Source organism: Achromobacter xylosoxidans (assembly GCF_014490035.1).
Lineage (GTDB): Bacteria > Pseudomonadota > Gammaproteobacteria > Burkholderiales > Burkholderiaceae_B > Achromobacter > Achromobacter bronchisepticus_A.
This window is the reverse complement of the sequence record NZ_CP061008.1, coordinates 1,354,105-1,409,174: the sequence shown is the minus strand read 5'-3', so window position 1 is coordinate 1,409,174 and position 55,070 is coordinate 1,354,105. Positions and strand designations below refer to the sequence as shown.

The window sequence follows — 55,070 nt, the reverse complement described above, 5'->3', positions numbered from 1 at the left end:
CGCTGACAGACTGCGCTGTCAGCCTGAGCCCCATATAGGTGTTGAACAGACCCGTGCCGATGAGCATCAGCAAGGTCGCGAAGTAAAGCGACGAAAAAGAGGAGATGGTGGCGAGCATGGCGTCGGCAACCGCTGCTGGCGGCAACGCAACAGGCCGCGAAAGCGGCCCGCTGCGCTAAGCGGTAAAACAGGAACTGCGTGGGATCAGACTTGCGACAGCATCGTGGCGGCGTCGCTGACTTCGAACTTGCCGGGGCCTTCGACGTTCAGCTGCTTGACCACGCCATCGACGATCAGGGCAGAGTAGCGCTGCGAGCGCACGCCCATGCCGCGCTGGATCAGGTCCAGCTCCAGGCCCAGTTCCTTGGTCCACAGGGCGGAACCGTCGGCCAGCATGCGGACCTTGCCTTCGGTCTTCTGCTCGCGGCCCCAGGCGCCCATGACGAACGCGTCATTGACCGACACGCACCAGATTTCATCGACGCCCTTGGCCTTCAGGGCCGCGGCCTGTTCCACATAGCCCGGCAGATGCTTGGCCGAGCAGGTGGGCGTGAAGGCGCCCGGCAGGGCGAACAACGCGATGGTCTTGCCGCGGGTCAGGTCGGCGACCTGGAACGCGTTGGGGCCCAGCGAGCAGCCGGCGGTTTCGGTTTCGATGAATTCGGTCAGGGTGCCGTCCGGCACGCGATCGCCGACTTTGATCGTCATGTAGATCTCCAGGAGGAATAGGGGCAATGCACTGGGGCAGGAGCGCCCCACAGGCTCCATCATAGTTCCTGCGCGGCCGCCTTGCTGGCCAGCCGGCGTCCGGGAAAGAAAGATGCACAGTCTGAAACGACTCCACACCATGGCTACACGGGCTCGAAACGGCTGATTGCCATAATGTTGTGGTTGCAATCACCGCCCGCGCACGCCGCGCTGCCGGCTGGCGGGCATCTAGCGGAGATTCATCGATGCGCAAGATCTTGACCGGCCTGGCCCTGACGCTGGCCTCGGCCACCACGGCCTGGGCGGCTCCCGATGCCGCCGAACAGGCCCAATACGACTCCTTCGTCATCGCCGCCGGCGCCTCCAACGGCGCCGCCCGCGCCTGCGGGGCGTCCGAACCCGACCTGGCCCAGCACCAGGCCACGGCCCGCAAGAACCTGCTGCAGTATGCGCAGGAATATGGCTTTTCTTCGGGCGGGTATGACGGGCTGTTCCAGAAAGGACAGGGCCAGGGGACGGCGATGATGGAAGAGATGAAGCGCTCGGGAGTGGATGGGTGCCGGGGGGTGCTGGGCGGGTTTCAGAACGAGAGGGTGATGGAGTATGAGGAGATGAAGAGGGCGTTGGCTGAGGTTAGTGATGGGTTGCCGGGGGAGAAGGCGCAGTAGGTTTTGATGGGTGACGGTTTGATGGACGACCGTTGTGTTCTTGAGACGCCTGACGCGGCGCGGGCCTGGGGCGCGCGGGGCAACGATTGCGGTCCGGAGCGTTCGCTCCGGACTTCCCCGTCCTCATCCTCGTTGCCGCCTACGGCGGCTGCCTTCGGATTCCGTCGGGCTTATCGACGCCCCGCGCACCCCAGGCCCGCGCCGCGCCAGGCTCCATCATTTGAAACTTGACGTCAGCTGGGACGAACGGTGTGCTTAGGGTTCTCACCGCCGTTGGGGTATGGCGATGGATCTTGCGGGGCCCGCCCCCGGCCGGCCGCGCGGGCGGCCTCTGGGGGCTTACGCGGTGTCTTGCGATTCCGGATGGCGCTGCGCGCTGGTGGGGAGTGCTCTTGGATGTCACGGGCAATTTTTCGTGACGGCCCATCAAAGCCCGTTGGCAGGTCAATCGCCACTTGAACTCCAAAGCCGGATGGGTGGCGCGCGTACGGGTCTTCATGCGCAAACGGCTGCCCGCCGCGCGCCACCCATCACCGCCCCTCCCCCCTGACGGCGACGCCAGAAGAAATCCAATCGGGGCATGCGCGTCAGCGATCACAATCACACTTCAAATAATGACATATGTATTAATCGGCCGCCCGCGCGGCCGATTAATACGGACGCCCAAGACTCGCCCCCGACCACGGCTCCAGCAGCGCAACAAGCCAAGACGCACGCAGCCCGTCGGCGCGGGCGGCGTGGCGGCTCGCAACCTCGATGCGCCCGAGGGAATCTGAAGGAAAGGCCGCAGGCCTTGACGAAGATGACGACGGGGGGGGCCGCCGAGGCCAGTCCGGAGCGAACGCTCCGGACCGCAATCGTGGGCGCGAGCCGCCACGCCGCCCGCGACGACGGGCGACCTACGAAGACTCGAAGGACCTACGAAGACCCGTGCGAACCCATAGAGTCCAACACGCCCCAAGAAAACCAAAACGAACCCACGAAGATCAAAGCCCGTTCTGCTTGAACCAATCCAACATCCGCGTCCAAGCCTGCTCCGCCTCAGCCTTCCGATAAGAAGGCCGATAATCCGCATGAAACGCATGCGGCGCGTCCGGATACACATCGATCCGTGAAGCCTTCGCCGCCGCCGGCCCCCGCGCCAGCTCCAGCCGCATCTTGTCCACGTCGGCCATCGAAATCCCGGCGTCCTTGCCGCCATAAGCCCCCAGCACCTTCGCCTTCAGGTCATTCACCTGGCTCAGCACCGATTTGGGCTTCAGTTCCGAAGGCTGCCCGCCCAACTGGCCGTACCAGGCCGCGCCGGCCTTGAGCTTCGGGTTGTGGGCCGCGTACAGCCATACCTGGCGACCGCCCCAGCAGAAACCCACGATGCCCAGCCGGTCCGGATTGCCGCCGTTGGACGCGGCCCAGGCCGCGGTCGAATCCAGGTCGGTCATCACCTGAGCGTCCGGGACCTTGCCGATGATTTCCGCCTGCAGCTTCGGGATCTCGGTGTATTTGGACGGATCGCCCTGGCGCGCGAAAAGTTCGGGCGCGATGGCCAGATATCCCTGGTGGGCCAGCCGCCGGCACACGTCCTGGATGTACTCGTGCACCCCGAAAATCTCCGACACCACCAGCACCGTGGGCAAGTCCTTCTTGCCCTTGGGCGCCGCGCGGTATGCCGGCATCTTGCCGTCCTTGACCGGGATGTCCACCTTGCCGGCCACGAGGCCGCTGGCGTCCGTGGTGATCGTGGTCTGCGCCACGGCCTGGCCGGCCGCCAGCGAAAACCCCGTCGCCACCGTGGTGGCCATGAAACCCCGCCGGTTCAGCCGCAAGGGCGGAAGCAGGCTGTCGAAGTGCGCGTCCTGGTCATTCATCGAGAATCTCCTGGCAAAAAGCTGGCAGGGGCGGCTGGGCGCCGCCTCCCGGACCAGCCTGGTTCACTTCAGGGAGAAGTCCACGCGCGAGGGTTGCCCCTCGTCCTTGATGCCATCCGCGTCCAGTTGCGGCGCAACGATGAACACGCGATCCGCGAGTCCTTCCTGGGCTTGCAGCTTCTCATACACAGCCTGCGCGCGCGCATCGGCCAGTTGGCGCAACTGCTCGTCGCCCACCGGCGCCACGCTGCGCAGCATCTCCTCCATCTGCGCCGCCGGCACTGACTTGGACATGCCGATGAAATTGCGAGGCTTGTCCTTGATGTCCGTGTCGTCGTAGACCTCTTCCAGATACTTGGCACGCTCCGCGCCCGAGACCTCGACGCCCGCCGGGTTCGGCTTCTTGCCGCGCGGCGTGGTGGCGGCGGCCTTGGCGGCGCGGATCTTGGCGTCGACCCAGGCCTGGCGCAGGCCTTCCATGTCGGTCTTGGGATCGGCGCGCCCGCTGATGTCCATCTTCAGCGCCGGACGGTCCGTCAACGCCTTGGTCAGCGTGTCGATGCGTTGCAGGCTGTCCTCGGTCAGCGCCGCGCTGCCCGGCGCGAATTCCACGTACGACAGCTCCTCGCCGCCGCCAAAGGCCGAGGCCAGCAGGCTGAAGGGCGAGGTAACCGCCTTGACCACCAGGTTCAGCAGCACGCGCACCACGATGCCGCCCACCGAGAACTCCGGATCGTCCAGCGAGCCGGAAATCGGCAGGTTGATGTCGATGTTGCCGCGCGAGTCCTTCAGCAAGGCCACGGCCAGCAGCACCGGCAGCTTGGTCGCGTCGGGGCTGTTGGTCTTGTCGCCGAAAGTCAGCTGGTTCAGCACCACGTGGTTGGTGGCCTGCAGCGCACGGTCCTTGATCTTGTATTCCAGGTCCACCGAGAGCTTGCCGCGCTTGATGGGGTAGCCCACGTACTTGGCCGAATAGGTGTTGAAGCGCGGCAGGTCCACGCCCTTGGCCGAGGCCTTCAGGTCCAGCGACAGGTACTTGGCGAAAGGCTGCACCACGCCGCTGATCGACAGCGGCGCGGTGGTGTAGACGCGGCCGGTGACCTTGACCTTGGCGGGCTGGGGATTGGTGGACGACACCGCCGTGATCGAGCCTTCGATGCTGGACAGCTCGGCCACGTAGTTGGGCTTGACGAAGCGGTCCGTGAAGGTCATGCGGCCGCGGTTCAAGGTGACGCTGTTCACCGAGATGTCCGGCATGCCCCCGCCCCCCTTGGCGGCGGGCGCCGCGGGTGGCGGCGCGGCGCTGCGGCCGGGGGTCTGCGTGTCCTGGGTGATGGAGCCGCCGGCCTGGCCGGGAGCCGCCACCAGGTCCATGACGTTCAGGCGGCCTTGCGCATTGAGCAGCACGCGGCCGTAGAAATCCTCGAGCGCGATATCGCCCAGCTTGGCGCCGATCTTGTCGCCGGCCACCGAGATATCCATGCCGGTAAAGCCCAGGCGCTTCCAGTTCAGGAAGTCATCCTTGTTGACGCGGTCCTGCAGATCCACGCCGGTGACTTCGACGCCGCCCTTCCAGCTGGCCTTCATCGGCGCCGAGCCGGCTGCGGCGGCAAACTCCGCATTGCCCTTGGCGCCCAGCGTGATGGCGCGCACCGTGGCATTCAGGCTGGAGGCCGCATAGGGCGCAAAGGACGCGACATTCAGTTCCGACAGGTCCACCGAGGTTTTCACCGTCAGCGGCTGCGGCGTGAATGCGCCCTTGAGATCGAGCTTGCCATTGCCCTGGATGCCGGCGGCGGCCAGGGTGAAATTGCTCTGGCCCGGCCCCATGGCCAGGCGGTCCGCGGTCACGCGCAGGCTTTGCAGCGCGATGTCCAGGGCGGGCTTGAGGGATTCGTCGCGGGCCTTGAATTGCGTCAGGTCGGCCTGCACGGCGCTGGCCGATGCGTCCACCGCGCCGTTCGTTTCCTTCACGTGGACCTGCGCGCTGGCGGCCAGGCGGCCGTCCAGCAGCGTGATCGGCGCCGCATTGCGCACGGCCGGCGCCAGGGGCGCCAGCGCGATGTTGCCCAGGCGCACGCCGAGTTCCAGCGACAGCGGCTTCAGGACCAGCGGCCCCTTGGCGCGCAGCCAGCCGCCGTCGGTGCTGTTGTCCATGGTCAGCCACAAATTGATGGGCTGGCCGGACACCTGCGGCAGGGCCACGCCCTCGACCGTCGCGGCCAGGCCGGTCATCACGTAGTCCAGCTTGCTGACCGCGTCGGTGACATAGACCTCGCCTTCGTGCAGATTGAAGGCGTCCAGCTCGACCTTCCATTCGGCGGGCGCGGGTGCAGGCGCAGGCTGGGGCGCGGCGGCGTCCGCGGCTGGCGTTCCTGCCGCAGCAGCCGTGGCGGAAGGGGCGGCGGGCGACCCCGCGGCGGGCGATCCCGCGGCAGGCGCCCCCGCGGCGGGCGTACCGGCAGCGGGCGACCCCGCGGCGACAGGGGCCACGGCGGCTGCCGCTGGCGCAGCGCCCTTGGCGGCGGCGTCCGCCGTTGCAGCCGGCGCGCCCTGGGCCGGCGCAGCGGCCGTGCCAGCCTTGCCGTCCGCCTTGGCGGGATTCAGGCCGCTGGCCTTGCGCAGCTTGTCGGCCACCGGCGTGGCGGTCGGTTCCACGCCGCCCAATCGTTTCAACCCGGCAACCACGTCCAGCCAGTTCAGGTTGGCATTGGCGTAGCGGCGCACGTGGATCTGCGGCGCCCACAGGCCCACCTCGCCCACATAGGCGTGGCGCGCGATGGGTTCCAGTTCCAGGCGGGTGACGGTCAGCGCGCTCCAGGCGGCGAGATTTGCCCCGGCGGTGTCGCGCAGGTCCAGCCGCCGCAGGCCCAGGTCGCCGACCACGCGGATCTTGGGCGGCGCGTCCTTGGGCTGCTCGAACACCACTTGCAGGTTGGAATCCAGCAGCGCGCTTTCCACCTTGAACGGCAGCGGCATGGGCCAGACGTCCGCCCACTTTTCCAGCTGCAGGCCATTGAAGGCCACCCGCAGCGTGGACGAAGGCACCTTGTCGAAGGGGCGCGCCACGCCGTTCAGATCGAAGGGGCTGCCGTTGATGCGCAGATGCACGCGCGGCTGCACGTCGATGTCGGTGGCGTAGCCGAAGGTGGAGATGAACGGCACGCCCACGCCCAGCTCGTCGACCACCTGCTTGCGGCCGGTGACCTTGTCATCCAGCGTGATCGTGCCGTTCTCGATCACCATGTTGTTCAGCGAGAAGCGCGGCAGCCCTGCGTCCGGCTTGGGCGGTTCCTCGGGCTGGGCGGCCGTCAATTCGGCCACTCGTTGCTGAATATCAGAAAAATTGAAGCGCGTGACGTCCTCGCGGACGATGGCGATGTTAGGCTCGCGCAGCGTCATTCGATCGACGACCGGCGCAAACCAGAACAGGGAGGTCCAGGCCGCGCTGACGTCCAGCTCGGCCAGCGTCAAGAGCGGCGTCTGCGAATCGGGCTGGGCCACGGCCAGGTCGCGCGCGCGGACCGTCAGCGTGAAAGGATTGAAGCTGATGTCGCCGACGGAGACGTCCCGCCCGATCATCTTGGAGACGTCCTGCACCAGGACGTTGTGCAGCACTTTGGGGACTTGCCAGGCGGCAACCCCGAAAAGGACCAGTACGAATGCCGCAATACCCAGAAGAATCTTGCCGACCCGGCGGGTTAACCGAAGTTTGGGCATCCGCAAGGGCATTGCGCGTCTCCTGATACGTGTGAAGGACGAGCGTTTCCGTCCTTCTAATGACTACAGGCGCGATTATCGCGCCCCCTGCACCGCTCGTCTATCATAGGCGTATCGATGGGCCGATCCGGCCAGCCGGGACCGCCCTTTTCAATCATTAACAATTATCGCTCCCGAATCCCATGTCCACGCCCACCCCAACCTTGAGCCACCTGGATGAAGCCGGGCAGGTCCGCATGGTCGACGTCATCGCCAAGACGGACACCGAGCGCGTGGCGATCGCCACCGCCAGCGTGCGCATGAACGCCGTCGCCTATGGCCTCCTGACCCAGCCGGGCCAGGGCAAGGGCGAAGTCCTCAACACCGCCCGCGTCGCCGCCATCCTGGCCGCCAAGCGCTGCGCCGACACCATTCCGCTGTGCCACAGCCTGCCGCTGGCCTTCGTCGGCGTCGAGTTCGCGCTGGACGACGCCGAACACCGCATCGACGTGCTGGCCACCTGCCGCACCAGCTACAAGACCGGCGTGGAAATGGAAGCCATGATGGCCTGCAGCGTCGCCGCGCTGACCATCTACGACATGTGCAAGGCTGCCGACAAGGGCATCGTCATCGAGCAAGTTCGCCTTAAGTACAAGGCAGGAGGAAAAAGCGGTGAATGGCGCAACGATTAATCTTCTCTACTTCGCGCGCGTGGCCGAACTGGTCGGCAAGCGCTCCGAAGCCTGGCCCCTGGAAGGCGAGTCCACCGGCGCGCAGCTGCTTGCCGCGCTGGGCGAACGCTACCCCCAGCTGGCGCCCTCCGCGCGCCTGAAGCTGGCCATCAACCAGACCCACGCCAAGCCGTCCGCGCCCATCCGGGCGGGCGACGAGGTCGCGGTATTCGAACCCGTCACCGGAGGTTGAACGCCATGATCAGCGTCCAGGAAGCCGACTTCGACGGCGCCGCGCTCACGGCCGCGCTGCGTGAGAGCGCCGGCCCGGGCGTGGGCGGCATCGTCACGTTCGTGGGCTATGTGCGCGACTACGCGCCCGACACGCCCACCGATACGCTCTTTCTCGAACACTATCCGGGCATGTGCGAACGCGAGCTGGAAGAGATCGCCGCGACCGCCCGCGCGCGCTGGAACCTGGCCGGCACGGTCATCGTGCACCGGGTGGGCGCGCTGCATCGCAATGCCCAGATCGTCTTCGTGGCGGCGGCCAGCGCCCATCGCGGCGACGCCTTCCGCGGCTGCGAATACATCATCGACGCGCTCAAGACGCGCGCGCCCTTCTGGAAGCGCGAGACCCTCGCGGGCGGCAGCAGCTTCTGGGTGGAGCAACGCCAATCCGACCAGGACCGCACGCAGTCCTGGGATGAAGACACCACCGTCTAGAAGAGGAGAATCCATGAGCGACGAAAGCCTTGTTTCGCTGGCCTGCGCCGTACTGACGGTCAGCGACACCCGCAGCGCGGGCGACGACACTTCCGGCAATCTGCTGGCCCACAGCCTTGCGCATGCCGGCCACCAGTGCGTGCGCCGCGACATCGTCAAGGACGACATCTACCAGATCCGCCGCATCATGAGCGACTGGATCGCCGATCCCGAAGTGCAGGTGATCCTGACCACGGGCGGCACGGGCTTCTCGCATCGCGACCACACGCCCGAGGCCATCATGCCCCTGCTGGACCGTGAAATCCCCGGCTTCGGCGAACTGTTCCGCCAGATCTCGTACACCGAGATCGGCAGCTCCACCATCCAGTCGCGCGCCTTTGCCGGCTCGGCCAACCAGACGCTGATCTTCTGCCTGCCCGGTTCCAACAACGCCTGCGAAACCGCTTGGGCGCAGATCATCCGCGAGCAGCTGGACAGCAGCCACCGCCCCTGCAATTTCGCCACCCATTTCAAGCAACGCGAAGAAGACAACTGACCCATGCTGGATTTTGATCAAGCCCAGACCCTGCTGGCCAATGCCGCAGGGCCGCTGCAACGCAGCGAAGAGGTGAGCCTGGCCGATGCCGCCGGCCGCGTGCTGGCCGCCGATCTCACCGCCACCGTGGACATACCGCCCGCCGACAACAGCGCCATGGACGGCTACGCGTTGCGCATGGCCGACTGGGGCGCCGGCGTGCGCCTGCCCATCCAGCAGCGCTGCTACGCGGGGGAAATGCCGGAACCGCTCAAGCCCGGCCACGCCATCCGCCTGTTCACCGGCAGCCTGATCCCGGAAGGCGCGGATACGGTTGTGATGCAGGAAGACACCGCCGAAGCCGACGGCCAGGTGGAAATCTCGCGCGCGCCCAAGCCCGGCCAGCACATCCGCCGCCGCGGCGAAGACACCATGGCCGGCGCGCCGCTGCTGGCCGCGGGCACCGTACTTGAAGCCGCCCACGTGGCGCTGATGGCTTCGCAAGGCCTGGCCCGCGTGCGGGTCGTCGGCCAGTTGCGCGTGGGCATCCTGACCACCGGCGACGAGCTGGTGCTGCCCGGCCAGCCGCGCGCGGCCGAGCAGATCTACAACTCCAACGGCCCCATGCTGGCCGCGCTGGCGCGCGGCATGGGCGCCCTGCCGGTGCACGTGCTGCACGCCCGCGACACCGAGGCCGACCTGCAGGCCGCCTTCAAGACGCTGCTGGCCGATTGCGACCTGGTGGTGAGCGTGGGCGGCGTGTCGGTGGGCGAACGCGATCTGGTCAAGCCCGCGCTGGCCTCGCTGGGCGGCGAACTGGCGCTATGGAAGGTGCGCATGAAGCCGGGCAAGCCGGTGGCGCTGGCGCAGATCGACGGCAAGCCCGTGGTCGGCCTGCCCGGCAACCCCGTATCGGCCTACGCCGTGTTCACCCTGCTGGTGACGCCGCTGATGCGCCGCATGCAGGGCCGCGACACGCTGTTCCCGCCGACCAGCCTGCTGCCCCTGCGCACCGAGCATCCGCGCCAGGACAGCCGCGAGGAATTCCTGCGCGTGCAGCGCCGCCTGGCCGACGACGGCAGCGCGGAACTGGTGCCCTACGGCCATCAGGGTTCCGGCGTGATCAGCTCGCTGCCCTGGGCGACGGGTCTGGCCCGCCTGCCGGCCGACGTGCAAGTGCAGGACAAGGACCGGGTCGCCTACTACGACCTGCGTCACTGGCTGGCGTAGCGCTCGGCCCGCGCCAGTTCATCTGGCGTGTTGACGTTCATGAAGGCATCGGGCGCGTCATCGAAGCAGGCTTCGACCGCGCCCGTTCTCGCCTGCCACAGCCCCACCTTGCGGTCCCCGGCCCGCAGGTACGCCAGCAGATCGGGCAACAGCGACGTGCGCAAGGCCATGCAGGCCGAATGGCGCTGTCCGTCCGCCACCGCATAGGCCATGGGCGCATTGGCCGACTCGGCCGCGCGCACCAGGCGCGCCGCCAAGTCCGCGGGCAGGAACGGCGTGTCGCAAGGCGCCACCACCAGCCAGGCCTCCCGCTGCGCGGCCGCCAAGCCCGCGGCGATGCCCAGCAGCGGCCCTTGCCAGGCGCCCAGATCGGCTTCGCCGTCCCGCACGACGTCGCCGTAGCGGGCATAGAGATCCAGATGACGGTTGGCGCTGACGATCAGGCGCGACACCTGCGGCGCCAGGCGGCGCGCCACGTGCGCCACCATGGGCTCGCCGCGCAACACGACCAGGCCCTTGTCCTGCCCGTTCATGCGCGCGCCCTGGCCGCCCGCCAGGATCAGCCCCGCAATTCCCTTGCTGGCAGGCGCTTCAGCCACCGATGTAGCTCATCTCGATCTTGCGCGCCGGATCAGCCATGTTGCGGCCGCGCAGCTCGGAATAATGGTCGTTGCGCCCCGCCCAGATGCCCGCGATGATGGCGGCGAGCTCGGCATCGCTGGCGCCGTCGCGCAGCGGCGCGCGCAGGTCGTAGCCGTCGTGCGCGAACAGGCACAGGAAGAGCTTGCCTTCCGGCGACAGGCGCGCGCGCGTACAGCCGCCGCAGAAGGCGTGCGTGACGCTGGAGATGACGCCGATCTCGCCGCCGCCGTCCAGGTAGCGCCAGCGTTCGGCCACGCGGCCCATTTCGCCGCTGGCCACGGGTTCCAGCGGATAGGCCGCGCCAATGCGGTCCAGCACTTCCTGGCTGGGCACCACTTCGGCAAGGTTCCAGCCGTTGGTATTGCCCACGTCCATGTATTCGATGAAGCGCAGGATGTGGCCGGAATGGCGGAAGCGTTCGGCCATGGGCAGGATCTGCCCGTCGTTCAGGCCGCGCCGCACCACCATGTTGACCTTGACCGGCGCAAGTCCGGCCTCGGCCGCGGCGTCCACGCCTTGCAGCACGTCGTCGGGCGTGAAGCCGCTGTCGCTCATGCCCTGGAACATGGCCGGGTCCAGCGCGTCCAGGCTGACGGTGACGCGCGTAAGGCCGGCGCTCTTGAGGGCCGCGGCCTTGCGCGCCAGCATGCTGCCGTTGGTGGTCAGGGTCAGGTCCAGCGGACGGCCGGCGGGGGTGCGCAGGTCGGCCAACTGGCCCACCAGGTTCTCGATATGCTTGCGCAGCAGCGGCTCGCCGCCGGTCAGGCGGATCTTCTCCACGCCCAGTTGCGTGAAGATGCCGGCCAGGCGGCTGATTTCCTCGAACGACAGCAGCGCCGAATGCGGCATGAAGGTGTAGCTGCTGTCGAAGACCTCGCGCGGCATGCAGTAGGTGCAGCGGAAGTTGCAGCGGTCCGTGACCGAGATCCGCAAGTCGCGCAGGGGACGCGCGCGCTGATCCAGCGCGGGCTGTCCGTGCGGCGGCAGTTCGCCGGGCGCCAGCGGGGCCAGCGGCCCGCTGCGGCGATCGGCAAGAAAGATCACTTTGCTCATGGGAGCATCATATCCCGGCGCATCGCGTTTCGCGCTCATGGAAAGGCCTCCTGCAACGACTGCAACCGGCCGGTGTCGCGGGCGTCGTAGCCCGCCAGCTGGCCGACGTAGCCGACGTAGTCCGGGCTGCGCATGATGGACAGCAGGTCGCGCATGGCCGGCGTCTCCAGCGAGGACTTGCGGATGGCGAAGAAATAGCGCTCCCGCACCAGCGGAATGAAGTCCAGTCCGAAGCGGCAGGCGGCCGTTTCCACCCCCACGCCCGTATCGGCCATGCCGCTGGCGATGTGCGCGGCGATGGCCATATGGGTGAATTCATTGGTTTCGTAGCCCTGGACCTCGCTGATCGAGACCCCCGCCCGCTGCAGCATCAGGCCTACCAGATAGCGCGTGCTGGAGCCGATCTGGCGGTTGACGAAACGCACGTCGGGCCGCGCCAGGTCGGCCATGCCGCGTATGTGCTTGGGATTGCCGGCGGTGACGAACAGGCCGGCATTGCGCACCGCCAGGTGGATCAGCATGTACTCGTCCGCATGCAGCCATTGGGCGTAGCGCTCCATGATGGGCGCTTCGAAATCGCCCAGCGGCACCTGGAAGCCCGCCAGGTCGCACTCGCGCCGCTCCAGCGAGGCCAGCGCCTCGATGGCGGTGCGGTAGCGCAGTTCCAGGCCCGGCTTGCGGTTGCCCATGTGCTGCATCAGCGACTCCACCGCGAAGCCGTGGCTGGCGTGCAGCCGCAGATGCGGGCCGCTCTCGGGCAGCAGGCGCTCCAGCTCTTCCTGCAGTTCCGAAGCCATGCTGTCCAGCGTGGGCATCAGCCGGGCCTCGATGCGGCGGTTGGCCCACAGCAGGCGCTGCGCGAACGGCGCCAACTGCGTGCCTTGCCGGCGGTTGGTGATGAGCAACTGCGTGCCGAAGATGGCCTCGAAACGGCGCAGCACGCCCCAGGCATGCCGGTACGACAAGCCACAGGCGCGGCAGGCCCCGGCAATATTGCCAGTGGCGTCAATGGCCGACAGCAGCGCCAGCATGTCCTGCAATGGCACCGGCGCCTGGTCGTCGTCTCCGCCCAGAGTCCATTGCGGCCGCAGGCCGATACGGAACTTATATGTCATTTATTTCTTATTGAAGACGGTGAATTACCCCGTTAGAGTACACAAATAATGCGGCTGGAGGGGTTTTTATATGCTATTAAAAACATATAAACCCAAATAGCATCCAGCCCGGCACAACAGCAACGCAGGAGGAGACCGACGTGCATCAGCGCGAGGCAACATCCGATCTGGCATCCAGCGGCGGCGCCCGCGGCGGCCAGATGGCCCTGGACGCGGCCCAAGCGTCCCCCACCCCGGCCATCGCGGCCACCGCCCGCATACTCGCCCGACTGAAGGACCAGCCCGGGCCCCTGCTGCCCGTGCTGCATGCGGTCCAGCATGAACTGGGCTGTATTCCGGCCGCGGCGGTGCAGACCATCGCCGAGGCCCTGAACCTGTCCCGCGCCGAGGTCCACGGCGTCATCACCTTCTACCCCCATTTCCGCAGCGAACCCGCGGCGCGCCACACCCTGGAGGTCTGCCGCGCCGAAGCCTGTCAGGCCATGGGCGGCGAACGCCTCGCCGCCCATGCGCGCACGGCGCTGGGCTGTGATTTCCACGCCAACAGCAAGAACGGCGATTTCACCCTGGAACCGGTGTATTGCCTGGGCCTGTGCGCCCAGTCGCCGGCGGTGATGATCGACGGCCTGCCCCATGCCCGCGTCACGCCGGAAAAACTGGACCGCCTGCTGGCCCGCACGCTGGAGGGTCAATCATGAGTTCCCCCATCGTCATCTACGTGCCGCGCGACGCCGCGGCGCTGGCCATGGACGCCGACACGGTGGCGCGCGACATCGAACGCGCCGCCGACGCCCGCGGCCTGTCGGTGCAGATCGTGCGCAATGGCTCGCGCGGGCTGCTGTGGCTGGAACCCATGGTCGAAATCACTACCCCGCAGGGCCGCGTCGCCTACGGGCCGGTGCAGCCCGAGGACGTCGCCGCGCTGTTCGACGCCGGCTGGCTAAGTGGCGGCGAGCATCCGCTGCGCCTGGGCCTGACCGAAGAAATCCCCTACCTGAAGCACCAGGAACGCCTGACCTTCGCCCGCGTCGGCGTGACCGATCCGCTGTCCCTGCAGGACTACGCCGCCCATGGCGGCCTGCAGGGTCTGCAACGCGCCCTGGCCATGGAGCCGGGGCAGATCGTCGACGAAATGGTGGCCTCGGGCCTGCGCGGCCGCGGCGGCGCGGCATTCCCGACCGGCATCAAGTGGAAGACGGTGGCAGGCACCCCCGGCGACCAGAAGTACATCGTCTGCAACGCCGACGAGGGCGACTCCGGCACCTTCGCCGACCGCCTGCTGATGGAAGGCGACCCCTATGTGCTGATCGAAGGCATGACCATTGCCGGCCTGGCGGTGGGCGCCACCTACGGCTATATCTACGTCCGCTCGGAATATCCGCAAGCCATCGACACCCTGGAAGCCGCCATCGCGCGGGCGCGCAGCGTGGGCTGGCTGGGCGATGACGTGCACGGCAGCGGCCGCCGCTTCGACATGGAAGTGCGCAAGGGCGCGGGCGCCTACATCTGCGGCGAGGAAACCTCGCTGCTGGAAAGCATCGAGGGCAAGCGCGGCGTGGTCCGCGCCAAGCCGCCGCTGCCGGCGATCTCCGGCCTGTTCGGCAAGCCCACCGTCATCAACAACGTGATTTCGCTGGCCACCGTACCCATCATCCTGGCCAAGGGCGCGGCCTATTACCGCGACTACGGCGTGGGCCGCTCGCACGGCACGCTGCCGTTCCAGCTGGCCGGCAACCTCAAGCACGGCGGCCTGGTCGAGAAGGCCTTCGGCCTGAGCCTGCGCGACCTGCTCTACGGCTTCGGCGGCGGCAGCGCTTCCGGCCGGCCGCTGCGCGCGGTGCAGGTGGGCGGCCCGCTGGGCGCCTACCTGCCGGAATCGCAATGGGACGTGCCGCTGGACTACGAGGCCTACATCCAGATATCCGCCATGGTCGGCCACGGCGGGCTGGTGGCCTTCGACGACACCGTGGACATGGCGCGCATGGCGCGTTACGCGATGGAGTTCTGCGCCATCGAATCCTGCGGCAAATGCACGCCCTGCCGCATCGGCTCCACCCGCGGCGTGGAAACCATAGACAAGATCGTCGCGGGCGGCCCCGGCCGCGAGCAGCAGGTGCATCTGCTGCGCGACCTGTGCGACACGATGCTGGGCGGATCGCTGTGCGCGCTGGGGGGCATGGCGCCCTACCCGGTGCTGTCCGCGCTGAACCACTTCCCGCAGGACTTCGGCATCGAGTCCTCCCAGTCTGCCGCGCACGCGGCCTGAACCCGAGACCGACATGCTAGAAACCGTCATCAAGCGCGATCGCGACCTGGGCACGCCGGCGCGCGAGTCCGCCGTAACCGTCACCCTGACCATAGACGGCCAGGAAATCACGGTGCCCGAAGGCACCTCGCTGATGCGCGCGGCCGCCGAGGCCGGCATCAACATTCCCAAGCTGTGCGCCACCGACAGCCTGGAGCCCTTCGGTTCGTGCCGGCTGTGCCTGGTCCAGATCGAAGGCCGCCGCGGCTATCCCGCGTCGTGCACCACCCCGGCCGAGAACGGCATGGTGGTCTACACCGAAACCCCCAAGCTGCACGACCTGCGCCGCGGCGTGATGGAGCTGTACATCTCCGACCACCCGCTGGACTGCCTGACCTGCCCGGCCAACGGCGACTGCGAACTGCAGGACATGGCCGGCGTGGTGGGCCTGCGCAACGTGCGCTACGGCTACGACGGCGCCAACCACCTGAAGAGCGAAAAGGACGAGTCCAATCCGTACTTCACCTATGACGCCTCCAAGTGCATCGTCTGCAACCGCTGCGTGCGTGCCTGCGAGGAAACGCAGGGCACCTTCGCCCTGACGATCTCCGGCAAGGGCTTCGAATCGCGCGTGTCGCCGGGGCAGGACCAGCCCTTCCTGGATAGCGAATGCGTGTCTTGCGGCGCCTGCGTGCAGGCCTGTCCGACCTCCACCCTGCAGGAAAAGACCGTCATCATGATGGGCCAGGCCGAACACTCGGTCGTGACCACCTGCGCCTACTGCGGCGTGGGCTGCGGCTTCAAGGCCGAGATGAAGGGCCAGGAAGTGGTGCGCATGGTGCCCTGGAAGGACGGCCAGGCCAACCGCGGCCATTCCTGCGTCAAGGGCCGCTTCGCCTGGGGCTACGCCACGCACAAGGAACGCGTGCTCAAGCCCATGATCCGCAAGCACATCACCGACTCCTGGAAGGAAGTGTCCTGGGACGAGGCGATCAACTATGCGGCCTCCGAATTCCGCCGCATCCAGGGCCAGTACGGCCGCGATGCGGTCGGCGGCATCACCTCCTCGCGCTGCACCAACGAAGAAACCTGGCTGGTGCAAAAGCTGGTACGCGCCGCCTTCGGCACCAACAACGTCGACACCTGCGCGCGGGTCTGCCACTCGCCCACCGGTTACGGCCTGAAGCAGACGCTGGGCGAATCCGCCGGCACCCAGACCTTCGATTCCGTCATGCACACCGACGTGGTCATCGTGATGGGCGCCAACCCCAGCAGCGGCCATCCGGTGTTCGCCTCGCGCCTGAAGCGCCGCCTGCGCCAGGGCGCGCGCCTGATCGTGATCGATCCGCGCCGCATCGAACTGGTCAGTTCGCCGCACATCAAGGCCGACTTCCACCTGCAGGTGCGCCCCGGCACCAACACCGCCCTGCTGTCCTCGTTGGCCCACGTGATCGCCACCGAAAACCTGATCGCCGAGGACTTCGTGGCCGAGCGCTGCGAAGCCAAGGCCTTCAAGGAATGGCGTGACTTCGTCTCGCTGCCTGAGAACTCGCCGGAAGCCATGGAAGAAATCACCGGCGTGCCGGCGCAGGCCGTGCGCGGCGCGGCGCGCCTGTATGCCACCGGCGGCAACGGCTCGATCTACTACGGCCTGGGCGTGACCGAACACAGCCAGGGCTCCACCACCGTCATGGCCATCGCCAACCTGGCCATGGCCACCGGCAATATCGGCCGCGAAGGCGTGGGCGTGAACCCGCTGCGCGGGCAGAACAACGTGCAGGGCTCGTGCGACATGGGCTCGTTCCCGCATGAGCTGCCGGGTTACCGCCACATTTCCGACAACACGGTGCGCGCGCAGTTCGAGCAGGACTGGGGCGTGACCCTGCAGCCGGAACCCGGCCTGCGCATCCCCAACATGTTCGAGGCCGCGCTGGGCGGTTCGTTCAAGGGCCTGTACTGCCAGGGCGAGGACATCGTGCAGTCGGACCCCAACACGCAGCACGTGGCGGCGTCCCTTGCTGCCATGGAATGCATCGTGGTGCAGGACCTGTTCCTGAACGAAACCGCCAAGTACGCCCACGTGTTCCTGCCCGGCTCCTCGTTCCTGGAAAAAGACGGCACCTTCACCAACGCCGAACGCCGCATCTCGCGCGTGCGCAAGGTGATGGAACCCAAGAATGGCAAGTCCGATTGGGAAGTGACGGTGGCGCTGTCCAACGCGCTGGGCTACCCCATGAATTACAAGCATCCCAGCGAGATCATGGACGAGATCGCGCGCCTGACGCCGACCTTCACCGGCGTCAGCTATGAAAAGCTGGACAAGCAGGGCAGCCTGCAATGGCCCTGCAACGACGAAGCGCCCGATGGCACGCCCATCATGCACATCGACGAGTTCGTGCGCGGCAAGGGCAAGTTCATGATCACCAAGTACGTGCCCACGGACGAGCGCAGCACGCGCCGCTTCCCGCTGCTGCTGACCACGGGCCGCATCCTGTCGCAGTACAACGTGGGCGCGCAGACCCGGCGCACGCCCAACGTCATGTGGCATGGCGAGGACGTGCTGGAACTGCATCCGCAGGACGCCGAGGACCGCGGCGTGAAGGATGGCGACTGGGTCGGCATCCAGAGCCGCGCGGGCGAGACCGTGTTGCGGGCCACGCTGACCGACCGGGTGCAGCCGGGCGTGGTATACACCACCTTCCATTTCCCCGAGTCCGGCGCCAACGTCGTCACCACCGACAGCTCCGACTGGGCCACCAACTGCCCCGAGTACAAGGTGACGGCCGTGCAGGTCACGCGCGTGTCCCAGCCTTCGGAGTGGCAGCGCCAGTGGTCGCGCTTTGCAGACATCCAGCAAAAGCTGCTGCGCGAGCGTTCGCGCGAAAGCGAGGCGGCGCTGACCGGGAAATAACCCTCAGCCCGAACCGCCAGGACGCCGCCATGCCCACGCCCCCGCCTTCCCGCCCCGACTGCACGCAGGTACAGGTCACCCGCGTGCGGGGCGGCGCCCTGGTCCCCGGGGTCGAAGCCGACTCCGTGGCCGAGGAAACGCCGGTCGCGCTGGAGTTCAACGGCATCAGCCACGCCACCATGCTGGCCACGCCGGCCGACCTGGAAGACTTCGCGGTGGGCTTCGCGCTGTCCGAGGGCATCATCGACGGCGTCAGCGACGTGCGCGGCATCGACCTGCTGCCGCAATGCGACGGCATCGTGGTCCAGCTGGAAATTTCCACCGCCTGTGAAGTGCGGCTGAAGTCGCGCCGCCGGGCCATGGCCGGGCGCACCGGCTGCGGCCTGTGCGGTGTGGAGACGCTACCTGAAGTGCTGCGGCCGGTGGCGCCCGTCACCAACGGCTCGCCCGTGCGCATCCAGGCCGTGCTGGCCGCCATGCGCGAAATGCGGGCGCGCCAGGCGCTGCACGACATCACCGGCGCCACCCACGCCGCGGGCTGGGCCGGCGCCGACGGTACCGTCGCGCTGGTGCGCGAGGACGTGGGGCGCCATAACGCCCTGGACAAGCTGGTCGGCGCCCTGGCGCGCCAGGCCATGCATGCCGGCGACGGCATCGTCGTGGTGTCCAGCCGTGCCAGTTTCGAAATGGTGCAGAAAACCGCGGCGGCCGGCGTGGCCGTGCTGGCCTCGGTGTCCGCGCCCACGGCGCTCGCCATCCGCCTGGCCCAGGACGCCAATGTCAGCCTGCTGGGCTTTCTGCGCGGCGACGACGCCACGCTGTACACCCACCCATCACGCATCACCCCCTGAACCGGACCTGACCCAAGCATGGAAATCGGCAATCTGATCCGCATGGCCAACCGCATCGGCCAATTCTTCGAAGCCATGCCCGACCGGCCCGAGGCCCTGGAAGGCGTGGCCAACCATATCCACAAGTTCTGGGAGCCGCGCATGCGCAATGAGCTTCTGAACTTTCTCGAAAGAAGTCCGGACGGCAATGCTGGCGAGGAACGCCTGCACCCGCTGGTGCTGGAAGCGGTCACGCAGAACCGCCAGCGCCTCACGCCGCTCGCCCGTGTGGCGTAACGCCATAGCGCCCGGCAAGACGACAGAAACACCACAAGAGAGAAAGGCGGCGAGACCGGCCGGATGCCGGACCACGCACGCCAATGAGCGGCGCCAAAAGAGGAGACAACATGCAAAGCACTGCCACGCTGGACCTGCCCGGTTCAAAGCCGGGTTTTTTCGATAAGGAACGCACCATCGCCGGCCCGGGATTCTCGCGCTGGCTGGTTCCCCCTGCCGCCCTTGCCATCCACCTGTGCATCGGCATGGCCTATGGCTTCTCGGTGTTCTGGCTGCCGCTGTCCAAGGTAGTGGGCGGCGCCAAGCCGCTGGCCTGCCCCGCGGACATGAGCCTCGTCGCCGAGCTGTTCGCCACCAATTGCGACTGGAAGATTTCGACCATGGGGTGGATGTACACCCTGTTCTTCGTGCTGCTGGGCTGCTCGGCCGCGCTGTGGGGCGGCTGGCTGGAACGCGCGGGCCCGCGCAAGGCGGGCGTGGTGTCGGCCCTGTGCTGGTGCGGCGGCCTGGTCATCTCCGCCATGGGCGTGTACCTGCACCAGATGTGGATGCTGTGGCTGGGCTCGGGCGTCATCGGCGGCATCGGCCTGGGGCTGGGCTACATCTCGCCCGTGAGCACGCTGATCAAGTGGTTCCCCGACCGCCGCGGCATGGCCACGGGCATGGCCATCATGGGCTTTGGCGGTGGCGCCATGATAGGCGCGCCGCTGGCCGACCTGCTGATGCGCCACTTTGCCACGCCTGAATCGCCGGGCGTCTGGCAGACCTTCCTGACCATGGCCGCGGTGTACTTCGTCTTCATGATGTCGGGCGCGCTGGGCTACCGCGTGCCGCCGACCGGCTGGAAGCCCGAGGGCTGGACCGCGCCGGCCAAGCATGCCGGCAACGCCATGATCACCAAGGGCCACGTCCATGTGCAGCGCGTCTGGGGCGTGCCGCAGTTCTGGCTGGTGTGGTGGGCGCTGTGCCTGAACGTCACGGCCGGCATCGGCATCCTGGGCATGGCCTCGCCGCTGCTGCAGGAAGTGTTCGGCGGCGGCCTGATCAACCAGCCTGAGCTGGGTTACTCGCAGCTGGACAAGAACCAGCTGGCGGCCATCGCCGCCATCGCCGCCGGCTTCACCGGCCTGCTTAGCCTGTTCAATATCGGCGGCCGCTTCTTCTGGGCCAGCCTGTCCGACAAGCTGGGCCGCAAGACCACCTACTTCATCTTCTTCGTGCTGGGTTTCGCGCTGTATTCGGCCATCCCCTGGACCGCGCACATCGGCGCGCTGGCTCTGTTCGTGGCCGCTTTCTGCATCATCCTGTCCATGTACGGCGGCGGCTTCTCCACCGTGCCGGCGTACCTGGCCGACCTGTTCGGCACGCAGATGGTGGGCGCCATCCATGGCCGGCTGCTGACGGCCTGGTCGGCGGCGGGCATCTTCGGGCCGGTGCTGGTGAACTACATCCGCGAATACCAGCTGTCCATCGGCGTGCCGCGCGCCCAGGTGTACGACATCACCATGTACATCCTGGCGGGCATGCTGGTGCTGGGTTTCCTGTGCAACCTGGCGATCCGGCCCGTGAATCCCAAGTACTTCATGAATGACGAAGAACTGGCGCGCGAGAAGGCGCTGGCCCATGAACGCGCGGTCGCCACGGAAACGCACGGGGTCGGAACATCCGCGTTCCGCACGCCGGCGGCGCTGGTGGTGTTCGCCTGGGCCTGCGTGGGTATTCCCCTGGCCTGGGGCATCTGGATCACGCTGCAGAAGGCGGTGGTGCTGTTCCACTGAGCCAGGCGGGTGCCGCGACGGGGCGCGAAGCTGCTACATTGGCAGCCCGCGCCCCTTCTTTTTGCTTTCTCCATGACCACCTTGCCCCGCGCGCCCCGCCTTGCTGGAGCGACACGTTGACCGTCCCTGAAATCCGCTGGGAAGAAAACCAGACCCCGCACGCCGCCCGCTGGCGCTCCGAATCCGGCGCCGCGCCGCCCAAGCGCGTGGTGGTGGCGGACGACACCATGACCGCCGACATGGCCTACCGCCAGGCCTGCGAAGGCGTCGGCCTGCTGTGGCGCGGCGATTTCCAGAATGCGCGGCAATTGCTGCAAGCCATCACGCGGCGGGTCGACAAGCGTCCCCGCAAACCCGTGGACAGCCTGCTGGACGCCTTCAACCAGCACCGCCAGATCCAGTCGCAGCGCGCCCGCATCCTGGGCATGCTGCTGATTCCGTTCGACGCCGGTCACGGTATTCCGCTGCGCCGCGCGCCCGACGCGCGCCTGGCCTGCGAGGAAGCCCACGGTCCCGCCGCCGAGCCCTACGTCGCGTCGCTGCGCGAACTGCTGGGCCTGATCGGCGCCTTCGAATGGCGCAAGAAAGGCGTGGAGATTCCCGCGCTGAATGCCCGCATCCATCCGCACTACGGCGTGTTCTCGCCGCTGCGCGGCGAGTACGTTGACCTGGTGGCGCGCACTCCGATGCCGCGTGGCAGCGTGGCCTTCGACATCGGCACCGGCACCGGCGTGCTGGCTGCCGTGATCGCGCGCCGCGGCGGCAAGCGCGTCATCGCCACCGACATGGATCCGCGCGCGCTGGCCTGCGCCCGTGAAAACCTGGAGCGCCTGGGCCTGTCCAAGCAGGTCGACGTCGAACAGACCGACCTGTTCCCCGAAGGCCGGGTGTCTCTGATCGTCTGCAACCCGCCCTGGCTGCCCGCCCGCCCCAGCTCGCCCGTGGAGCATGCCGTCTACGACCCCGACAGCCGCATGCTGCGCGGCTTCCTGAATGGACTGGCGGCGCATCTGACGCCCAACGGCGAAGGCTGGCTGATCCTGTCGGACCTGGCCGAGCATCTAGGCCTGCGCAGCCGCGAAGCGCTGATGGAGATGATCAGCCAGGCCGGCTTGCGCGTGATCGAGCGCATCGACACGCGTCCCACTCACGGCCGCGCGCAAGACGCGAGCGACCCGCTGCATGCGGCGCGTTCGAAGGAAGTCACGTCCTTGTGGCGCCTGGGCGCGGCCTGACGCGGCCCGGCCAGCCGCAAGACCCAGGGGCGGACCCAGCGCGTGCCATGAACTTTGAAGTAGGTCGGCAGCATTTCCCAGCATCGGCATGCTGAAGACCACTTCGCCGGAACTTGTGGCTGCGCCCAAGCCCCGCCAGCATCGGCTCAACCGCATTCCCGTTCTGCCGCCGCATCCATGATGGAAGCCACCGTGACCGAACCGACCGCCATTGAAGTTTCAGCCGAAGCCGCATCTCGTAAGGGCGAATTTTTCCTGATCGACGCCAGCTTCTTGGGAAACGGCAGGGTTCCCGGCATCGAAATCGCCAACGAAGAGAAGCTGATCGATCCGGGGATGAACGTCGTCTCGCGTCCTGATGGCATGCCGGATCAGTATCCGGAGCGTCCCCGCCTGGTTCATGTACCGGAGAAGGGCGGAATGCCACGCGATCTGGAAGAACTCGCTGGCATATGGATTGTGTCGGAGCCGTTGAAGCAACTGTTTGAGCAGTTGGACGCCGAGGCGTTTGCATTTGTGGCATGCGACTTCAGCCTTGCTGACGGCAGCCCCGCCCCTCAGTACTACCTAGGCAATGTGCTGCGCAGACTCGATGCCCTGGATGAAGCCTCTTCTCGCGTGAGGATCAAGCTCGACCACAATTATCAGACCGGCGAGGACGAGAAACTTTATAGCCTCGTCGGCGGAGCCAGCTTGGTGTTCAAACAGGATGTTGTGGGAGATGCCCATATCTTCCGCCAGGATCGCATGGGAGCACCTCCCATCTGCGACCGCGCGATGTTTGACGCATTGAGTGCGGCCAACTTCTCCGGCGTACGGCTGCGCGATGTAGCCGATATTTAGAGCGTGTTATGAACTGTGGAGCAGGTTGGCAGCATTTCCCGGCATCAGCATGCTGAAGACCACGAAGCGAAGCCCCGCCAGTCTGTTGGCTAAGGGCGGCAGGCTGTCACCCAACTACGGTCGGGCGATCGCGGCAAAGTTCATGACACGCTCTAGGCCCGCCCCGCCGCCACGTTGACGCTGATGGCGATGATGAAGACGTTGAAGAAAAAGGCGATGACGCTGTGCGTCAGCGCCGTGCGGCGCAGGCGCCGGTTCACGATCTGCACGTCCGACACCTGGAACGTCATGCCCAGCACCAGCGCGAAATAGGCGAAGTCCCAGTAGTCCGGATCTTCCGTGCCGGGAAAATCCAGCCCCTTGTGCATGGCGTTGCGATGGCCGTAATAGCCATGCGCGTAGTGCAGGGCGAAGATCATGTTCATGTAGAGCCACGACAGGATGATGGTCGCGGCGGCCGCCAGCATGGCCAGCACGCTGCCCACGCCGCTCTCCCCCCGCAGCTCCACCCACAACGCCATCATCACCATGCAGGACAGCGCCACGCTGCTCCACAGCACGCCGGTGCGCCCCACGTCCTGCTGCTGCGCATGCTGGCGCATGGCCGCCGCGCTGGTTCGGCCGAACACCCGCGCCGTCATCAGCAGGAACACCAGCGCCCCCGCATCGAATCCCAGCAATAGCGCCAGGACCCATGGCACGCCCAGGGCGTACAGCCCGCCCGCCGTGACCAGCAGCAGCGCCGCACACCCGACCAGGCGCCGATGCGCATGGAAGAACGGCAAAGCGGCGCCGGCAGCGGAATCGTCCTCGGGCTCGAAATCCTTGAGCGGCGGCATGCGGCGCTCCTTTTGGTGTGAGCAGCCCTAACGCTAACCGATGCCGAGCAAACCGACCAGTGCGCCGCCGAACAGCAGCCACAGCGGATGGATGCGGGTCAGGCTGCCCAGCAGCGCCACCACCGCGGTAATGACGCCCAACAGCCAGGTATGCACCGAGGCCTCGGTGATGAGCGCCGCGCTGGCCGCCACCAAGCCCACCGTCATCGGGAAGATGCCCGCCTGAATGACGCCGCGCCAGGGACGGTCCTTGAAGCGTTCCCACAGGCCCAGCGCGATCACGGTAATGATGGACGACGGGCCGAACTTGGCGATGGTGGTGACCAGCATGCCCAGGCCGCCCGCCACATGCCAGCCGACCAGCGTGACCACCATCAGGTTGGGGCCCGGGGCCGCCTGTCCCAGGGCGAACAGCGCGGAGAAATCCGCCGCGCTCATCCAGCCGTGCACTTCCACCACCTGGCGCTGCATCTCGGGCAGGATGGTATTGCCCCCGCCGAACGCCAGCACGGACAGCTCGGAAAAGATCAGGGCCAGGGCGATCAATGTATGGATCATCGACGTTGCCTCCAGACCATCAGGATGCTCAGCGGCGTCAGCACCGCCATGGTGGGCAGAAGCGGAATGCGCAGCACGGCGATGGCGATGAAGCAGGCCGTGGCCACCACGCCGGCCAGCCAGTCGCGGCGCTTGACCACCGGCAACCCGATCTTCACCGCCATGGAAATCAACAAGCCCGCGGCGGCGGCGGCCAGCCCGGCAAACAGGTGCTGGATGTGGGGATCGTTCTGGAAGCGGTCGTACACCATGCCCAGCAGCACCACGATGGCGGACGGCGCCAGGATCAGGCCCATCAGCGCCGCGAACGCGCCGCGCGGGCCGCGGAACTTCATTCCCAGCGCCACCGACAGGTTGATGATATTGCCGCCGGGCAGGAACTGGCACAGGCCCAGCAGGTCGGTGAACTCGGCGCCGCTGAGCCAGCGGTGCTTTTCGACGACCATGCGGCGCGCCAGCGGCAAGGCGCCGCCGAAGGCCGTCAGGCCGAGCATCAGGAAGCCATAGAACAATTGCCCGCAAGTGGGCGCGGGCCGCAAATCGGCCTCGGAGATGGAAGGTGCCGCATTCATCATTTTCATGCCGGCGCCGGGGAAGCGGCGCGGAGTGGGACCGGGGGAAGGACAACGAGATTGCAGCCTACTCTCCGCCCTGGATAATGTCTAATATATGACTAACTATATATTCATATCGGCTGAATATGGCATCCGTAGATTTAAGACTGCTGCGCTACTTCCTGGCCGTGGCCGAGGAATCCCATCTGACCAAGGCCGCGGCGCGGCTGGGCATCCGCCAGCCCCCGCTCAGCCAGCAGATCCGCGTACTGGAGCAGGAGCTGGGAGTGACGCTGTTCCACCGTCTGCCGCGCGGCATGGAGCTGACCGAAAGCGGCCGCGCGCTGCTGGACGACGCGCGCAACATCGTGGCCCTGGTGGACCAGGCCGTGGAAGGCGTGCGGCGCGTGTCGCAGGGCGAGGCTGGACGCCTGACCGTGGGCTTCACCGGATCGGCGGCCTTCCATCCCTTTGTGCCCTCCGTCATCCGACGCTTCCGCGAAGCGGCGCCCAACGTGCGGCTGGTGCTGGAGGAAAGCAGCACCGGCGAACTCATGGAGGGCGTGGCCGCGGGCCGCGTGGACGTCGCCTTCATCCGCGGCCCCTATGGCCTGGACCCCGGCGTGGTGGTGGAAACCGTGCTGGAAGAACCCATGCTGGCCGCGTTTCCGGCCGACCACCCGGCCGTCAAGGGCCGTGCGCGCAAGCGCATTGCGCTGGCCGAACTGGCCGATGAATCGCTGATCCTCTACCGCCGCCACAGCGGGCCGGGCCTGTACGACGCCATCATCGCCGCCTGCGGCGCCGCCGGCTTCAGCCCGCGCGTGGCGCAAGAAGCGCCGCGCATGCTGTCCACCCTGAGCCTGGTCGCGGCCGGCCTGGGCGTGTCGCTGGTGCCGGCGTCGCTACGCCGCGTGAACATCGAAGGCGTGGCCTACGTCAACCTGGCCCATCCGGCGGAACTGCGCGCGCCGCTGAACCTGATCTGGCGCGACGAAGCGCTCTCCGGCGCAGCCCGCAAACTGATCGGCGAGGCGCGGCGGCAGCGCGAGGAATCCCTGGCCTGAGCGCGCGGCGCTACACTGCCCGGCACCCGCACTCCGCATTGCAGCCATGACTCCAGATTCACCCATAGGCATCTACGACTCCGGCGTCGGCGGCCTGAGCGTGCTGCGCGCCATCCGCGACGCCCTGCCCCACGAATCCCTGCTGTACGTAGCCGACTCCGCCCACGTGCCCTATGGCGAAAAAACGCAGGACTACGTCGAGCAGCGCGCCAGCACGATCGCCGATTACTTCGTGTCGCGCCAGGCCAAGGCCATGGTGGTGGCCTGCAATACGGCCACCGCGGCCGCCATCGCCCAGCTGCGCCTGCGCCATCCGCAGCTGATCATCATCGGCGTGGAGCCGGCCATCAAGCCCGCCGCGCACCTGACCACGAGCGGCGTGGTCGGCGTGTTCGCCACCACCGGCACCCTGGCCAGCCCCAAATTCGCCGCCCTGGTCCAGCGCGAGGCGCCCGAAGTCCGCATCCTGTTCAGGCCTTGCCCCGAGTGGGTGCGGCTGGTGGAGCAAGGCGTGCTCAGCGGCCCCCAGGCCGAGGCCGCGGTGCGCGCGCCCGTGGCGGAATTGCGCGGGGCCGGCGCCGACGTGCTGGTGCTGGGCTGCACCCACTTTCCCTTCCTGCGCGACGCGATCCAGGCGGCCGCCGGCGCCGATGTGCCGTTGCTGGAAACGGGCGCCCCGGTGGCGCGCCGGCTGCGCCACCAGTTGCAGGAGCGCGGCCTGCTGCGCGCCAGCGGCCCGGGCGGACTGCGGCTGGAGACCAGCGGCTCGGCCGAGGCGCTGGGCGCGCTGGCCGTCCGCCTGCTCGGGCAGGCTGCCGACGCGCACGTCCTGGAGCCGCGCTGGCGCTGACTTTGCGTCGGGTCCGCCGCCCGGTGGCGCGGGCTGATTGCGCCTGGTTTGATCCCGCGCATGACGCGCCTGTCCGAATCGGCGAATAATTCGGATACAGTGGACTACAACGCCGCCCGCGGCGCACACAAGGAGACGCTCATGAAACGCATCCTGATTCCCGTGGACGGCTCGCAGCCCGCCGTCCATGCGGTCCAAGCCCTGCTCGACGCCCGCAGCTACGATCCCGTCGAACGCGTGGAGCTCCTGACGGTCCAGATCCCCCTGAAAGCCGGCAAGATCGGCCGCGGCCTGTCGCAGGCCGAGATCGACGCCTATCACGAGGAAGAAGGCCGCAACGCGCTGCAAGCCGCCAGCGAATTGCTGACCCGGGCCGGCGTGCCCTTCCAGACCCACATCGAAATAGGCGCCGCCGCCGAGACCATCGTGCGCGTGGCCGACGAATCCGACGCGGATGAAATCTACATGGGCTCGCGCGGGCTGGGCTCGGTGTCGTCCTGGTTCCTGGGCTCGGTCGCGACCCGCGTCCTGCATCTGACGGAGTTGCCCGTCACCCTGGTCAAGTAACCGTCAAGGAGCATCCATGCTGAACATCCTGGTCCCTGTCGACGGCTCCGACAACGCCAACCGCGCCGTCCTGTACGCCCGCCAGCTCGCCCAAGGCGCTGGCGCCGCGCGCATCCATCTGCTCAACGTCCAGACGCCCGTGCAAGGCCGCGCCGGCCTGTCGCGCCTGATCACGCAGGACATGATCGACGAGTTCTACCTGCGCGAAGGCCAGGAAGCCGCGGACGAGGCGCGCAAGCTGCTGGATGTGACCGGCGCCGACTACACCAGCCACGTGGCATTTGGCCATACGGCCACGGAAATCGCCGGATACGCCCACGATCATGGCTGCGTCCGCATCGTCATGGGCACGCGCGGCAATGGCTCGCTGACGAACATCCTGATCGGCTCGGTCGCCAATCAGGTGCTGCAACTGGCCGAAGTGCCGGTCACGCTGGTCAAGTAAGCCCCGGAGGCCGGCCTCAGGCGGCCGGCAGCCACAACGACACCCTCAAGCCGCCCAGCGGCGAGCGCTCGGCGCGCGCCTGGCCGCCATAGGTGCTAGCCAGGTCGCGCACGATATCCAGGCCCAGGCCCGATCCGGGACGCTGTTCATCCATGCGCACGCCGCGCAGGAAGATGCGTTCGCGCTCGTCGTCGGCAATGCCTGGGCCATCATCGTCGATCTGGATGAGCAACTGACCCGGCCCGGCGGCGCTGGCGCTCACCTGCACCTGGCGCTCGGCCCATTTGCAGGCATTGTCCAGCAGGTTGCCGACCATCTCCTGCAGATCCTGTTCTTCGCCGCGGAACACCAGGCCGTCGGCGAACGCCGGCATTTCCAGCTGCAGTCCGCGCTGCGCATACAAGCGCTGCATGACCCGCAGCAGCCCCTCGATGGGCTTGCGCAGCGGCGTGCGGCTGTCTGCCGCGCCGGACGCGGCGGCAGCGCGGGCGCGCGCCAGGTGATAGTCGATCTGGCGGCGCGCCATGCCGACCTGCTCCTGCACCAGCGCCGCCAGCGGCCCTTCCTCGCGCGCCGCGGCATTGCCCAGGATCGTCAGCGGCGTTTTCACCGCGTGCGCCAGATTGCCGGCCTGCGTGCGCGCGCGCTGCACCATGTCGGCATTGACGGCCAGGACGCGGTTGAAGTCGTCGACCAGCGGCTGGATTTCGCTGGGAAAACGGCCTTCGATGCGCACGCTGGCGCCCCCTTGCTGCCCGGCGAGCTGCCGCCTGAGCTTGGCCAGCGGCCGCAACCCGACCAGGACCTGGACCACGGCCGCCAGCGTCAAGCCTGCCGCCAGCGCACCCAGCGAAATCAACAGCATATGGTTGAAGCGTTCGATCGGCTCGGCCAACACCTGGCTGTCGGCCGCCACGATCAGGCGCAGCGGCGCTGCCTCGGTCTCGGCCGGTTCCAGCGTGCGCGTCAGGGCCGTCAGGCTATGCTTTTCCGGCCCCGCGATTTCATACGCCCCGTCGGCGCTGTCCGCGGCGGGCAGCGCCAGCACCTGGTCCCAGAGCGACCGCGAGCGCGCCGCGCCCACGGCCACCGCGCGGCCCTGTTCGTCGAGCCGGTCGATCTGCCAGTACAGGCCGGACAGCGGCTGTTCCAGCCGCGGGTCGCTCAAGGGCGGCGACACCACCAGGCGGCCATCCGGGCTGGTGTTTACCGCGGCTGTCAGCTGGTTCAGGTGCAGGGTCAGTTCGGCGCGCAATTGTTCGGTGATGTGCTGGCGGAACAGGCTGCCCAGGCCCCATCCGGCCAGCACCACCGTGACCAGGATCCAGGCCAGCGTGCCGGCAAGCAAGCGCCAGCGCAGCGAGCCCGGCGCGCGCTGCGGCATCATGCGCCGCCGGCCAAGCGGTAGCCCAGGCCGCGCACGGTTTCGATGGTGTCGGGCGGCAGTTTCTTGCGCAGCCGCGCGATGAACACATCGATGGTGTTGGAATCGCGGTCGTGGTCCTGGGCGTAGACATGCTCGGTCAGCTCGCTGCGCGAAATCACTTCGCCCGCGCGCTGCATCAGCACGGCCAGCACTTTGAATTCATGGCTGGTAAGGGACAGCGCCTGCCCGTCCACCATGACCTTGGCCAGGCGCGTGTCCAGCATCAGCGGGCCGCAGCGCCATTGCGCGCTGGCGTGGCTGCTGGAGCGGCGCAAGAGCGCCCGCACCCGCGCCAGCAGCTCTTCCATGTGGAAGGGCTTGGTCAGGTAATCGTCCGCCCCGGCATCGATGCCGGCAACCTTCTCGTGCCAGTTGTCGCGCGCCGTGAGGATCAGCACCGGCATGCCCTGGCCGCCGGCTCGCCACTGCTTGAGCACCGTCAGGCCGTCCATCACCGGCAGGCCCAGGTCCAGCACCACCACGTCGTAGGCCTCGACCGCGCCCATGTACTGGGCCGTTCCGCCGTCCGCGGCGGTGTCGACGGTATAGCCGGCCTGGCGCAAGGCGTCGGCCAGTTGCGTCGCCAGCGTCGGTTCGTCTTCCACTACGAGTATGCGCATCAGTGCTTGTCCCGGAATTGGATGTCGCGCCCCTTCACGCCCAGCACCTTGCCGTCGCGCGCGTCGATCTTCAGCTTGACCAGCCGGCCGCCGCTCTGCAGCAGCCGGATCTCGTAGATGAACTCGCCGTCGTCCTCTTCGAATTCGACCTTGACCACCTGCCCCGGATAATCGCGCTCGACGATGTCCAGCACCGAGCGCAGGGGCAGCACCTTGCCGGCCTGCAAGGCCTGGCGCGCCTGTTCATGGTCGCTTTCATCGGCCAGCCCCGCGTTGGGGCCCGCGGCCAGCGCCAGCATCAGCGCGCCGCAGGACAGCCAGATTCGGGTACGCGTTGCTCGGGTCATGTTTCCTTTCGCAATTCGGAGTTCGCCATGAGCGGCGATTGTCCGCCCATTTATAGCGCCTGGAAAATGAACGGCACGTGAACGGCAGCTTCAGAATTGGTTCATCCGCACACCCGAATAATGCGGTCATGGTCGCCATTCCGGCAACCCGCAACAACCTAGGAGCCATTCCATGACCGCAATCCGCAACACTCTGGCCGCCCTGGCGCTTGGCGCCGCAACCCTGACCGGCGCCGCCGCCGTGCACGCCCAGACGCCCGCCCCGGCGCCGGTCCAGCCCGCCGCCACGGCGCCCGCCAACGCGACGCTGACCGTGCGCCAGATCTACGACACGCTGACCGCCGCCGGCTATCGCAACATCACCGAGATCGAGCTCGAGCACGGCCGCTACGACGTCAAGGCCGACAACGCCCAAGGCCAGCGCGTGAAGCTGCGGGTCGATGCCCAGAGCGGCGCCGTCCTGCGCAGCCGCATCAAGGACTGAAGCGCCGCGCCCGCGCGCCTTTCCACGCTCCGCCCGCATCCGGCGGGCCGAGCGCCCCAACACGGATGCCATCATGAAACCGATAGGAACCGGTGCCGCCGTAGGCGGCTTCTTGCTAGTCCTCACCCTGGCCTGGAGCCTGGACGCGTTCATCCTGCAGCCGCCGGCCGCCGGCGCCTGGTACTGGGTGGCGCGCCAGCAAGGCCTCTACCTCACCGGCGTCTGGTCCATCGGCCTGATGGCCTTGATCATGCTCCTGGCGCTGCGGCCCGCGTGGCTGGAGCGTCCGCTGGGCGGCATGGACAAGATCTACCGGCTGCATAAATGGGCCGGCATCCTCGCCGTGTCAGCAGGCGCCGCGCATTGGTTGCTGAAGCTGGCCAGCGGCCCGTTGAAAAGCCTGGCGGACGCGGGCAACCGCCCCGCCCGCGACGTCGTGCTGACGCTCTTTGAAAGCTCGCGCGGCCTGGCCAAGGACCTGGGCGAATGGTCGATCTACCTGCTGCTCGCGATGCTCGCAATCACCTTGTGGCGGCGCTTTCCCTACCGCGGATGGCGTCTCCTGCACCGCGCAATGCCTGTGCTGTTCCTGGCGTTGGCGTTCCACACGGCGGCGCTGGCGCCCGCGCGCTACTGGAGCGGCCCCGTCGGCCTGCTGCTGATTCCGTTGCTGGCCGCCGGTGCCTACGCCGCGCTGGTGGCACTGCTGGGACGCGTGGGCAGCGGCCGCCGCGCGCAAGGCAGGATCGTGTCGCTGACGCACCAGCCAGGCGGCATCCTGGAGGTCAGCTGCGAACTCGACGGCAATTGGCAGCCGCACCAGGCGGGACAGTTCGCCTTCGTCACGTTCGACCGCAAGGAAGGCGCCCATCCCTACACCATCGCCAGCGCCCCGCATCAGGGCGAACGCCGCGTCACGTTCCAGATCAAGGCGCTGGGCGATTACACCCGCAGCCTGGCGCGCACGCTGCGCATCGGCCAGCCGGTAACTGTCGAAGGCCCATACGGGCGCTTTCAATTGACCCCGGACGCGGCCTCGACGTCGCAGGTCTGGGTGGCGGGCGGTATCGGTGTCACGCCGTTTCTCGCATGGTTGGAGGCGCTGCAGGACCGGCAGGCCCCGACGCCGCGCGTGTGGCTGCACTACTGCGTGCGCGACGCTGCAACCGATCCCTTCGTGCCGTTGCTCAAGGAACGCTGCGCAGCGCTGGACGGCGTGACGCTCGCCATCCACAACGCGCGCGACGGCGACACGCTGACGGCCGGTACGCTGGCGCAGGGCGAGGTGGCGGCGGGCCGTGTCGCCGACGTCTGGTTCTGCGGGCCCGCCGGCCTGGCCGACGCGCTCAGGCGCGGCCTGCGCAAGCTGGGCGCCCAGCCCGTGCGCTGGCATCAGGAAGCGTTCCAGATGCGCTGATCGCCCCAGGGTCCGCGGAGGTCCAAGCGTATGATGGACCTCACCGCCCCCGGAACATGCGTCATGCCTACACCCCGCATCCTGCTGGCCGCCGTGATGGCCGCCGCCACGCTCAACGCCTGCGGCGAAATGGCCACGCTGCCGGTCGAAGCCGGCATGGGTCCGTCGCCCCAGCTGCCCGCCCCCAATCCCACCGCCATCCCCACCGTGAAGACCGCCAAGGCCGTCGGCTGGCCCCCGGGTGCGCATCCGGTGGCCGCCAGCGGCCTGGCGGTGACGCAGTTCGCCAGCGGCCTGGACCATCCACGCTGGCTGTACGTGCTGCCCAACGGCGACGTGCTGGTGGCCGAGACCAATGCGCCGCCCAAGCCCGAATCGGCTTCCGGCGGCTTCAAGGCCTGGGTCGCCGGCCTGGTGATGAAACGCGCCGGCGCCCGGACCCCGAGCGCAAACCGCATCACCCTGCTGCGCGATGCCGACCACGATGGCGTCGCCGAAACGCGCAGCGTCTTGCTCGACGGCCTGAACTCGCCCTTCGGCATGGCCTTGATCGGCAACCAGCTGTATGTCGCCAATGCCGACGCCGTGCTGCGCTTTCCCTACGAAAACGGCCAAGAACGCATCAGCGCCCCCGGCGTCAAGGTCACCGACCTGCCGGCGGGCCTGAATCATCACTGGACCAAGAACCTGCTGGCCAGCCCCGACGGCCGCAAACTGTATGTGTCCGTGGGATCCAACAGCAATGTTGGCGAAAACGGCATGGACATCGAAGAGGGCCGCGCCGCCATCTGGGAAATCGACGTGGCCAGCGGCAACAAGCGCCTGTACGCCACCGGTCTGCGCAACCCCGTGGGCATGGCCTGGGCGCCCGACGGCAAGACGCTGTGGACGGCCGTCAACGAGCGCGACGAACTGGGCAGCGACCTGGTGCCCGACTACATGACCTCGGTGCGGGACGGCGGCTTCTACGGCTGGCCCTACAGCTATTTCGGCCAGCACGTCGACACCCGGGTCCAGCCGCCGCGCCCCGACCTGGTGGCGCGCGCCATCGTGCCCGACTACGCGCTGGGTCCGCACACCGCCTCGCTGGGGCTGGCCTGGTCGGGCGGGTCGCGCCTGCCCGCGCCCTACACGGACGGCATGTTCGTGGGCCAGCACGGCTCATGGAACCGCGATCCGCGCAGCGGCTACAAGGTCATCTTCGTGCCCTTTCGCGACGGCAAGCCCGACGGGCCGGCGCGCGACGTGCTGACGGGCTTTCTGAACGAAAGCGGCGAAGCCCAGGGCCGGCCGGTAGGGGTGGCGATAGACCGCCAGGGCGGCCTGCTGACCGCCGACGACGTCGGCAATGTGGTGTGGCGGGTCGCTCCCGCTTCTACAATGGCCGCTCCCAAATAATTCAAGACCAGGAGTGAGCATGAGCACGGAAAAAGTGGCGATCGTCACCGCCGGCGGCAGCGGCATGGGCGCGGCGGCGGCGCGCAAACTGGCGGCCGACGGCTGGCGCGTGGCCATCCTGTCCTCCTCCGGCAAGGGCGCAGCCCTGGCGCAGGAACTGGGCGGCCTGGGCGTCACGGGGTCCAACCGCTCGCCCGAGGACCTGGCGCGGCTGGTGGACGCCACCCAGCAGAAATGGGGCAGGATCGATGCCGTGGTCAACAGCGCCGGCCACGGCCCCAAGGGTCCGCTGCTGGAGATCAGCGACGAGGACTGGCACCTGGGCATGGAGTTCTATCTGCTGAACGTGGTGCGCATCGCGCGCCTGGTCGCGCCGGTGATGAAACAGCAGAAGTCCGGCGCCATCGTCAATATTTCGACCTACGCCACCTTCGAACCGGAAGCGCTGTTCCCGACGTCGGGCGTGTTCCGCGCCGGGCTGGCCGCCTTCACCAAGGTGTTCGCCGACGAGTACGCCGCACACAATGTGCGGATGAACAACGTGCTGCCCGGCTTCATCGACAGCCTGCCGGAAAAGGAAGACCGCCGCACGCGCATTCCGATGGGCCGCTACGGCACCGCCGAAGAAGTCGCCGACCTGATCGCGTTCCTCGCTTCCGACGCTTCTTCCTACATCACCGGCCAGAACATCCGCATCGACGGCGGCATCACGCGCTCGGTCTGAAGCTCATGCTTTAGGACTAGTCTCTCGTCCGAATGACGGTATTGAAGCCCGCCCGGGGCTTCAGTACCGTAGGTTTTCGCATTCGACGAGGTGCCGCGCATGTCCGCTACGCCGTCAGCGGCTGCGCCGCAGTCCGCCGATACTTCCCCTGCAAAACCGACCCCGGGCCAGGCTTCCCGTTTCCTGGCGCAGGCCACGTTCGGCCCCACGCCCGCCGACATCGACGCCGTGGTGCGCGACGGCTACGCGGCCTGGCTGGACGCGCAGCTGGCCATGCCGCCGTCGCAGACCCATTTCGACTGGCTGCTGCAGCAGCGCAAGAACACCGAGGAATTCAAGGGCAACGGCATCAACGCGCCGCTGGAATCCACGCTGTGGCGCAAGTTCATCTCCGCCCCGGATCAGGTCCGCACGCGGGTGGCGTTCGCGCTGTCGGAGATCTTCGTGGTGGGCGTATCGTCCATCACCGCGTCCTGGCCGCTGTTCGGCGCCGCGGGTTTCATGGACCTGCTGGCGGAACATGCCCTGGGCAATTACCGGCAGCTGCTGACGGCCGTCACCCAAAACCTGTCGATGGGCTGCATGCTGACCTATCGCGGCAACCGCAAGGAAGATCCCAAGACCGGCCGTCATCCGGACGAGAACTACGCCCGCGAGGTCATGCAGTTGTTCAGCATCGGCCTGTTGGAGCTGGAGGCGGACGGGTCCGTCCGGATGGTCAACGGCGCACCCGTCGAGACCTACACCAACGCCGACGTGCAGGGACTGGCCAAGGTGTTCACCGGCTGGGACATCAACGGCCCGGAAACCGACGTCGAATTCCACCGGCGCCCCATGGCCCTGAACAACGCGCTGCACTCGCTGGCTGAAAAGCGCTTTCTGGGCGCGGTGGTGCCGGCGGGGACCGACGGCCACCTGTCGCTCAAGCGCGCCATGGAGGTGATCTGCGCCCATCCCAACGTGGGGCCCTTCATCGGCACGCAGTTGATCCAGCGGCTGGTCACCAGCAATCCCAGCCGCGCCTATGTCGCGCGCGTGTCGGCCGCCTTCGACGACGACGGCAGCGGCACGCGCGGCAACCTGAAAGCCGTGGTGCGCGCCGTCCTGCTGGACCCCGAGGCGCGCAATCCGGACCTGGCCGCGCCCGGCTGGGGCAAGGTGCGCGAGCCCATCGTGCGCTTCGCGGCCTGGGCGCGCGCCTTCGGCGCCACCTCCAACAACGGCGCCTGGGCCATGCCGGACACCACCGACAACACGATCCGGCTGGCCCAGAGCCCGATGCGGTCGGCCAGCGTCTTCAATTTCTTCCGCCCGCGCTACGTGCCGCCGGTGACCGAGCTGGCGCGCCGGCATCTGGTCGCGCCGGAACTGCAGATCACCGACGAAACCAGCATTGCCGGCTACCTGAATTTCCTGGCCATCTATGTGGACCGGGGCTGGGAGGATCTGCAGACGCCCTACGCCGCCGAGATCGCGCTGGCGCAGGATCCGGCCGCCCTGGTGGCGCGGGTGGCGCTGCTGCTGGCGGGCGATGCCTATTCCGCCGAGACCGCCGGCAGCATCGCGCGCGCCGTGGCCACGATACCCGCGGGCCGGCCGCGCGACCGCGTGCGCGCCGCCATCATGCTGGTGGCCGCCAGCCCCGAATACCTGGTGCAGAAATGAAGAATTCCCGCCACGACGCGCAAACCAGCCGCCGCGAATTCCTGCTGCGCGCCTGCGCGCTGGGCGCCACGGGCGCCGCCGCGCCGCTGGCGCTGAACCTGGCGGCCCTGGGCGCGGCCGCGGCGCAATCGGCGCCGGCCTCCTCGTACAAGGCGCTGGTCTGCGTGTTCCTGTACGGCGGCAACGACCCCTACAACTCGCTGGTGCCCTATGACACGGCCGCCTACAAGGCCTACGCCCAGGCGCGCACCGACATCGCCTTGCCGCGCAACACCCTGCAGGCCACGGCGCTGCGCGGCAAGGAGCCCGCGCCCGGCGGCGCCCAGTTCGCGCTGGCGCCATCGCTGGCGCCGCTCAAGCCCTTGTATGAAAGCGGCGACATGGCGGTGCTGCTGAACATAGGCCCGCTGGTTGTACCCACATCCAAGCAGGAATACATAGGCGCGCGTGTCCCCCTGCCGCCCAAGCTGTTCTCGCACAACGACCAGCAGTCGTACTGGCAGGCGCTGGCGCCGGAAGGCGCGGCGTCGGGCTGGGCCGGAAGACTGACCGATCTGTTCGCCGACGCCAACGCGCAGCGCACCTTCACGGGCATCACCGCGGGCGGCAGCAGCGTGCTGCTGGCCGGACGCAAGATCGCCGGATACCGCGTAGGCATCCACGGCTCCACGCAGATAGACCTGCTGGGCCGCGACATGTATGGATCCAGCGCCTGCACGGCCTTGCTGCGCCAGCTGATCACGCAGCCGCGCGAACACCTGATGGAGCGCGAGATGTCGCGCATCGCCGCCCAGTCGATCGACGCCGACGGCCGCCTGCGCGCAGCGCTCGCGGACGTGGCCGTGCCGGGCGACTTCTCGTCGCCCCTGGCGCAACAGCTGAAGATCGTCGCCCGCATCATCGCGGCCAGGCAGGCGCTGGGCGCGCGCCGCCAGGTTTTCTTCGTCTCGCAAAATGGCTACGACAACCACTCCGGCCTGAACGACACCCACCCGGCGTTGCTGAAGGAACTGGGCCAGGCACTGGCCGCGTTCCAGCAGGCCTTGTCCGCGATAGGAGTGGCGGACCAGGTGACCACCTTCACCGCCTCCGAGTTCGGCCGCACCCTGGGTTCCAACGGCAACGGCTCCGACCATGGCTGGGGCTCGCACCACTTCGTGCTGGGCGGGGCGGTCAAGGGCGGACGCTACTACGGCAACCACCCCGAAATCGCCCTGGACGGCCCCGGCTTCGTCGACAACGGCCGCCTCTTGCCGACCCTGGCCGTGGATCAGCTCGGCGCGTCACTGGGCGGCTGGTTCGGCGCCAGCCGCGAGGACCTGGGGCTGGTGTTCCCGAACCTGCGGCGCTTTGATGCGCATGCGCTGGATTTGCTGCAGCGCGCGTAAAGCCGCGCCGGCGGCGACGAATTCACAGCTGTCGCGCCTGTTCGCGCAGCAGATACTTCTGGATCTTGCCCGTGGCGGTCTTGGGCAACGGCCCGAACACGAAAGTGCGCGGCACCTTGAAGCCGGCCAGGCGGCCCCGGCAGAAGCTGGCCAGCTCCTCCGCCGTCGCGGCGCCGCCCTCCTTCAGCGTGACGAAGGCGCAAGGCGTCTCGCCCCACTTGGCATCCGGCCGCGCCACCACGGCGGCTTCCAGTACGGCGGGATGCGCGTACAACGCATCCTCGACCTCGACGGTCGATATGTTCTCGCCGCCTGATATCACGATGTCCTTGGCGCGGTCCTTGATCTGCATGTAGCCGTCGGGGTGCACCACGCCCAGATCGCCGGTGTGAAACCAGCCTCCCGCGAAGGCCTCGGCCGTGGCCTGCGGATTCTTCAGATAGCCCTTCATGAGCGTATTGCCGCGCATCATGATCTCGCCCACGGTAACGCCGTCCGGCGGCACCGGTTCCATCGTGGCGGGATCCAGCACGCGGACCTGTTCCATCGTGTGCTTGCGCACGCCGATGCGGGCCTTGAGCGCCGCCTGTTCATCCAGCGGCAGGTCGCTCCAGGCTTCATGCCAGGCGCAACTGATCGACGGACCGTAGCTCTCCGTGAGGCCGTACAGGTGCGTGACGTCTATGCCCAGTTCGTCCATCGCCGCGATGACGGCGGCCGGAGGCGGAGAGCCGCCGGTGAGCACCTGCACCGGCCGGATCGCGCGCCGCTTGATTTCGGGCGGGCTGTTGATGAGCATGCCCAGCACCACCGGCGCGGCGCAGAAATAATCGACCCCATGCGCCTGGATGGCGTCGAAGATGGCGCCGGCCTCGACCCGCCGCAGGCAGACATTGGTTCCCGCCAGCAGCGCGATGGTCCAGGGAAAGCTCCAGCCGTTGCAGTGGAACATCGGCAGGGTCCAGAGGTACACGGCATGCTGGCGCATATCGCAGGCCAAGGCGTTGCCCATCGCATTCAGATAGGCGCCGCGATGGTGGTACAGCACGCCCTTGGGGCTGCCAGTGGTGCCGGAGGTGTAGTTCAGGCACAGCGATTGCCATTCGTCCTCCGGCCACGCAAATTCGGCCGCCGCGTCGCCCATCTCCAGCAGCGCTTCGTAGTTCATTTCGCCGATCGGCTCGCCCGGCCCGCCGTATTCGGGATCGTCGATATCCACCACGCGGATCCGCCTGCGGGTCTTGGCCAGCGCCTGCGCCATGACGGGCGCGTACTCGCGGTCCGTCAGCAGCACCGCCGCCGCGCCATGCTCCAGGATGAAGGACAGCGTCTCCGCGTCCAGCCGGGTGTTCAGGGCGTTGAGCACCGCGCCCGCCATGGCGACGCCGAAATGGGCCTCGTACAGCGCCGGGATGTTGGGCGCCATCACGGCCACCGTATCGCCGGGCCGCACGCCCAGGCGCGCCAGCCCGCTGGCCAGGCGGCGGCAGCGCGCATAGGTTTCGCGCCAGCTCCGGCGCAGCGCGCCGTGGACGATGGCGGTGCGTTCCGGATAGACCTTCGCCGCGCGCTCGATGAAGGTCAGCGGCGAAAGCGCCAGATGGTTGGCGCTGTTGCGTTCGATATCCTGCGCATGATGGTCGTGGGTGTCGGCGGGCATCGGAGTCTCACAGAAGCGAAACGCTCACCGCGCCCTTCAGGCGTCGGCTAGCGGGGTCAGGCCGCGCAGCGTCGCGCGCAGCAGGGAATCGCTCAGGTCCGCGTCCGCCTGCATCAAGCGCTGCAGCAGGCGGTCGGGACTGTCGCCGGAAGTTTCCAGATGCCAGCCATACAGGTGCAGCCCGTTCAGCACATAGGCATCGTCCAGGCCCTCCAGCACGGCATGCCGGCGCGGCGCGCGCGCGGACGGCGGCAAGGCGTTGTCGGCGCAGTCCGCGACCAGGATGGACGTGGGCCGGGAAAAGTAATCCGCCACCCGCACGCGGGCGTCTTCCAGCCGGCGCAGCGCCGCGGCGTCCAGCGGCTCGTCCGCCAGGCGCACTTTGAGCAGCAGGTTGCGCTGATCGAGTTCGACGATGTGCAGGTCTTTCTCTACCCAGTCCGCATGCACTGGCGCGCTCTTGCGGCGGAAGACTTCCGCGGCCGCCAGCCCCGCTCCCAGGCCTTCGCCGGCAAGCAGCTGCTTGAAGAAGTCCCGTTCGGCCATGGCGCGGTCCAGTTCCTGCAATTCCAGGTCGAGCGCATGGCGCTCGCGCAGGCATTGCGCGCGGCGGGCGTGCAATTGCTCGTCTGCCGGGCCGCGCTGCAGGTCCAGCCACCCCGCCAGACGCACGCCGCTGCGCTGGCCCAGGCGTTCGATGCAGCGGCGCAACTCCTGCAGGAACAGCGCCGAGCCGGCCTCGTCCTGCGCCAGATCGGAGGCCAGCGCCGGGAGCAGCAGCAGGCGGCCCGGCGGTTCGCTGGCATAGCTCGCCAGCGTCATGCCCTGGCCATCCTCGAGGATGCTTGCGCCCGGCGCCTCGGCCAGTGTCGCGCAGGGCTGGAAACAGCGCGCGGCTTCGGTGAAGAGCGTGCGGAAAGGCTCGCCCGCCTGGCGCGGCAGCGCATCGCCATCTATCGGCTGGCTGCGCACCGTCCGCGGCCAGAGCGGATCGGACCAGTCGTAGGGAAGGATGTCCTGCAAGGTGTGCACGCCCACCGTGCGCGGCGCGGGCACCAGCACCGCCAGCGTGCCGCCCGCGGCCAGCAGGCGCTTGAATTGCTCGCGCCAGTGGCGGCTGGTAGCCAGCAGCCATTCCGACGCGCCCACGCCCAGCACCGGCGGATCGGCGCGTTCGCAGGCCGCCTCCAGCACGGGGTACAGGCCGGCGGGATTCCATATGAGCACGTCCGCCCGGTCCAGCGAGGCGGGCTGATCAAAGGACAGAACGGCATCCAGGCTATGCGGCGCAAGCGCCAGCGCAAGGTCGAGCGTAGAAATATTCATATCGCTAATCCGTACTTGACTTTCGAAATCAATATATCATAAAGTCTAGTTAACTAGACAAATATACAAATCCTATATACATATTCCGGAAACCAGCTGTCATGTCCACTCTTACGAACGTCCGCAGCGAGTCCCCCGTCTCCAGCAGCCCCGTGGCGCTGGACCGCGACTCCCCTCTGCCGCTCTATGTGCAGATCAAGCGGCGCGTGCTGATGATGATCCTGAACTGGCAGCAGGAAAGCGACCGCTTCCACACCGATCACGAACTGAGCGAACAATTCAACGTCAGCCGCATGACGGTGCGCCAGGCGATCCAGGAACTGGTGGACGAAGGCTATCTGCGGCGGGTGCGCGGCTCCGGCACCTTTGTCTGCGCCCCCAAGATCGACGAGCAGTTCAGCCCGGCCATGGATTTCATCGACCAATGGTCCGCCCATGGCCGCCCCCTCAGCCTGCGGGTGCTGCATTGCGCGCAGGAACCTGCCTCGGCCGCCGTAGCGCGCGAACTGGACGTGGCGCCCGGCACGCCGGTCTGGAGCATCCTGCGCCTGCGCACGGTCCAACAGGTGCCGATCTCGATCGACTACCGCTATGTGCGCACCGATCGCATCCCGCACATTGACGCCCGCCAGGCCGAAGCCGGCTCCCTGCTGGAGCTGATCGGCCGTCAGGTCGAACTGGCCTACGGCAACCTCAAGATCGAGGGCGGCGCGGTGCAGGCCGAACATGCCGATTACCTCAGTCTCTTGCCCGGCGATCCGGTCCTGACGCGGCACCTGGTGTATTTCGATAAACAGGACCGGCCGGTCATGTCCGGCCTGTCGCATTACCGCGCGGACCAGGTCCGGTACTCGGTGCGCGTGCCGCTGCTGAACGGCGCAGGCAAGACGGACCAGGTGTCGGACTCGCTCGAGTTCCGCAATCCACCCGGCGCGACGGAGAACTAGACCGCCGACGTTTTCGCTGTTCGTGGAAGTTGCTGCACCCCTCTAATCCCGCATCAGGCACAGGAGTAGCACCATGACTTGCATTAAGACGTTTCTGGAGTTCTCGCGCCGCGCGGCCATTGCGCTGCCGGCCGCCGCGCTGATGCTGGGCATGCACGCCGCCAGCGCGCAGGATACGGTGCGGATAGGATCCATCCTGTCCGTGACCGGTCCCGCCGCCTTTTTGGGCGAAGACATGAAGGCCGGCATGGAAATGGCCATCGACGATATCAACGCCGCCGGCGGCATCGGCGGCAAGAAGGTCGAATGGGTGTTCTACGACGCCGAAAGCCAGACCGCCAAGGCCATCAACGCCACCAAGCGGCTGCTGTCCCAGGACAAGGTGGACATCATCGTCGGCGGCGGCAACATGAGCGGCATCGCCATGGCCATGGTGCCGATGGTGGACAAGGCCGCCACGCCCTTCATCTCCACCGAAGGCTCGATGCAGATCGTGATGCCGGTGGCGGAACGCAAGTATGTGTTCAAGAGCACCGTGGACGACGACCAGGTCATCGACCGGGTGCTGGACTACTTCGACAAAAAGGGCATCAAGCGCGCCGCCCTGCTGGCCGACAACAGCGGCTTCGGCCAGAGCGCCGTCGAACAGATGAAGCGGCTTGCCGCCAAGCGCGGCATCGACATCACGTATGAATCCTTCAACCCCGCCGACACCGACCTGACCCCGCAGCTCACGCGCATCAAGAATGCATCGGTGCAGGCCATCATCTGCTGGACCGTCACCCCGGCTGGCGTGGTGTTCATCAAGCAGGCGCAGCAGCTGGGCCTGGACAAGCTCACGCTGGTGCACAGCTACGGCTTCGTCGACCAGCGCTACATGAAGCTGGCCGGCGACTCGGTCAAGGACCTGCTGCTGGTCAGCGTCAAGTTCCCGGTGGGCCAGGACCTGCCCGACGCCGATCCGATCAAGACGCGCATCATGGATCTCAGCAAGCGCTTCGAGGCCCGCTACAAGCGCAAGCCCAACCAGTTCGTGGCCCAGACCTACGACGCCATCATGCTGGCGCGCGCCGCCCTGGACAAGAGCGGCGGCGACAAGGAAAAGACCCGCGAACAGCTGACCGCCATCACCGGCTACCAGGGCGTGGGCGGGGTCTTCAATTTCTCGCCCCAGCGCCACTCGGGCCTGGATAAGGACGACATCGTCATGCTCGGCTACCGGGACGGGCAGTTCCGGCTGGCCGACTACAAGTAAAGCAGTTCCATCTCCGCAACCTCCACTCACGCGCGCCGCGAGCGCTGCAAACCAGGGAGTGCAGTCATGAACGTAGCAAGCGCCGAGCCGCGTACGATCCTCGACGATCCAGAGAGCATCTTTCCGCTGGATCTGGACACCCGGATCCCCAAGATCCGCGACCTCTACCACCTGGCAACGGTCAAGCAGTGGGACCCGCGCACCGACATCGACTGGCATCTGTTCGACGCTACGCAGTACACGCCCGAGCAACGCTACGCGGCCCGCCAGTACTGGAGCCGCCGCGCCTGGAGCGAATACGGCGCCATCTCGGAAAGCCCGGCCCTGCAGATCCGCTTCTGCCACGACAAGTGCGAACCCGACCTGCGGCTGTTCTTCACCATCCGCTCGCAAGAGGAAAGCCGCCACGCCGAAGCCTGCTACCGCATGGCCGAAGCGCTGGGCGGCTACATGGAGCAGCCTGCCCAAGCCGCATACCAAGGGTCCGTCGCCACTCATGGCGTGCGCAAGATGGCGCTGGACCCCGAAGTGTCGGTCGAGGCGATCCTTGCCGCGCTGGTCTGCGCCGCCGAGGAAATCGCGTTCGACGTCTTCCGCCACCTGGTCGAGATCACCCGCGACCCCGTCGCCAAGCAGATCTGCGCCCGCATCATGCGCGACGAGGTGCGGCACTGCGCGTTCGGCTGGCGCTTTCTCGACCACCGCATTCCGCAGATGTCCGCCGCCGAAATCAAGGTGGTGGAAAACGCGGTGATCAACATGATGGAAAAGGTCGAGCTCAACGGCTATCACAGCGCCTGGCTGGCGCCCGACAACCCGGCCTCCCGCGCCGAGATGGAAGTGGACCGGCTCACCTGGGAAGCCGGCCTCGGCTCCACGGTCGAAGAACTGGAAAAACCCCTGTTCGTTGAAACGGTGCAGCGCGTGCGCCGCCAGATGGAGCCCTGGGGCGTGCACCTGCCCCTGCTGCACCACCCGAAGATCGGCGAATTCTGAATCCGAGGACCCGTCATGAACGCAGCTACGACCAGAATTCCCGTTGAGCGCCGCTTCCCGCTGACGCTCAAGCAGTCCATTACCTCGATCCGCGAACTGTACGAAACCGGCAAGCAGCAGCGCTGGGCGCCGGAGACCGATATTCCCTGGGCCAGCCTGGACCTCGGCGCGCTCGATGCGCGGGTTCGCGACGCGGCCCGCCTGACCTGGAGCCGCCGCGCCTGGGTGGAATACGCGGGCCTGAGCGAAACGCCGGCACTCCTGGTGCGCCTGTGCCTGGAGAGCGGCCGCGAGTCCGACCCCAAGTACTTCCTCACCGTGCGCAACACCGAGGAAGCCTGGCAGATCGAGTGCTTCCACCGCTACGCCACGCTACTGGGCGGCTACCTGAACCGCCCGCCCAGTCCGCAGCAGGAAGCCATCTTCAACCAGTGCCGGCATCGGCAGGTGCTGGATGCCGCCTGCAACGCCGACGCCTTCTTCGCCACGCACGCCGCGGTGGAAGACGGCTTGGAGCTGGAACTGTTCCGGGCCTACCTGGAGAATGCCCGGGAACCGGTTGCGCGCCGCATCCTGGAACAGTGCGTCCAGGCGAAGGAGCGCCATGCCACCTTCGGCTGGCTCTATGTGGCCGAACGCGCGGCAGCCTGGTCAGACGCCGACCGCGCCGCCGTGGCCCAGGCCGTGTCGGGCTATCTGAACGATATCGAACTGCGTGGCTATCACTGCCCCTGGCTGGCGGAACCCGACGGCCCCGAAAGCCAAGCCAGCGCGCTGACGGCCGAGGCCGGCCTGGGCGCCGCGTCCGCCGACCGGGAGTACGAGGTCCTGTGGTCGTATCTGGAGACGGTGACGCGGCGCCTGGCCGAGTTCGGCGTCGAACTGCCGGGCATCGCGCTTTCCACGCGCCGTCCCAACTGAGCCGGCGCCGGGGCCTTGCCATGGACATGTCCGCGCAAATCATCCAACTGCTGGTCGCCGGAATCACCACCGGCAGCATCTACGCCATCGTGGCGGTGGGATTCAACGTCATCTTCAAGAGCACCGACGCCATCAACTTCGCCCAGGGCGAATGGGTCATGATGGGCGGCATGGTGGCGGCGGCCTGTTACGCGGTCGCCGAGCTGCCGCTCTGGCTGTCCTGTCTGGCAGCCGTGGCCCTGGTGGCCTTGGCGGGCGGCCTGTCCGAACGCCTGGTGATCCATCCGCTGAAAAAGCCCGCGCCCCTGCTGGTGACGCTGCTCAGCATCGGCCTGGCCATCTGTACCAAGAGCCTGGTGATGCTGGGGCTGGGCAAGACGCCGATGGGCTATCCCGCGTTCTCGGGCGACTCGCCGGTGCCGCTGGCCGGCGCGCAGATTCCGCCGCAGAGTTTCTGGGTGATGGGGGTGGCGCTGGTCTTCATGCTGGGCACGCATTTCTTCTTCGAACGCACCCTGCTGGGCAAGACCCTGCGCGCAACCGCCATCGACCGCGACGCCGCCGCGCTGGTCGGCATCAACGTGCGGCGCTCGGTGACGGTAGCCTTCGTGCTGGCGGCGCTGGCCGGCGGCATCGCGGGCGTGATCATCGCGCCGCTGACCTTCACCTCCTATGACCACGGCACCATGCTCGGCTTCAAGGGCTTCAGCGCGGCCATGCTGGGGGGGCTGGGCAGCCTGCAAGGCGCCTTGCTGGGCGGCGTGCTGCTGGGCGTGATCGAAGCGCTGGGCGGCGGCCTGATTTCCTCGCAGTACAAGGACGCGCTGTCTTTCATCGTGCTGCTTCTGGTGCTGTTCTACCGTCCCCAGGGCTTGCTGGGCAAAGCCGAAATCAACAAGGTCTGAAGGGGGTGACGATGAAATCCGAAATCCATCCGCCCGGGGACGGCGCGCGCCACGATCTGCGCATCCTGCTGGCGCTGTGGGGCCTGTTCCTGCTGTTTCCGCTGGTGGCGCCGAACAGCTATGCCGTGGGCCTGGCGGTGACGTTCAGCATCAACCTGATGCTGATCGCCAGCCTCAACCTGTTGATGGGCTACTGCGGACAAATCTCCATGTGCCAGGCCGGCTTCTTCGGCCTGGGCGCCTATGTCAGCGGCGCCTTGTCGGCCAAGTACGGCCTTCCCGCGCTCGCCTCCATCCCGGCCGCGCTGGCGATCGCAAGCACGGCGGCGCTGTTGATCGCCCTGCCCGTGCTGCGGCTGCGGGGGCACTACCTGGCAATGGCAACGCTGGGATTCAACGCCATCCTGTCCGTGCTGTTCGTCGAACTGGTGGACTTCACGGGCGGCCCCAACGGCCTGTCGGGGGTTGAGCCCATCACCATCGCGGGCTATGCCTTCGATACCGACCGGCGCTTCTTCTATCTGGCCTGGGCCGCGGGCCTCTTGCTGATGTGGGGCTTCCTCAACCTGACCCGCTCGCGCATCGGCCGCGCCATGATCAGCGTGGCCGGCAGCGAGGTCGGCGCGGCCAGCCTGGGCATCAACACCTATGCGCTCAAGGTGGTGGTATTCGTGCTCTGCGCCGCGGTCGCGGCCCTGGCGGGCACGTTTTATGTCCACTTCAACCAGTTCGCGTCGCCGGAAACCTTCAGTTTCTCCGCGTCGGTGCTGCTGCTGGTCATGGTCGCGGTCGGAGGCTGGGGCAAGTACTGGGGACCGCTGTTCGGCGCGCTGGTCTACACCGCGGTGCCGGAACTGCTGCGCGCCTTCCACGACGTGGAGCTGCTGCTGTTCGGGCTGGGCATGATCCTGGTCCTGATGTTCTTCCCGGGCGGGTTGGCAGGACTGGCGCAGCGGCTGTGCCGGCGCTCCGCAAGCCTGCCCGCAGCCCCGGTAGCGGCAACGAAGGGAAAGGTGCGCCATGGCTGATCACGATTTCCTGTCGGTGCGGGACCTGGGCATCAATTTCGGCGGGCTGGCCGCGCTTGCCGACCTGTCCTTCGACCTGAAACAAGGGCAGATCAAGGGCCTCATCGGCCCCAATGGCGCGGGCAAGAGCACCTTGTTCAACATCGTCGCGGGCCTGCTGCTGCCGGGGAGCGGCGACGTACGCTTTCGCGGCCGCTCGGTGCGGGGTCTGCCGCCGCACCAGCGCGTCAGGCTGGGCATCGCCCGCACCTTCCAGAACCTGCAGATCTTCAAGGACTTGACGGTGCTGGAGAACGTCATGGTGGGCTGCCATGCGCGCTTCGGCTCCGGCCTGTGGGCCTGCATGCTGCGCACGCCGCGCCAGCGCCGCGACGAACGGCAGATGCGCGACATCGCGATGCAGCGGCTGGAACAGCTGCATCTGGCCCGCCACGCCGATGTGCTGGCGGCGGACCTGAGCTTCGGCCAGGCCAAGATCCTGGAAATCGCCCGCGCCCTGGCCGCCGATCCCACCTTGCTGCTGCTGGACGAACCGGTCGCGGGCGTGCCGCATGCCGAAGTGGCGCAGGTGGCCCAGGTCATACGCGAAGTGAACGCCAGCGGGGTGACCGTGCTGCTGGTCGAGCACAACATGAGCTTCGTCATGCAGCTGTGCGACGACATCCTGGTCCTGAACTACGGCCGCAAGATCGCCGAAGGCCAGGCCGACGCGGTGCGCGTCGATCCCCTGGTCCTGAAGGCCTATCTCGGGGAGGACATGCCCGATGCTTGAAATCACCAACCTGTGCGCCTCGTATGGCGCCGGCGACGTCTTGCGGGAAACCAGCCTGGAGATTCCCGCCGGGCAGATAGGCTGCCTGCTCGGCGCCAACGGCGCCGGCAAGACCACCGTCATGCGCAGCCTGAGCGGCCTGCTGCGCCCCCTGCGCGGCAGTGTGCGCTTCGAAGGCGAAGCGATAGAGACGCTATCGGCGGACAGCATCGTCGACCGCGGCATCGTCCTGGTGCCCGAAGGCCGACGCGTGTTCGCGCCGCTGTCGGTCAGCGAAAACCTGGAAATGGGCGGCTACAAGCTGCTGAAGCAACGCCGTCAGTCGGAATTCCGCCGCAATCTGGACTTCGTCCTGGACCTGTTCCCGCGGCTGTCCGAACGCGCCCGCCAGGCTGCGGGAACGCTGTCCGGCGGCGAGCAGCAGATGGTCGCGATCGGCCGGGCCCTGATGAGCAGCCCGCGCCTGCTGATGCTGGACGAACCTTCCATGGGCCTGGCGCCCCTGGTCGTGAAGGACATCTTCCTGTCGCTGCGGCGGCTCAAGCAGGAAGGGCTGACGCTGTTCATCGCCGAACAGAACGCCAGGCTGACCTTGAGCGCCGCGGACTACGGCTACGTGCTGCAGGAAGGCCGGGTGGCGTATTCGGGCAGCGCCCAGGCGCTGCGCGACGATACACGGGTACAGGCTGCCTATCTGGGCGCCTGACAGGAGACAGGTGAAGCGATGACATGTTCTTCCCAGGAGCAGGCGATCGATCCGGAGCAGGAAGCGCAGTACAACCTGCGCGCCCGGCATCCCGAACGCGAGGAGATCTACTTTACCTATGCGCGCCGCAGCGCGGACACGCGCCGCCGGCGCGAGGCGCGCCTGGACCTGCGCTTCGGCGAACGGCCCTCGAGCGTGCTGGACCTGTTCGTTCCCGACGTGCCGGCGCCGCCGCTGCTGGTCTTCATCCACGGAGGCTATTGGCGCGCGCTGGACAAGCACGGCTTTTCATTCATCGCCGACGAGTACCTGGCGCGCGGCGTCGCGGTGGCGCTGCCCAACTACACGCTGGCGCCGCACGCAAGCGTCTCCGCGATCGTCGACGAAGCCTGTACCGCCGTCTCCTGGCTGACCGCGCAGGGCGAACGCCACGGCTACGACGCCAGCCGCATCGTGCTGTCCGGCCACTCCGCGGGCGGACACATGGCCGCCCGCGCGCTGTGCCGCGACCTGGTTCCCGCCCTGGCGGGCAGGATACGCGGCTATGTGGGCCTGAGCGGCCTGTTCGATCTTGAGCCGCTGCTGCGCACTTCCATCAACCGCGATCTCCACATGAGCGCGGCCGAAGCCCGCAGCCTTGGGCTGTACCAGCGCGCCGCGCTGTACGAAGTGCCCATGGTGTTCGCGGCTGGCGCCCTGGAAACCGAGGGCTTTCGCGGGCAAAGCCGGGACTTCTCGCAGCATTGCGCCAGCCATGGCTACGCGGTCGAAAACCTGGTGGTGCCGCAGCGCAACCATTTCGATCTGCTGACCGATTTCGCGGGCGGAAGCTATCCGCTGTTCAACAAGACGCTCGATCTGCTGCTGCCCGGCGCGGGCCGGGCCTGATCTTTCACGAGGAGTCCTTATGGCAGGCCAACCACTCAATCCCGCGGGCGTCTGCGCCCCGCTGGGCCCCTACAGCCAGGGCGTGCTGACCGAAGGCGCCGGACGCTGGCTGCACATTGCCGGCCAGGTGGGAGTATCGTCCCAAGGCGCGCTCGCCCTGGGCTTCGAAGCCCAGGCCCATGCCGCCTGGCGCAACATCCAGGCCATGCTGGAGGCCGCGGGAATGCATGCGGGCGATCTGGTCAAGGTCGTGACCTACATCACGGACGAGAGCCAGCTGCCGCTGCTCGGCCCCGTCAGGCTGGCCTATCTGGGCGAGGCCCGCCCCGCCGCGACGCTGGTCGTGGTGCGCGCCCTGGCCCGGCCCGAGTGGCTGATCGAAGTGGAAGCGTCGGCGTACAAGCCTGCCTGACCCGCGCGGCGGCATCGCCCGAAGGAGAACAAGCATGTTCGAGGACCTACGCAACAAGCGGGCCCTGGTGACCGGCGCCTTCGGCGGCCTGGGCGCGGAGTTCGCGCGCACCCTGTCCGCGGCGGGCGCGCACGTGGCCCTGGCCGGACGCAGGCTGCAGGCCGGCGAGCAACTGGCCGCGGAGCTGGCCGCCCCCGACCGGCGGGCATGCGCCATCGCGTTGGACGTGACCCAGCCCGACAGCGTCGCCAGCCTGTTCGATGCCGCATCCGAGCGCCTGGGCGGCACCATCGACATCCTGGTCAACAACGCCGGCGTCACGGCCACACGGCCGGCGCTGGAACACACCGAAGCCGATTGGATGGACGTGATCGACGTCAATCTCAACGGCACCTGGCGCGTGGCGCAGGCAGCCGGGCGCCACATGCAGGCGCACGGCGGCGGCAGCATCATCAACATCGCCTCCATCCTCGGGCTGCGGGTGGCCCAGCAGGTGCCCGCCTACGCAGCCTCCAAGGCCGCCCTGATCCAGCTGACGCAGGCCCTGGCGCTGGAATGGGCGCGCCACGGCATCCGCGTCAATGCGCTGGCGCCGGGCTACATCGAAACCGACCTGAACCGCGAATTCTTCGCCAGCGACGCGGGGCAGGCGCTGATCCGGCGCGTGCCGCAGCGCCGGCTCGGGCAGGCGCGGGAGCTGTCGGCTCCCCTGCTGCTGCTGGCTTCCGACGCCTCTTCCTTCATGACCGGGTCGGTCCTGGTGGCGGACGGCGGACATCTCATTTCCACGCTTTGACTCCGGGACGCAACATGGACTTCAGCCTCACGCCAGAAATCGAAAGCTATCGCCGGCGCATCAAGGACTTTGTCGAGACGCATATCCTGCCGGTGGAGGCGGACCCGTCCTCCTACGACGAACACGAGAACATCCGCGAGGAAGTCTTGCAGCCGCTGCGCCGCCGCGCGCGCGAAGCCGGGCTGTGGGCCCTGCAGATGCCGCGCGAACGCGGCGGCCAGGGCCTGTCGCGCGTCGGCATGGCGGCCTGCTACGAAGAGATGAACGTGTCGATCTTCGGGCCGGTGGTGTTCAACAGCGCGGCGCCCGACGACGGCAACATGATGGTGCTGGAAAAAGTCGCCACCGAGGCGCAGAAGGCGCGCTGGCTGCAGCCCATCGTGGACGGCAAGGTGCGCTCCTCGTTCGCCATGACCGAACCGCATCCGGGCAGCGGCTCCGACCCGTCCATGATGCGCACCACCGCCACCCTGCAGGACGGCAAGTGGCGGGTGCATGGCAAGAAGTGGTTCATCACCGGCGCGGGCGTGGCGCAACACTTCATCCTGATGGCCAAGACCTCGGACGATCCGCGCAAGGGCCTGACGGCCTTTCTCTTCGACGCGGACCAGCCCGGCTGGCGCATCGAACGGCGCATCCCCATCATGGGTCCGGAGGAACACGGCGGCCATTGCGAACTGGTGTTCGACGGGCTGGAGATCCCCGACGAGAACCGCCTGCTCGGCGTGGGCGACGGCCTGAAGGTCACGCAGATCCGGCTGGGGCCCGCGCGGCTGACGCATTGCATGCGCTGGCTGGGGCTGGCCCGCCGCTCCCTGGCGATCGCGCGCGACTACGTCGCAACCCGCCAGAGCTTCGGCACCGCGCTGGCCGAACGCGAAGGCGTGCAATGGATGCTGGGCGAATGCGCCATGGCGATCGAGATCGGCCGCCTGCTGACGATGCGCGCCGCGGTCGCCTTGGACCAGGGCAGCTACGCGCGCAAGGAGGTCTCGATGGCGAAGATCGTCGTCTCCGAAACGCTGCACAAGGCGGTCGACACCGCCATCCAGCTGACCGGCGCGCGCGGCTATTCGCGCGATACGGCGCTGGCCTGGATCTACCGCTACGCGCGCCAGGCACGGCTGGTCGACGGCGCCTCGGAAGTGCACAAGATGGTGCTGGCGCGGTTCCTGATGGACGAAGGCGACGACTTCTGGCATTGGCAGGCGCAGGACCCGGCCGGGGCGCAATCGTGACGGACGCGGCAGCGGACGTCCTCGACGGCCAGGACGCGCTGGCCGCCTATCTGGTGCGTGCGGGGTATGCGGGGCGGGCGGAGGAAGTGGCGTTGCGCCGCCTGGCCGGCGGCCAGTCGAATCCGACCTACGTCGTAACCACAGGCGGCGGCCAGTACGTGCTGCGCAAGCAGCCCGCGGGCAAGCTGCTGCCCTCGGCGCACGCCATCGACCGCGAGTTCCAGGTCATGCGGGCGCTGGCGCGCAGCGAGGTGCCCGTGCCGCGCATGCTGGACTATTGCGCCGACGGCAGCCTGCTCGGCACGCCGTTTTACCTGATGGACTACGTGCAGGGCCGCAGCTTCGTCGACCCGAGCCTGCCGGGGCTGGACCGGGCCGAACGGGGCGCCATCTACGCGGAAACCAGCCGCGTGCTCGCCGCCCTGCACGAGCTGGACTACGCGGCGCTGGGCCTCGAAAACTATGGCCGTCCCGGCAACTATTACGCCCGCCAGATCTCGCGCTGGACGCGGCAATACCGCGAAAGCCGGCCGGCGGCCGACCTGCCCGCCATGGAATCGCTGATCGACTGGTTGCCCCGCAACATTCCCGCCAGCGACGAGACCCGCCTGGTGCATGGCGATTTCCGGCTGGACAACCTGATCTTCCATCCCACCGAGCCCCGCGCGCTGGCCCTGCTGGACTGGGAGCTTTCCACCCTGGGACACCCGCTGGCGGACCTGGCCTATTACTGCATGTGCTGGCGCGTATCGCCGCAGCTATGGCGCGGCGTGGCCGGATCCGATCTCGGCGCGCTGGGCATCCCCACCGAAAGCGAGGCCGTGGCCGCGTATTGCCAGGCGCGCGGGCTGGCCGGCGTGTCCGACTGGGGCTTCTACCTGGGCTACAGTTTCTTCCGCATGGCCGCCATCCTGCAGGGCGTTGCCGCGCGCGCCTCGGGCGGCAACGCCGCGGCCGACGACGCCCAGAGCATGGGCGCCAAGGTGGAACCGCTGGCCGAGCTGGGGTGGGAGTGCGCGCGCAACGGCGGCGCGGCCTGAAGGGCCGGTTCAAAGGGCTGGCTTGAAGGACCAGCTTGAAGGACCGGGTCGAGGGGCCTGGTCAACGCGGCGGGCGCCAGCGGACTGGCGTCCGCCGCGCAACCGCTCTATAACCTGATAATCGCGTCGGCGCGGCAGCCGGACGCCCTACCTCCTCCGCTTCCATGACCCAGACCTGCTCCCTGGCGTTGCAACCCGCCACCGAAGACGACCTGCCCTTCCTGCTTACCCTGCGCAAGACCACCATGCAGGAACACCTGCAACGCGCGGGCGCGCCGCTGGATGACGACCACCACCTGGCCCGCATCCGTTACCGCTTCGAGGACGCCCGCATCGTCTGGCTGGACGGCCGGCCCGCCGGTCTGTTCAAGCACGGCCGCGACCCGGCCGGCTGGCGCATCGTGCAGATCCAGATCGACCCCGCCTTCCAGGGCCGCGGGCTGGGCCGCCGCCTGCTGGAAGGCGTGCTGGACGAAGCCGACGCCGAAGGCGTCCCCGTCACCCTGAGCGTGCTCAAGGGCAACCCTGCCCGGCGTCTCTACGAAGCGCTGGGCTTCATCCCCGTGGAGGAGACCGACCTGGAATATGAAATGCGTCACGAGCCCGGCGCGGTCCGGCCGGCCGGCTGACCCTTTGCAACTTCTTTCAGCCCGGCTGGAATAAAGCCGGGACCGGCAGCGTCTGTAGGGGGCAGTCTCCCAATTTCCCTATCTACGTACGAGGCACACCATGCGCAAACACATCGCCGCAGCCCTGGCCATCTCCGCCGCCGCCCTGTTTTCGGCCGGCGCCCAGGCCCAGGCCGTCAAGACCCAGGACGGCGTGCTGGTCAACAGCGCCGGCATGACGCTTTACACCTTCGACAAGGATGCCGGCGGCAAGAGCGCCTGCAATGACCAGTGCGCCAAGATCTGGCCGCCCGTCATGGCCAGCGCCGACGCCAAGCCCATGGGCGACCTGACCATCATCACCCGCGACGACGGCACCAAGCAGTGGGCCAGCAAGGGCAAGCCGCTGTACACGTTCTCCAAGGACGCCAAGGCGGGCGACAAGACGGGCGACAACTTCAAGGAAATCTGGCACGCCGCCAAGCCCTGATCCGGTGTCCGCCATCCAACGCAGCAATCCATGCGCGCCGAAGACGAAGCCCTGATCCTGGCCTGCATCCCCAGCCTGCGGCGTTACGCCCGCGGGCTGACGGGCGACCCCCATCGGGCCGACGACCTGGTCCAGGACACGCTGGAGCGCGCATGGAGCCGCTATTCGCGATGGCAGCGGCGCGGCGAGCTGCGCGCCTGGATGTTCGGCATCATGCATAACCATTTCATCGACGGCGTGCGCGCCAGCAGCCGGCGGCCCGAACAGACCGCCCCGGGCGAACTGCCCGACGCCCCGGTGCGCGCCACGCAGACCGACCACCTGGAGGTGCGCGACCTGGACCGCTGCCTGCAAGCCCTGCCCGCCGAACAGCGGGAAGTGCTGTTGCTGATATGCGTGGAAGACCTGTCCTATCAGGAAACCGCCCGGATACTGGACGTGCCGATGGGCACGGTCATGTCGCGCCTGTCGCGCGCGCGCGAGAAGCTGGGCGCGCAGATGCAGGCGCGCGACACCGTCAGCAGGCTCCATCGCGTGAAATGACATGAACGAGAAACGCCTCCATGCGGTGCCCGGCGCGGGCACCCCGATTACCGAAGCCGACCTGCATGCCTATGCGGACGGCCAGTTGCCGCCCACGCGCCATGCCGAGGTCGAGGCCTTCCTGGCCGCGCATCCGCAGGACCAGGCCCGCGTCGACGAATGGCGCGAGCAACGGCGCCTGCTGCACGCCATGCTGGACCCGGTGCTGGACGAACCTCTGCCGCTGCGCCTGCCCCTGGCGCGGCCCGCGAACCCCTGGCCCTGGCGCGCCCTGGCCGCCGGCGTGGCCATCGCCGCCGTCAGCGCCAGCGCCGCCTGGATCACCCGCGGCGCCATGGACGCCCGCCAACTGCAGGCGACGCTTGCGACTGCCGCGCCCGAACGCATCGCGGGCGGCTATGCCCAGCGCGCCGCCATCGCCCACGCGGTCTACGCGCCCGACATGGGCCGGCCCGTGGAAGTCGGCGCCGACAACGAAAAAGGCCTGGTCACCTGGCTGACCAAGCGCATGGGCGCGACCATGCGCCCGCCGTCGCTGTCGCAGGCCGGCTATGAGCTGGTGGGCGGCCGCCTGCTGCCCGGCGGCGCGGGACCTGTCGCGCTCTTCATGTACGGCGCGGCCGACGGCCAGCGCCTGACGCTGTACGTCACCCGCGAAGCCGCGGGCGGGCAGACCGCGTTCCAGTTCACCCAGGAAGGCCCGGTGCGGGTGTTCTACTGGGTCGAAGGACAGTTCGGCTACGCGCTGTCCGGCGCGGTCAGCCGCGACGAGCTGCTGCGCGTGTCGCAGGAGGTCTACCAGCAGTTGCAGGGCTAGTCCGGCGACGCCACGCCTTGCCCGCCAGCGTGCTCGCGCGCCTGGTGCAGCATGTGCAGCGTGATCTTGCGGACCTCGGCGCGGCTCATGCCGATGTGCGAACGCAGCATGCGCGCCGCCTCGTCGGCGCGGCGGGCCAGCACGGCCCGCAGGATGGCCGCGTGTTCGTCGTAGGTGGCGTCCACGCGGAAATCCTTGGTGAAGTCCAGCCGCCGCACGATGCGTATCTTCTCGGTCACGTCGCGATGGATCTGCGCCAGCTCCGGGTTCCCGGCCGCCGCCACCAGCGAACAATGAAAGGCCTCGTCCAGCTGCGCCACCAGCCGGCCGTCCAGGATCCGCT

Annotated in this window: 57 protein-coding genes (2 of these 57 only partly in view); 41 read left to right on the top strand and 16 right to left on the bottom strand. The window is 67.8% G+C overall.

Features of this window, described 5'->3' with window-relative positions; translation table 11 throughout:
* A protein-coding gene (locus tag IAG39_RS06525) for an MFS transporter (protein WP_118933851.1) crosses the window boundary here: on the bottom strand, positions 1-118 show its beginning. The gene continues 1,265 nt to the left of window position 1, outside the view; the window shows 118 of its 1,383 coding nt (coding positions 1-118); it begins with the start codon at positions 116-118; the stop codon falls past the left edge of the window.
* An 86-nt stretch (positions 119-204) separates the two neighbouring features.
* The gene (locus IAG39_RS06520; protein ID WP_054451571.1) at positions 205-708 is read right to left on the bottom strand and encodes a peroxiredoxin; all 504 of its coding nucleotides are present in this window, start codon (positions 706-708) and stop codon (positions 205-207) included.
* A gap of 245 nt (positions 709-953) precedes the next feature.
* On the opposite strand from IAG39_RS06520, the gene IAG39_RS06515 reads away from it, so the two are divergent.
* Positions 954-1,376, top strand: a complete 423-nt coding sequence (locus IAG39_RS06515) for a hypothetical protein (RefSeq protein WP_118933850.1) — start codon at positions 954-956, stop codon at positions 1,374-1,376.
* 986 nt (positions 1,377-2,362) lie between these two features.
* Here the strand turns inward: IAG39_RS06515 and IAG39_RS06510 are convergent.
* Both IAG39_RS06510 and IAG39_RS06505 read right to left on the bottom strand, forming a co-directional pair.
* Positions 2,363-3,241, bottom strand: coding sequence for a dienelactone hydrolase family protein (locus tag IAG39_RS06510; protein ID WP_118933849.1), 879 nt, complete (start codon positions 3,239-3,241; stop codon positions 2,363-2,365).
* A 63-nt stretch (positions 3,242-3,304) separates the two neighbouring features.
* Positions 3,305-6,973: a DUF748 domain-containing protein gene (locus tag IAG39_RS06505; RefSeq protein ID WP_187774085.1), complete on the bottom strand. Its 3,669-nt coding sequence runs from the start codon at positions 6,971-6,973 to the stop codon at positions 3,305-3,307.
* A gap of 170 nt (positions 6,974-7,143) precedes the next feature.
* Between IAG39_RS06505 and moaC the strand changes: the two genes are divergently transcribed.
* Genes moaC through glp form a run of 5 tightly spaced genes read left to right on the top strand, consistent with a single transcriptional unit; the run spans position 7,144 to position 10,081 of the window.
* A complete protein-coding gene (moaC, locus tag IAG39_RS06500; RefSeq protein ID WP_042794830.1) occupies positions 7,144-7,632 on the top strand; it encodes a cyclic pyranopterin monophosphate synthase MoaC in 489 nt (162 codons plus the stop codon).
* On the top strand, positions 7,613-7,864 hold the full coding sequence (locus tag IAG39_RS06495) for a MoaD/ThiS family protein (protein WP_059377940.1): 252 nt from the start codon (positions 7,613-7,615) through the stop codon (positions 7,862-7,864). Before moaC ends, IAG39_RS06495 begins: the two co-directional genes overlap by 20 nt.
* A 5-nt stretch (positions 7,865-7,869) precedes the next feature.
* Complete coding sequence (locus tag IAG39_RS06490) at positions 7,870-8,337, top strand: molybdenum cofactor biosynthesis protein MoaE (protein WP_059377938.1); 468 nt, start codon at positions 7,870-7,872, stop codon at positions 8,335-8,337.
* 13 nt (positions 8,338-8,350) lie between these two features.
* Positions 8,351-8,872: a molybdenum cofactor biosynthesis protein B gene (gene moaB / locus IAG39_RS06485; RefSeq protein ID WP_054451576.1), complete on the top strand. Its 522-nt coding sequence runs from the start codon at positions 8,351-8,353 to the stop codon at positions 8,870-8,872.
* A gap of 3 nt (positions 8,873-8,875) precedes the next feature.
* The gene (gene glp / locus IAG39_RS06480; protein WP_118933770.1) at positions 8,876-10,081 is read left to right on the top strand and encodes a gephyrin-like molybdotransferase Glp; all 1,206 of its coding nucleotides are present in this window, start codon (positions 8,876-8,878) and stop codon (positions 10,079-10,081) included.
* Here glp and mobA read toward each other — a convergent pair.
* The 3 genes from mobA to IAG39_RS06465 are packed head-to-tail and all read right to left on the bottom strand — an operon-like array spanning position 10,066 to position 12,891.
* Positions 10,066-10,614: a molybdenum cofactor guanylyltransferase MobA gene (gene mobA / locus IAG39_RS06475; protein ID WP_410469182.1), complete on the bottom strand. Its 549-nt coding sequence runs from the start codon at positions 10,612-10,614 to the stop codon at positions 10,066-10,068. The two genes, glp and mobA, sit on opposite strands and share 16 nt — an antisense overlap.
* Before the next feature lie 58 nt (positions 10,615-10,672).
* Complete coding sequence (gene moaA, locus IAG39_RS06470) at positions 10,673-11,776, bottom strand: GTP 3',8-cyclase MoaA (RefSeq protein WP_059377934.1); 1,104 nt, start codon at positions 11,774-11,776, stop codon at positions 10,673-10,675.
* Between the two features lie 35 nt (positions 11,777-11,811).
* Positions 11,812-12,891 (bottom strand): substrate-binding domain-containing protein, encoded by a 1,080-nt coding sequence (locus IAG39_RS06465; RefSeq protein WP_059377931.1) that lies wholly within the window; start codon positions 12,889-12,891, stop codon positions 11,812-11,814.
* 140 nt (positions 12,892-13,031) lie between these two features.
* On the opposite strand from IAG39_RS06465, the gene IAG39_RS06460 reads away from it, so the two are divergent.
* The 8 genes from IAG39_RS06460 (at position 13,032) to IAG39_RS06425 (ending at position 23,030) form a co-directional block, all read left to right on the top strand.
* Positions 13,032-13,589 carry a formate dehydrogenase subunit gamma gene (locus IAG39_RS06460; protein ID WP_059377930.1) on the top strand — a complete coding sequence of 186 codons (558 nt, stop codon included), beginning with the start codon at positions 13,032-13,034 and terminating at the stop codon, positions 13,587-13,589.
* Positions 13,586-15,157 (top strand): formate dehydrogenase beta subunit, encoded by a 1,572-nt coding sequence (locus tag IAG39_RS06455; RefSeq protein ID WP_118933771.1) that lies wholly within the window; start codon positions 13,586-13,588, stop codon positions 15,155-15,157. Before IAG39_RS06460 ends, IAG39_RS06455 begins: the two co-directional genes overlap by 4 nt.
* A 13-nt stretch (positions 15,158-15,170) precedes the next feature.
* Positions 15,171-18,047, top strand: a complete 2,877-nt coding sequence (fdhF, locus tag IAG39_RS06450; protein ID WP_059377926.1) for a formate dehydrogenase subunit alpha — start codon at positions 15,171-15,173, stop codon at positions 18,045-18,047.
* Between the two features lie 29 nt (positions 18,048-18,076).
* Entirely contained in the window at positions 18,077-18,898 is an 822-nt protein-coding gene (gene fdhD / locus IAG39_RS06445) for a formate dehydrogenase accessory sulfurtransferase FdhD (RefSeq protein WP_118933772.1), read from the top strand.
* Between the two features lie 18 nt (positions 18,899-18,916).
* The gene (locus tag IAG39_RS06440; protein ID WP_118933773.1) at positions 18,917-19,174 is read left to right on the top strand and encodes a formate dehydrogenase subunit delta; all 258 of its coding nucleotides are present in this window, start codon (positions 18,917-18,919) and stop codon (positions 19,172-19,174) included.
* A 110-nt stretch (positions 19,175-19,284) separates the two neighbouring features.
* Positions 19,285-20,952: an OFA family MFS transporter gene (locus IAG39_RS06435; RefSeq protein ID WP_059377919.1), complete on the top strand. Its 1,668-nt coding sequence runs from the start codon at positions 19,285-19,287 to the stop codon at positions 20,950-20,952.
* Between the two features lie 116 nt (positions 20,953-21,068).
* Positions 21,069-22,187, top strand: a complete 1,119-nt coding sequence (locus IAG39_RS06430) for a methyltransferase (RefSeq protein ID WP_118933774.1) — start codon at positions 21,069-21,071, stop codon at positions 22,185-22,187.
* Positions 22,188-22,364: 177 nt separating this feature from the next.
* Positions 22,365-23,030 carry an imm11 family protein gene (locus IAG39_RS06425; RefSeq protein ID WP_118933775.1) on the top strand — a complete coding sequence of 222 codons (666 nt, stop codon included), beginning with the start codon at positions 22,365-22,367 and terminating at the stop codon, positions 23,028-23,030.
* 152 nt (positions 23,031-23,182) lie between these two features.
* On the opposite strand, the gene IAG39_RS06420 is transcribed toward IAG39_RS06425, so the two are convergent.
* From IAG39_RS06420 to IAG39_RS06410, 3 genes are read right to left on the bottom strand one after another with little or no spacing between them, the layout of a single operon-like run.
* Entirely contained in the window at positions 23,183-23,869 is a 687-nt protein-coding gene (locus IAG39_RS06420) for a DUF1345 domain-containing protein (protein ID WP_118933776.1), read from the bottom strand.
* A gap of 33 nt (positions 23,870-23,902) precedes the next feature.
* On the bottom strand, positions 23,903-24,427 hold the full coding sequence (locus IAG39_RS06415; protein WP_059377909.1) for a chromate transporter: 525 nt from the start codon (positions 24,425-24,427) through the stop codon (positions 23,903-23,905).
* Entirely contained in the window at positions 24,424-25,002 is a 579-nt protein-coding gene (locus IAG39_RS06410; RefSeq protein ID WP_059377906.1) for a chromate transporter, read from the bottom strand. The genes IAG39_RS06415 and IAG39_RS06410 overlap by 4 nt, the downstream gene beginning before the upstream one ends.
* A 125-nt stretch (positions 25,003-25,127) precedes the next feature.
* On the opposite strand from IAG39_RS06410, the gene IAG39_RS06405 reads away from it, so the two are divergent.
* The 4 genes from IAG39_RS06405 to IAG39_RS06390 all read left to right on the top strand — a co-directional run bounded on the left by IAG39_RS06405 (position 25,128) and on the right by IAG39_RS06390 (position 27,910).
* Positions 25,128-26,048 carry a LysR substrate-binding domain-containing protein gene (locus IAG39_RS06405; RefSeq protein WP_059377903.1) on the top strand — a complete coding sequence of 307 codons (921 nt, stop codon included), beginning with the start codon at positions 25,128-25,130 and terminating at the stop codon, positions 26,046-26,048.
* A 46-nt stretch (positions 26,049-26,094) separates the two neighbouring features.
* Positions 26,095-26,898, top strand: coding sequence for a glutamate racemase (murI, locus tag IAG39_RS06400; protein ID WP_059377900.1), 804 nt, complete (start codon positions 26,095-26,097; stop codon positions 26,896-26,898).
* Positions 26,899-27,039: 141 nt separating this feature from the next.
* On the top strand, positions 27,040-27,465 hold the full coding sequence (locus tag IAG39_RS06395) for a universal stress protein (protein WP_059377961.1): 426 nt from the start codon (positions 27,040-27,042) through the stop codon (positions 27,463-27,465).
* A gap of 16 nt (positions 27,466-27,481) precedes the next feature.
* Positions 27,482-27,910 (top strand): universal stress protein, encoded by a 429-nt coding sequence (locus tag IAG39_RS06390; protein WP_059377897.1) that lies wholly within the window; start codon positions 27,482-27,484, stop codon positions 27,908-27,910.
* 16 nt (positions 27,911-27,926) lie between these two features.
* Here IAG39_RS06390 and IAG39_RS06385 read toward each other — a convergent pair whose 3' ends face one another.
* Genes IAG39_RS06385 through IAG39_RS06375 form a run of 3 tightly spaced genes read right to left on the bottom strand, consistent with a single transcriptional unit; the run spans position 27,927 to position 30,255 of the window.
* Complete coding sequence (locus IAG39_RS06385; protein WP_118933777.1) at positions 27,927-29,297, bottom strand: sensor histidine kinase; 1,371 nt, start codon at positions 29,295-29,297, stop codon at positions 27,927-27,929.
* Positions 29,294-29,956 carry a response regulator transcription factor gene (locus tag IAG39_RS06380; protein ID WP_118933778.1) on the bottom strand — a complete coding sequence of 221 codons (663 nt, stop codon included), beginning with the start codon at positions 29,954-29,956 and terminating at the stop codon, positions 29,294-29,296. The genes IAG39_RS06385 and IAG39_RS06380 overlap by 4 nt, the downstream gene beginning before the upstream one ends.
* On the bottom strand, positions 29,956-30,255 hold the full coding sequence (locus IAG39_RS06375) for a PepSY domain-containing protein (RefSeq protein WP_223283490.1): 300 nt from the start codon (positions 30,253-30,255) through the stop codon (positions 29,956-29,958). Before IAG39_RS06375 ends, IAG39_RS06380 begins: the two co-directional genes overlap by 1 nt.
* Positions 30,256-30,475: 220 nt before the next feature.
* Here IAG39_RS06375 and IAG39_RS06370 point away from each other — a divergent pair, with 220 nt between their 5' ends.
* The 6 genes from IAG39_RS06370 to IAG39_RS06345 all read left to right on the top strand — a co-directional run bounded on the left by IAG39_RS06370 (position 30,476) and on the right by IAG39_RS06345 (position 37,379).
* Positions 30,476-30,787, top strand: a complete 312-nt coding sequence (locus tag IAG39_RS06370) for a PepSY domain-containing protein (protein WP_059377886.1) — start codon at positions 30,476-30,478, stop codon at positions 30,785-30,787.
* Positions 30,788-30,860: 73 nt separating this feature from the next.
* Positions 30,861-32,204, top strand: coding sequence for a ferric reductase-like transmembrane domain-containing protein (locus tag IAG39_RS06365; protein WP_118933779.1), 1,344 nt, complete (start codon positions 30,861-30,863; stop codon positions 32,202-32,204).
* Between the two features lie 63 nt (positions 32,205-32,267).
* The gene (locus IAG39_RS06360; RefSeq protein WP_118933780.1) at positions 32,268-33,602 is read left to right on the top strand and encodes a PQQ-dependent sugar dehydrogenase; all 1,335 of its coding nucleotides are present in this window, start codon (positions 32,268-32,270) and stop codon (positions 33,600-33,602) included.
* Between the two features lie 19 nt (positions 33,603-33,621).
* On the top strand, positions 33,622-34,326 hold the full coding sequence (locus IAG39_RS06355) for an SDR family oxidoreductase (protein WP_118933781.1): 705 nt from the start codon (positions 33,622-33,624) through the stop codon (positions 34,324-34,326).
* Positions 34,327-34,425: 99 nt separating this feature from the next.
* Positions 34,426-35,991 (top strand): DUF1800 family protein, encoded by a 1,566-nt coding sequence (locus IAG39_RS06350; protein WP_118933797.1) that lies wholly within the window; start codon positions 34,426-34,428, stop codon positions 35,989-35,991.
* A complete protein-coding gene (locus IAG39_RS06345) occupies positions 35,988-37,379 on the top strand; it encodes a DUF1501 domain-containing protein (protein ID WP_118933782.1) in 1,392 nt (463 codons plus the stop codon). Before IAG39_RS06350 ends, IAG39_RS06345 begins: the two co-directional genes overlap by 4 nt.
* Positions 37,380-37,401: 22 nt before the next feature.
* Here the strand turns inward: IAG39_RS06345 and IAG39_RS06340 are convergent, their stop codons facing one another.
* Positions 37,402-39,039: an acyl-CoA synthetase gene (locus IAG39_RS06340; RefSeq protein ID WP_118933783.1), complete on the bottom strand. Its 1,638-nt coding sequence runs from the start codon at positions 39,037-39,039 to the stop codon at positions 37,402-37,404.
* Between the two features lie 36 nt (positions 39,040-39,075).
* Positions 39,076-40,365 (bottom strand): hypothetical protein, encoded by a 1,290-nt coding sequence (locus IAG39_RS06335; protein ID WP_118933784.1) that lies wholly within the window; start codon positions 40,363-40,365, stop codon positions 39,076-39,078.
* A 101-nt stretch (positions 40,366-40,466) separates the two neighbouring features.
* Here IAG39_RS06335 and IAG39_RS06330 point away from each other — a divergent pair, with 101 nt between their 5' ends.
* From IAG39_RS06330 to IAG39_RS06250, 17 genes are all read left to right on the top strand, one after another.
* Positions 40,467-41,312 (top strand): GntR family transcriptional regulator, encoded by an 846-nt coding sequence (locus IAG39_RS06330; protein WP_059377868.1) that lies wholly within the window; start codon positions 40,467-40,469, stop codon positions 41,310-41,312.
* 73 nt (positions 41,313-41,385) lie between these two features.
* Positions 41,386-42,567, top strand: a complete 1,182-nt coding sequence (locus IAG39_RS06325; RefSeq protein ID WP_059377866.1) for an ABC transporter substrate-binding protein — start codon at positions 41,386-41,388, stop codon at positions 42,565-42,567.
* Between the two features lie 66 nt (positions 42,568-42,633).
* Positions 42,634-43,563, top strand: coding sequence for a ferritin-like domain-containing protein (locus tag IAG39_RS06320; RefSeq protein ID WP_059377863.1), 930 nt, complete (start codon positions 42,634-42,636; stop codon positions 43,561-43,563).
* A gap of 15 nt (positions 43,564-43,578) precedes the next feature.
* Positions 43,579-44,484 (top strand): hypothetical protein, encoded by a 906-nt coding sequence (locus tag IAG39_RS06315; protein WP_059377861.1) that lies wholly within the window; start codon positions 43,579-43,581, stop codon positions 44,482-44,484.
* Between the two features lie 26 nt (positions 44,485-44,510).
* Positions 44,511-45,389, top strand: coding sequence for a branched-chain amino acid ABC transporter permease (locus tag IAG39_RS06310; protein WP_223283499.1), 879 nt, complete (start codon positions 44,511-44,513; stop codon positions 45,387-45,389).
* An 11-nt stretch (positions 45,390-45,400) separates the two neighbouring features.
* Positions 45,401-46,417 carry a branched-chain amino acid ABC transporter permease gene (locus IAG39_RS06305; protein ID WP_118933786.1) on the top strand — a complete coding sequence of 339 codons (1,017 nt, stop codon included), beginning with the start codon at positions 45,401-45,403 and terminating at the stop codon, positions 46,415-46,417.
* The gene (locus tag IAG39_RS06300) at positions 46,410-47,189 is read left to right on the top strand and encodes an ABC transporter ATP-binding protein (protein ID WP_059377849.1); all 780 of its coding nucleotides are present in this window, start codon (positions 46,410-46,412) and stop codon (positions 47,187-47,189) included. Before IAG39_RS06305 ends, IAG39_RS06300 begins: the two co-directional genes overlap by 8 nt.
* On the top strand, positions 47,182-47,895 hold the full coding sequence (locus IAG39_RS06295) for an ABC transporter ATP-binding protein (protein WP_118933787.1): 714 nt from the start codon (positions 47,182-47,184) through the stop codon (positions 47,893-47,895). Before IAG39_RS06300 ends, IAG39_RS06295 begins: the two co-directional genes overlap by 8 nt.
* 18 nt (positions 47,896-47,913) lie before the next feature.
* Complete coding sequence (locus IAG39_RS06290) at positions 47,914-48,783, top strand: alpha/beta hydrolase (RefSeq protein WP_059377845.1); 870 nt, start codon at positions 47,914-47,916, stop codon at positions 48,781-48,783.
* Between the two features lie 19 nt (positions 48,784-48,802).
* Entirely contained in the window at positions 48,803-49,195 is a 393-nt protein-coding gene (locus IAG39_RS06285) for a RidA family protein (RefSeq protein WP_118933788.1), read from the top strand.
* A gap of 34 nt (positions 49,196-49,229) precedes the next feature.
* Positions 49,230-49,991: an SDR family NAD(P)-dependent oxidoreductase gene (locus IAG39_RS06280; RefSeq protein ID WP_118933789.1), complete on the top strand. Its 762-nt coding sequence runs from the start codon at positions 49,230-49,232 to the stop codon at positions 49,989-49,991.
* Between the two features lie 14 nt (positions 49,992-50,005).
* Entirely contained in the window at positions 50,006-51,229 is a 1,224-nt protein-coding gene (locus IAG39_RS06275; RefSeq protein ID WP_118933790.1) for an acyl-CoA dehydrogenase family protein, read from the top strand.
* The gene (locus IAG39_RS06270) at positions 51,226-52,269 is read left to right on the top strand and encodes a phosphotransferase (protein WP_118933791.1); all 1,044 of its coding nucleotides are present in this window, start codon (positions 51,226-51,228) and stop codon (positions 52,267-52,269) included. Before IAG39_RS06275 ends, IAG39_RS06270 begins: the two co-directional genes overlap by 4 nt.
* A gap of 164 nt (positions 52,270-52,433) precedes the next feature.
* Positions 52,434-52,898, top strand: coding sequence for a GNAT family N-acetyltransferase (locus tag IAG39_RS06265; protein WP_054451612.1), 465 nt, complete (start codon positions 52,434-52,436; stop codon positions 52,896-52,898).
* A 100-nt stretch (positions 52,899-52,998) separates the two neighbouring features.
* Positions 52,999-53,367 (top strand): hypothetical protein, encoded by a 369-nt coding sequence (locus IAG39_RS06260; protein WP_059377825.1) that lies wholly within the window; start codon positions 52,999-53,001, stop codon positions 53,365-53,367.
* 30 nt (positions 53,368-53,397) lie between these two features.
* Positions 53,398-53,910, top strand: a complete 513-nt coding sequence (locus IAG39_RS06255; protein ID WP_118933792.1) for an RNA polymerase sigma factor — start codon at positions 53,398-53,400, stop codon at positions 53,908-53,910.
* A 1-nt stretch (position 53,911) separates the two neighbouring features.
* Positions 53,912-54,727, top strand: coding sequence for an anti-sigma factor family protein (locus IAG39_RS06250; RefSeq protein ID WP_059377819.1), 816 nt, complete (start codon positions 53,912-53,914; stop codon positions 54,725-54,727).
* On the opposite strand, the gene IAG39_RS06245 is transcribed toward IAG39_RS06250, so the two are convergent.
* On the bottom strand, positions 54,724-55,070 hold the 3' end of the coding sequence (locus IAG39_RS06245; RefSeq protein WP_118933793.1) for a GntR family transcriptional regulator. It continues 403 nt past the right edge of the window; 347 of the gene's 750 nt are visible here — the last part of the coding sequence; the start codon falls outside the window, past its right edge; its stop codon occupies positions 54,724-54,726. The two genes, IAG39_RS06250 and IAG39_RS06245, sit on opposite strands and share 4 nt — an antisense overlap.

What these genes read in the sequence shown, in the direction of transcription:
- IAG39_RS06520 (WP_054451571.1), bottom strand. Translation starts at nt 708, where the DNA reads ATGACGATCAAAGTCGGCGATCGCGTGCCGGACGGCACCCTGACCGAA.
- IAG39_RS06515 (WP_118933850.1), top strand. Translation starts at nt 954, where the DNA reads ATGCGCAAGATCTTGACCGGCCTGGCCCTGACGCTGGCCTCGGCCACC.
- IAG39_RS06510 (WP_118933849.1), bottom strand. Translation starts at nt 3,241, where the DNA reads ATGAATGACCAGGACGCGCACTTCGACAGCCTGCTTCCGCCCTTGCGG.
- IAG39_RS06505 (WP_187774085.1), bottom strand. Translation starts at nt 6,973, where the DNA reads ATGCCCTTGCGGATGCCCAAACTTCGGTTAACCCGCCGGGTCGGCAAG.
- moaC (WP_042794830.1), top strand. Translation starts at nt 7,144, where the DNA reads ATGTCCACGCCCACCCCAACCTTGAGCCACCTGGATGAAGCCGGGCAG.
- IAG39_RS06490 (WP_059377938.1), top strand. Translation starts at nt 7,870, where the DNA reads ATGATCAGCGTCCAGGAAGCCGACTTCGACGGCGCCGCGCTCACGGCC.
- moaB (WP_054451576.1), top strand. Translation starts at nt 8,351, where the DNA reads ATGAGCGACGAAAGCCTTGTTTCGCTGGCCTGCGCCGTACTGACGGTC.
- glp (WP_118933770.1), top strand. Translation starts at nt 8,876, where the DNA reads ATGCTGGATTTTGATCAAGCCCAGACCCTGCTGGCCAATGCCGCAGGG.
- mobA (WP_410469182.1), bottom strand. Translation starts at nt 10,614, where the DNA reads ATGAACGGGCAGGACAAGGGCCTGGTCGTGTTGCGCGGCGAGCCCATG.
- moaA (WP_059377934.1), bottom strand. Translation starts at nt 11,776, where the DNA reads ATGAGCAAAGTGATCTTTCTTGCCGATCGCCGCAGCGGGCCGCTGGCC.
- IAG39_RS06465 (WP_059377931.1), bottom strand. Translation starts at nt 12,891, where the DNA reads ATGACATATAAGTTCCGTATCGGCCTGCGGCCGCAATGGACTCTGGGC.
- IAG39_RS06455 (WP_118933771.1), top strand. Translation starts at nt 13,586, where the DNA reads ATGAGTTCCCCCATCGTCATCTACGTGCCGCGCGACGCCGCGGCGCTG.
- fdhF (WP_059377926.1), top strand. Translation starts at nt 15,171, where the DNA reads ATGCTAGAAACCGTCATCAAGCGCGATCGCGACCTGGGCACGCCGGCG.
- fdhD (WP_118933772.1), top strand. Translation starts at nt 18,077, where the DNA reads ATGCCCACGCCCCCGCCTTCCCGCCCCGACTGCACGCAGGTACAGGTC.
- IAG39_RS06440 (WP_118933773.1), top strand. Translation starts at nt 18,917, where the DNA reads ATGGAAATCGGCAATCTGATCCGCATGGCCAACCGCATCGGCCAATTC.
- IAG39_RS06435 (WP_059377919.1), top strand. Translation starts at nt 19,285, where the DNA reads ATGCAAAGCACTGCCACGCTGGACCTGCCCGGTTCAAAGCCGGGTTTT.
- IAG39_RS06425 (WP_118933775.1), top strand. Translation starts at nt 22,365, where the DNA reads ATGATGGAAGCCACCGTGACCGAACCGACCGCCATTGAAGTTTCAGCC.
- IAG39_RS06420 (WP_118933776.1), bottom strand. Translation starts at nt 23,869, where the DNA reads ATGCCGCCGCTCAAGGATTTCGAGCCCGAGGACGATTCCGCTGCCGGC.
- IAG39_RS06415 (WP_059377909.1), bottom strand. Translation starts at nt 24,427, where the DNA reads ATGATCCATACATTGATCGCCCTGGCCCTGATCTTTTCCGAGCTGTCC.
- IAG39_RS06410 (WP_059377906.1), bottom strand. Translation starts at nt 25,002, where the DNA reads ATGATGAATGCGGCACCTTCCATCTCCGAGGCCGATTTGCGGCCCGCG.
- IAG39_RS06405 (WP_059377903.1), top strand. Translation starts at nt 25,128, where the DNA reads ATGGCATCCGTAGATTTAAGACTGCTGCGCTACTTCCTGGCCGTGGCC.
- murI (WP_059377900.1), top strand. Translation starts at nt 26,095, where the DNA reads ATGACTCCAGATTCACCCATAGGCATCTACGACTCCGGCGTCGGCGGC.
- IAG39_RS06395 (WP_059377961.1), top strand. Translation starts at nt 27,040, where the DNA reads ATGAAACGCATCCTGATTCCCGTGGACGGCTCGCAGCCCGCCGTCCAT.
- IAG39_RS06390 (WP_059377897.1), top strand. Translation starts at nt 27,482, where the DNA reads ATGCTGAACATCCTGGTCCCTGTCGACGGCTCCGACAACGCCAACCGC.
- IAG39_RS06385 (WP_118933777.1), bottom strand. Translation starts at nt 29,297, where the DNA reads ATGATGCCGCAGCGCGCGCCGGGCTCGCTGCGCTGGCGCTTGCTTGCC.
- IAG39_RS06380 (WP_118933778.1), bottom strand. Translation starts at nt 29,956, where the DNA reads ATGCGCATACTCGTAGTGGAAGACGAACCGACGCTGGCGACGCAACTG.
- IAG39_RS06375 (WP_223283490.1), bottom strand. Translation starts at nt 30,255, where the DNA reads ATGCTGGCGCTGGCCGCGGGCCCCAACGCGGGGCTGGCCGATGAAAGC.
- IAG39_RS06370 (WP_059377886.1), top strand. Translation starts at nt 30,476, where the DNA reads ATGACCGCAATCCGCAACACTCTGGCCGCCCTGGCGCTTGGCGCCGCA.
- IAG39_RS06365 (WP_118933779.1), top strand. Translation starts at nt 30,861, where the DNA reads ATGAAACCGATAGGAACCGGTGCCGCCGTAGGCGGCTTCTTGCTAGTC.
- IAG39_RS06360 (WP_118933780.1), top strand. Translation starts at nt 32,268, where the DNA reads ATGCCTACACCCCGCATCCTGCTGGCCGCCGTGATGGCCGCCGCCACG.
- IAG39_RS06355 (WP_118933781.1), top strand. Translation starts at nt 33,622, where the DNA reads ATGAGCACGGAAAAAGTGGCGATCGTCACCGCCGGCGGCAGCGGCATG.
- IAG39_RS06350 (WP_118933797.1), top strand. Translation starts at nt 34,426, where the DNA reads ATGTCCGCTACGCCGTCAGCGGCTGCGCCGCAGTCCGCCGATACTTCC.
- IAG39_RS06345 (WP_118933782.1), top strand. Translation starts at nt 35,988, where the DNA reads ATGAAGAATTCCCGCCACGACGCGCAAACCAGCCGCCGCGAATTCCTG.
- IAG39_RS06340 (WP_118933783.1), bottom strand. Translation starts at nt 39,039, where the DNA reads ATGCCCGCCGACACCCACGACCATCATGCGCAGGATATCGAACGCAAC.
- IAG39_RS06335 (WP_118933784.1), bottom strand. Translation starts at nt 40,365, where the DNA reads ATGAATATTTCTACGCTCGACCTTGCGCTGGCGCTTGCGCCGCATAGC.
- IAG39_RS06330 (WP_059377868.1), top strand. Translation starts at nt 40,467, where the DNA reads ATGTCCACTCTTACGAACGTCCGCAGCGAGTCCCCCGTCTCCAGCAGC.
- IAG39_RS06325 (WP_059377866.1), top strand. Translation starts at nt 41,386, where the DNA reads ATGACTTGCATTAAGACGTTTCTGGAGTTCTCGCGCCGCGCGGCCATT.
- IAG39_RS06320 (WP_059377863.1), top strand. Translation starts at nt 42,634, where the DNA reads ATGAACGTAGCAAGCGCCGAGCCGCGTACGATCCTCGACGATCCAGAG.
- IAG39_RS06315 (WP_059377861.1), top strand. Translation starts at nt 43,579, where the DNA reads ATGAACGCAGCTACGACCAGAATTCCCGTTGAGCGCCGCTTCCCGCTG.
- IAG39_RS06310 (WP_223283499.1), top strand. Translation starts at nt 44,511, where the DNA reads ATGTCCGCGCAAATCATCCAACTGCTGGTCGCCGGAATCACCACCGGC.
- IAG39_RS06305 (WP_118933786.1), top strand. Translation starts at nt 45,401, where the DNA reads ATGAAATCCGAAATCCATCCGCCCGGGGACGGCGCGCGCCACGATCTG.
- IAG39_RS06300 (WP_059377849.1), top strand. Translation starts at nt 46,410, where the DNA reads ATGGCTGATCACGATTTCCTGTCGGTGCGGGACCTGGGCATCAATTTC.
- IAG39_RS06295 (WP_118933787.1), top strand. Translation starts at nt 47,182, where the DNA reads ATGCTTGAAATCACCAACCTGTGCGCCTCGTATGGCGCCGGCGACGTC.
- IAG39_RS06290 (WP_059377845.1), top strand. Translation starts at nt 47,914, where the DNA reads ATGACATGTTCTTCCCAGGAGCAGGCGATCGATCCGGAGCAGGAAGCG.
- IAG39_RS06285 (WP_118933788.1), top strand. Translation starts at nt 48,803, where the DNA reads ATGGCAGGCCAACCACTCAATCCCGCGGGCGTCTGCGCCCCGCTGGGC.
- IAG39_RS06280 (WP_118933789.1), top strand. Translation starts at nt 49,230, where the DNA reads ATGTTCGAGGACCTACGCAACAAGCGGGCCCTGGTGACCGGCGCCTTC.
- IAG39_RS06275 (WP_118933790.1), top strand. Translation starts at nt 50,006, where the DNA reads ATGGACTTCAGCCTCACGCCAGAAATCGAAAGCTATCGCCGGCGCATC.
- IAG39_RS06265 (WP_054451612.1), top strand. Translation starts at nt 52,434, where the DNA reads ATGACCCAGACCTGCTCCCTGGCGTTGCAACCCGCCACCGAAGACGAC.
- IAG39_RS06260 (WP_059377825.1), top strand. Translation starts at nt 52,999, where the DNA reads ATGCGCAAACACATCGCCGCAGCCCTGGCCATCTCCGCCGCCGCCCTG.
- IAG39_RS06255 (WP_118933792.1), top strand. Translation starts at nt 53,398, where the DNA reads ATGCGCGCCGAAGACGAAGCCCTGATCCTGGCCTGCATCCCCAGCCTG.
- IAG39_RS06250 (WP_059377819.1), top strand. Translation starts at nt 53,912, where the DNA reads ATGAACGAGAAACGCCTCCATGCGGTGCCCGGCGCGGGCACCCCGATT.